Below are 42521 nucleotides of genomic sequence, written 5' to 3'. Positions count from 1 at the left end.
CGCTGATTTTTTGAAGGTATGGTCATCATCCAGTGCGTGTCACCACGGCTACGACTTGGTTGTTCGAGGTGCCCTTAAGAAAAAACGGCGCTTCCACCTCTCGGGTAAGCGCCGCTTCTATTGGGATTGGCCACCGTGCCCAGTTCAAAAGCTATCGATCAGAAGCTTAAGTGAACAGGATTACCGCCGTGGAGGGGTTCTTCAACCGCACAATCGACTCAGATCACTCGATAAGCGTGATATTCGAAGCCTGGGCCCCCTTGGGGCCCTGGGTCACGTCATAACTGACGCGCTGGCCCTCCTGCAGGCTGCGAAAGCCCTTGGAGTTGATCGCGGAGAAGTGCGCAAAGACATCGGCGCTGCCGTCATCCGGTGAGATGAAGACAAATCCCTTGGCGTCGTTGAACCACTTGACGGTACCGTTCGGCATGGTGATGCGAGACCTTTGCAATAATTAATGGGTGGTGTACGACGATGCGTACGCGCCGAGTATGCAAAGCTTATTCCCCAATAACAATCACCCGCGTGCAAGTTCGCCAATCAGCTCGGGCAGTCCCGACGAGGCGGCCTCGACATTACTCAACACCTCGGCCATGGTGATTTCCTGCGCGTCGCCGCAGCCAGCCGCCCAGTTCGCAACGATCGCCAAACACGCATATTCCAGGCCTTTTTCGCGTGCAAGCCCCGCTTCGGGCATGCCGGTCATACCGACTACATCGCAGCCATCGCGACGCATGCGCACGATCTCTGCAATCGTTTCCAAACGTGGTCCTTGCGTGGTTCCGTAACATCCATCGGCCACCAGCGTGACACCCGCCACTTTGGCGGCAGCGATGACTTTGCTGCGAAACATCGGCGAATACGGATGGCCGAAATCCACGTGCTGCACCTCGCTGCCGGGCTCTTCGCAGAAAGTAGATACGCGGCCCCAGCTATAATCGATCAACTGCTCTGGGCAGGCCAGCACGCGCGGGCCGAACCTCTCGGTAATGCCACCGACGGTGTTGAGCGCAAGCACGCGCGAGGCGCCGATTTGTTGCAGCGCAGCGATGTTTGCGCGGTAATTCACCTTGTGCGGCGGCAGCGAATGGCTTTCACCATGGCGCGCCAGAAACGCCACGCGGTGACCCAGCAACATGCCGACACGAATCGGCCCGGAGGGCGCGCCATACGGCGTTTCGATGTCGTGCGTCTGCACCTGGTCCAGCTGCGCAAGCTTGTAAACACCAGTGCCGCCGATGACGGCCAATGCGATGGAATTGGGGGACACAACCGACCTCTGCTGCAGAAAGACATGACGGTGCGCGCACGCGTGCGCGCCGGGCTCCCGCAGCGATGCGGGCACACTGCGGAGTTACTGCTTCATCGCGTAGATGGCGGGAATGCCGCGCAGCTGCTCGTTGACGTCCATGCCGAAGCCGAACACGTAGCGGTCGGCCACTTCCGCGCACACATAATCGGCGGCCACGCCAGGCACGCAGCGGTCGTGACGCTTGACGGTCAACACCGCCACACGCACGTCGGTAGCGCCCTGCTCTAGACACCATTGGCGCACGCCCTGCAGCGTGTACCCCTCATCGAGAATGTCGTCGACCAGAATCACCCGGCGGCCGAACAGCGCGGTGGCCGGGCGGTGCTTCCACACCAGATCGCCGCCGGTAAGTTCGCCGCGATAACGGGTGGCGTGCAGATAATCGAACTGCAGGTCCTGGCCGCGCGCGCCCAGCTCCAGCGCCAACTGGCCGGAGAACGGCAGCGCGCCATGCATGATGGTGAGATACACCGGCACTTCGCCGGCATAGTCGTGCGCGATGGCATCTGCGATGGTACCGACGGCGACGTCGATGGCGGGGCGGTCGACCAGCAGATCGGCTTGGGCCAGGGCCTGGGAAATGGTGAGCGTGGACATCAGGCAGTTGTTCCGAAAGGGGCGAAAGGGGAGGTGGTGAATGAGGCGTCGGAGCCTGCGAGCAGACCATCCCAGCCCAGCGCGCCGCGGCCGATCAGGCCAATCAATGCTGCGGTATTGAGGCTGCGGCCTTGCATGGCCTGCAGCGATTGATCGACCAGTTCCGGGTGGCAGACCAGGACCACGTCGCAACCGGCATCCAGATGCGCGTGCACCCGGCCGGCCACGCCGCCGGCGCTGAACGAGGCGGCCATGCCGATGTCGTCGGAGAACACCACGCCGCGGAAACCCAGTTGCCCGCGCAGGATCTGCTCGATCCAGCGCGGCGAATAACCGGCCGGTTCCGGTGCGACCTGCGGGTAGACCACGTGCGCCATCATCACCGCGTCGGCGCCGGCCTCGATGCCGGCCACGAACGGCAGCAGATCTTCGGCCTGCAAGACGTCCAGCGAACGCGGGTCGCTGGCATGGTCGACATGGGTGTCTTCCAGCACCGTGCCGTGGCCGGGAAAATGCTTGAGCGTGGCGGCCATGCCGGCGCCGTGCAGTGCCTGCACATAGGCCCGGGTGAAGCTGGCCACGATCTGCGGGTCGTCGCTGAAGGCGCGATCGCCAATGGCGCGATTGCCGCGGCCCAGATCCACCACCGGCGCGAAACTCAGGTCCACGCCGCTGGCGCGTAATTCGCTGGCCATCAGCTGCGCATGCGCACGCGCGGCGGCAAGGGCGGCCTTAGGGTCCTGGGCATACTGCGCACCGAAGCTCTGCAGCGGCGCCAAGGCGCTGAAACCTTCGCGAAAACGCTGCACGCGCCCGCCTTCCTGGTCAACGCAGATCAGCACCGGGCGCGGTGCCGCAGCGCGGATGGAGGCGGACAGCTCGGCCACTTGCGTGCGCGAGGCGAAGTTGCGCTTGAACAGCACCACGCCGGCGACCGCGTCGTGCTGCAGCCAGTCGCGTTCCTGTGCACTGAGTTCGGTACCGGCAACGCCGATCAGAAGCATGTTGGGGGACTCCTGGGCCAGGCGCCACGTTGGCGCAGCGCGGCATTGTCGCAGATGTGCGTTGCAGCGTCAGATCGCGCATTCAGGCTAGCCAGCGTTACTGGCCCTATCAGTCCGGCCCGCGCAATTTCTGTTATGCCATACCCGCCCCCTCAGAGCACTTGCAGCGTCGCGCGCCAATGCGCAGCCTGCGCCTGCACCTGGGCCAGCACCTCCGGTGCCATGTCGTCGAGCTGCCGGTACGGCATCGCCAGCCGCTCGTTGGCTTGCAGAAGAGTGCGCTGCCGCGCAAGGAAATCCCAATACAGCGCATTGTACGGACAGGCCTGCGCGCCAACCCGCGCCTTGCGCTGATATTTGCAGCCGCCGCAGTAATCGCTCATGCGGTCGATATAGGCCGCGCCACTGATATAAGGCTTGCTGCCGAGCAGGCCGCCATCGGCGAACTGGCTCATGCCAACCGTATTGGGCAATTCCACCCATTCGAACGCGTCGATATACACCCCTAGATACCAGCGATGCAGCGCCTGCGGATCCAGCCCTGCCAGCAGCGCGAAATTGCCGATCACCATCAGCCGCTGGATATGGTGCGCATGCGCATTGGCCAGCGAATTACCGATGGCATCGGCCAGGCAGCGCATGCCGATCTTCCCATTCCAGAACCAGTGCGGTAGCGGCACATGCTGATCGAGCTGATTGGACTGCGCATAGCCGGGCATCTGCGACCAATACACGCCACGCACGTATTCGCGCCAGCCAAGAATCTGACGAATAAAGCCTTCCACCGATGCCAGCGGCGCATGCCCGTCATGCCATGCCGCCTCCGCGCGCGCGATCACCTCACGCGGATGCAGCAGTTTGACGTTGAGCGCGAACGACAGCAGCGAATGGAACAAGCGCGGGCTGCGCGTGCTCATCGCATCTTCGTAGCGACCGAAATGCGGCAACGCATGCGTAATGAAGGCATCCAGATGTTGCAGCGCTTCGTCGCGGTCGAGCGGCCATGGCAGCGCATCAGCGTTTGGCGCGCCGAAGCTGCGCACACCGGCCGCCTCAATGCAGCTCCACAGCGCGCGGTGATCGTGCGCTATGCGCCAGTCCTGCGGCGCGGGCGGATCGCCCGGCCACGGCGCACGGTTGTCGTGATCGAAATTCCAGCGCCCACCTTCCGGCTCGCCGGATGCATCGAGCAGGATCCGATGACAACGGCGCATCTTTCGATAAAACACGTCCATGCGCCATTGGCTGCTGGGGCGAAAACACGCTGCGACCTCATCGCGTTCGGTCAGAAAATGCTCGCTATCGACCATGCCTGTGGCGAAGGGCTGGCGTGCGCACCAGTGTTGCAATGCTTCATCCAGCCGCCATTCGTCCGGTGCCTGATAGTCCAGATGGCTGGCGCGGTAATGCGCCATCAGCGCGTCCAGATTGGTGGGAATCGACTGCCGATTGCTGGGGTTGTCGATGGCCACGTAACGCACCCGATGACCGGCCTGCCGCAAGCGCGCAGCGAACGCACGCATCGCCGCGAAGATCGCCAGGATCTTCTGCGCATGGTGCAGCACGTAGTCGGTTTCTTCGCGCACTTCCATCAGCACGTAGACCACGCCCGCATCGGTCGTATCGAACCAGCTGTGTTGCGGATTGAGTTGATCGCCCAGGATCAGGCGCAGCGTATGTGCCGGTGCCTGTGGGTTGAGGTCAGCTGCAGTTGCGTTGGGATCGCTCATTTATGCGGATCTAGTGCATGCGCAGTGAATGTCGCAGCGATTGAAGTCGCAGCCTCGCACGCGATCACCAGTTCCACCTGGTCTATGAATTTTGCGCGGCCCACATGCGACTGCGGACGGCATGCTTTGCATGCGTTGTCTGGATCGACATGACAGTGCATACGCCGCTGCGCGTGCCACAACGTCACCCGCGGTGGCCGAGCGCGGCATCACTGGCACGCACACGCTCAGCCAGCGCCACGCCGCTTTGCCAGGCCCCTTCGACCTTGCCGCCTGCCAACCAGTCGCCACACATGCCGATGCTCAAGTGCGCATCCCAGGCACAGCCGATCTGCAAGGGCGGATCGGTGCTGGCCACTGTCCAGCGATACGCATCGCACGACAGTGGCAATGGCAAACCAAGCGCGGCCACGTTTGGCAACAGACTGGCGATCGCTGCTTCAGACGTTGCGTCGAGATGCGCCTGGCTCCACTCGGCATTGGCGTGCAGCAGCCAGGTTTCGACGCCATGTCGTCCAGGCTTGCTGGAGTTGCGCGCTACCCAGCGCAATGGGCCCGCATTGACGAACAAGGCCTCGTAACCGGGGTCGACCTGCAAGTCGAAATGCAGCACTACCGCCCAAGCCGGTCGCATCCGTGCGCTAGCGGCAATCCTCACAAGCGTGGGCGCGATGTCCGCCAGTAATGCAGCTGCAAACGGCGCCGGCACCGCTAGCAACACAGTGTCGAAGGCGCGTGTCGTATCGTCTCCCGACATTGCCAGCTGCCATGTGTCGCCGTTGCGCTGCATCGCTCGCACAGCGCTGCCCAATCGAACATCCAATCGCGCAGCAAGCGCACGCGCCGGTGCGGCCATGTCGGGCACACCGACAAAGCGGGTCAGTACGCTCTGAGACGCGCGCAGGTCGGCGCCATCCCAACTGGCGACGCGTGCAGGCCAGGCCGCAGCGATGCCGCTCGCAATCCACTCGTCAACCACGGCTGCAAACACGGGATCGCGTGCGGTGAAATACTGCGCGCCGTGATCGCACTGCCAGCCATAGCCAACGCAGCTGCGCATGCGTCCGCCGGGCACATCGCCCTGCTCGAACAGCGTCACCGCCCATCCCGACGCCTGCAGCCGCTGCGCGCAGGCAAGCCCTGCCAATNGGGGGGGGGGGGGCGGGCCGTGTCATCTCGTCAGCTGTTGGGAGTTGCAAGACGCCGCAGGCAGTTCACACCGCGCAGCCATCAGGCCCGCAGGCATCGGGCCCGCCGATTGGCGCCGATTCGGCGGCCAGCTGCAACAGCGCTTGCGCAAAGCTCTCTGGTGGCTGCGCGCCCTGGATCAGGCTGCGTCCATCGATCACGAAACTGGGCACCGCACGGATACCCAGCGCAGCGGCTTGCGCCAATTGCGCCTGGACGGCAGCGATGCCTTCGTCAGAGTCCAACAGTGCGCGCACGCGCGCCTCATCAAGATCGCCAGCGGCCCCGGCAGATACCAGCGTCTCGGTCGCGCCGACGTTCTGACCTTCGGTAAAATGCGCATGAAACAGCGCTTCGATCACTGCCTCGACATCGCCTTCGCGGCTCGCCAGCCAGATCAGCCGATGTGCGCGCAGCGTGCTCACCTGCACCTGGCCGCGCCCGAAATCGAATGGCAGGCCTTCGGCGCGTGCGGTGGCCTGGGTCTGCGCCAACATCTGATCCACGCGCGTGGCACCGCCGAACTTTTGCGCCAGCGCATCGCGCAACGGCGTTGGCTCCAGGCCGGCGTCGGGATCCAGCTGAAACGCGTGGTAATGGATGTCAAGTGTCGGTACCTGCGCGCCGAGCGCGGCTACCGCTTGCTCAAAACGGCGCTTACTGATCCAGCACCAGGGGCAGATAACGTCGGACCAGATATCAATGCGCATGAGCGGGGGATTGGAGATTGACCATGGTGGATTGGCAAAGCATAAGCCCAACATCGATGCTTCACCGCGCTTTTACGCATCCCCACTCCCGACGCACGAATCCCGGCTCTCCTCCCACTGCGAGAACGGATGCGAGGCCAGCGCCAAGTTGTAGTAGCGCACATCGTCGGTGACTTCCGCGCCGATCCAGTCGGGCTTGGCAAACGCCTCGTCGGCGTTGCCAAGTTCGATCTCGGCCACCACCAGCCCGGCGTTGTCGCCGAGAAATTCGTCCACTTCCCACACATGGCCCTGGTACTCGACCAGATGCCGGCGCTTGTCGATCAAACCGCCGACACACAGCGCAAGCAGCGCACGCGCATCGACCACCGGAACCGGGTAGTCGAACTCCTGCCGCGTATGCCCGACCTGCCGCGACTTCAGATTGAGAAATGCGCTCTCCCCCTGGATGCGCACACGCACAGACGCGTTCTGCGCCCCGCTACGCATCGCCGCCTGGTCGTTGATATAGCCCTGCGCCATCGGGATCACTGCATGCGCAGCAGTGCGCCAACCGTCGCCGGTGACGAGAAACTTGCGTTCGATTTCGATAGGCATGGGATTGGGGATTGGAAATTAGGGATTGGTCAAAGCAGCAAACTGGTGGACAGCGGCAATGCGCTCTTGCCCATCCCCAATCACCGCCGCTCAAACACCGCGATGCTTTCCACGTGCGCGGTATGCGGAAACATATCCATCGCACCGGCGGCCTTGAGCATGAAGCCCTGCTCATTGACCAGATAGCCGGCATCGCGCGCCAGCGAGCCTGGGTGGCAGCTCACATAAACGATGCGCTCGAACTTTTTCAATGGCAGCTGTTGCAACACGTCGAGCGCGCCCGAACGTGGCGGATCCAGCAGCAGCTTGTCGAAGCCCTGCCGCATCCACGCGGTGTGGCGCTGATCCTGGGTCAGGTCGGCCGCGTAAAACTGCGCATTCTCCAGACCATTGCGCTGCGCATTCTCGCGCGCGCGCGCCACCAGCCCGGCATCGCCTTCAACACCGACCACTTCGCGCACACCGCGCGCCAGAGGCAGGGTGAAATTGCCCAGGCCGCAGAATAGATCCAGCACGCGGTCGTCCGGCTTTGCCTCGAGTAATGCCAGTGCACGCGCAATCATTTTCTGGTTGAGCGAAGCGTTAACCTGGATAAAGTCCAGCGGCCGGAACGCCAGCTCCACATCCCACTGCGGCAAGCGGAACGACAGCGGCACATTTTGCGGCCACAGCGGATGCACGCTCTCCACGCCGCCCGGCTGCAGGAAGATCGCAAACGCGTGCGCCTGCGCAAATTCCGTCAGCGCCTGCAGATCGCGCTCGCTGAGTGGCTGTATGTGGCGGATGGTCAGCACCACCGCGTCGTCACCGGCAATGAATTCAATCTGCGGGATGTCGCGCTTGCCGTCCATCGCTTCGACCAGCGCAGCCAGCAGTGGAATTTTTCCGCCGATCTGCGGGATGACCGTGTAGCAGACAGACAGATCGGCCACGAAGCGCGGATCGAGCTCGCGGAAACCGACCAGCGTCTTGTCTTTCTTCTCCACCCGCCGCACCGAGAAACGCCCCTTGCGACGGTAGCCCCAGTTGTCGCCCACCAGGGCCGGCAGGATCGCCTGCGGGGTGACGTGACCGATGCGTTCCAGGTTGTCCATCAGCACGCGCTGCTTGGCCCCGATCTGCTGCGACGCGTGCAGATGCTGCAGCACGCAGCCGGCGCAGACGCCGAAATGCGGGCAGCGCGGCGTCACCCGTTGCGGCGAGGCTTCCAGCACCTCTACCGTTTTGGCCTCATCGAAATGCCGGCTGCGCGCGGTGGGTTCGGCACGCACCACCTCACCGGGTAGGGCGCCGCTGATGAAAGTGACCTTGCCGCCCTCGCCCTCGCGGCGCGCAACGCCGCGGCCGTCGTGACTGAGGTCGATGATGGCGGTCTGGAACGGGGTACGGTCGAAACGGTTTCTGGTTCTGGCCACGTGGCGCCAAGCTGCGGGCGAAAAGGGTGCGTATTGTCGCAGATGCGATCGATGGAGGCCGCTTGAAGCGACGGGACAATTGTCGCGCCCCGCAAACCCAGGCAAACTTCGGGTGCGCGCGGCGGACACGACGCGGCATCGCTGACAAGGAGGCAGCATGAATATGGCGACACGTCAGCAACACCATCCACGACTCTTGTTGGTGGAAGACGACCCGATCAGCCGCGGGTTTATCCAGGCCGTCCTGGAAGATCTCCCCGCCCGGGTGGATTGCGCCGATTCGCTATCTTCGGGGCTGGACAGCGCCCGCGAACGGCGTCACGACCTTTGGCTGATCGACGTCAATCTTCCAGATGGCACCGGCAGCGACCTGCTGCGCGCATTACGGCTATTGCACCCCGGCGTGCCCGCACTCGCCCACACCGCCGGCGGCAGTATGACCATGCAATGCAGCCTGCAGTCCGATGGGTTTCTGGAAATGCTGGTCAAGCCGCTGAGCTCCGAACGCCTGCTGCAGGCGGTGCGTCGCGGACTGGCACGTGGCCGTTACAGCCTGGCGGCGGTCGGCGTGGTCGACATCGCCGCCAGCGATTGGGACGAAGCGGCCGCACTCAGCGCGCTCAACGGCCAGCAACATCATTTGAACGCGCTACGCGAATTGTTCCTGACCGAGTTGCCCATCACGCGCGACGCGGTGGATTCTGCCCTCCAGATCAGCGACGAGCTGGCCCTGCGCAATCACCTGCACCGGCTGCAGGCCAGTTGTGGTTTTGTCGGTGCGGCACGACTTGCCGGTGCGATCCGTCTGCTGCGCGACGATCCGCAATCCAGCACCGCGCAGACGCAGTTTCATGCGGCGGTGGCGGCGCTGCTTCACTAAGACTGTTGCACTGAGAAGGCCAGAGCGAATCCCTCAACGCCGGCGCGCCAGGTCCTCGAGCATTTCCCAGGATTTCAGGCCGCGTCCGCCCAGGTGATGCAGCAGCACGCCACGCATGCTGCGGCGCAATCCCGGCATGTCGTCGGTCGCCGGCATAACGTCTTCGCCCAGCGCCAATAGCGCGGCGCCGGTGACGGTTTCGCGCCGGTCCTGCGCCAGCCGCTCGCTCAACATGCGCAATGCGCCTTCCTGCGGATCGAGGCGGTAACGTGCCGCCGGGTCGATCGGTTGGCCGTCGTTGTCGTGTTGCAGATCGAACCCAAAGCCCAGGCCATCGAGCACATCGCGCTCGAACTGGCGCAGTCCCCAGGCCAACGGCAGGTTGGATGCAAGATGCACACGCGCCTGCGCATAGCAATCAAACAGCTCGGGCACCGGGTCGTTGCGTGGGGCCAGGCGCAGCAGCAACTCGCTGATATAGAAGCCGGCCAACATGGTCTCGCCGACCAGGCGCGGCGCGGTGTCCAAGGCCTCGGCCTGGCGGAGTTGCGCAAGTTCGCCGCGCTGCATCGCCGTGAACTGGATCAGTTGCAAGGGCTGCAATGCAGCACGCAAAGCCTGCTTGCGCGGCCCGTGCACACCACGCGCCAGCAACCCCACCCGTCCCTGCTGCTCGCTCAGCACTTCCACCAGCAGGCTGGCCTCGCGCCAGGGCCGGAAATGCAGGACGAAGCCGCGTTCGTTTTCGATCAGCATGGCGGCAGGTGGGACCGGGCCCCGGCCTTACTCGTACCCGAATGCCTTCAATGCGGCCTCGTCGTCCGACCAACCCTCGCGGACGCGCACCCAGGTTTCCAGGAATACCTTGGCACCAAACAGCCGCTCCATCTGCAAGCGCGCCTTGCCGCCGATTTCTTTCAAGCGGGTGCCGCCCTTGCCGATCACGATCGCCTTCTGGCCTTCGCGCTCGACCCAGATCACCGCACCGATGCGCAGCAATGCGCCGTCTTCGGCGAAGCGCTCAATCTCCACCGTAGTGGCGTACGGAAGCTCTTCGCCAAGCTGGCGCATCAACTGCTCGCGCACCAGTTCGCCGGCCATAAAGCGCTGGCTGCGATCGGTGATTTCGTCTTCGCCGAACATCGCCTCGGCCTCGGGCACCAGCTTGAGCAGATCGCCGACCAGCGCTTCCAGGCCCTTGCGCTTGAGCGCAGACACCGGATGCACTGCGGCGAAGCGACGGCCTTCGCTGACCTGTGCCAGGAACGGGAACAGCGCGGTTTTGTCCTTTAGCCGGTCGACCTTGTTGACGACCAACACTACCGGCACTTTGGAATCGCTCAAGACCTTGAAGGCCAGCGTATCTTCTTCGTCCCAACGGCCGGCTTCGATCACCAGCACTGCGGCATCCACACCTTCCAGCGAACCGCGCGCGGCGCGATTCATCACCCGGTTCATGGCGCGCTTCTGCTCGCGATGCAATCCGGGCGTATCCACCAGCGCCAACTGACCCTCGGGGAACGTGGCAATGCCCAACAAGCGATGCCGCGTGGTCTGCGGCCGGTTGGACACGATGCTGACCTTCGCGCCGACCAGCGCATTGGTCAGGGTGGACTTGCCGACGTTGGGACGGCCGATCACCGCAACGCTACCGCTACGGTGGGGAGAGGTTTCGCTCACGTATTTGAATCCAGTTGTGCGATGACAAGAGTGGCCGCCTGTTGCTCGGCGAGACGGCGCGAGGTGCCCTGGCCATGCGCGGTGGCAACGGGCTGCTCAAGAATGCAGGCGACATGGAACTGCTTGGCGTGTTCGTCGCCGCTCTCGCTGATCAACGCGTAATTGGGCAGCGGAAGTTGGCGCGCCTGCAGCCATTCCTGCAGCCGTGTCTTGGGATCTTTTTCAGCCTTACCCACCGGCAAAGCAGCTAGCGAAGCTTCAAACCAGGGCAGCACGACGGCGCGGCAACGCTCGAAGCCACAGTCCAGATAGATCGCCGCGACGATCGCCTCAACCGCGTCGGCCAGGATCGAATCGCGCCGGTGTCCACCGGATTTCAGTTCACCCGGACCGAGCGTCAAGCGCTCGCCCAGATTCAGCGTGCGGCCGATGACGGCCAGCGCACCTTCGCGTACGAGTTCAGCGCGCGCGCGGGTCAATGCGCCTTCGTCGGCCTTGGGCCAGCGCTGATACAGCGCCTCGGCGATCAGCAGATTGACGATGCCGTCGCCAAGAAATTCCAGTCGCTCGTTATGCGGGGTCCCGGCGCTGCGATGCCGCAGCGCCTGGGCGAGCAGACCGGGATCGGCAAACGCGTGCCCGATCGGATCGCCACGCTGGAAAGTTCTATTGCCCACCACGTCCAGTCATGTCCTGCGACATATCGAATTTGCCGACCACATCCAGATTGCCGATCATTTCGCGGCGCACTTCGTAGTTGACCTTCATGCGCCAGCCGCCTTCGATGCGCTCGAACTTGACGTCTTCTTTTTTGACGTTTTCCGAGTAATTGATGTACAGCCGACGGAAGAACAGATCCTGCAACTTGGATGGGTCCATATCGCCAGCGCCGGGCTCTTTGGCCAGCCCCTTCATCGCTGCGCGCACGGAATAATATTCCTGATACATCGGAAACAGCTTCATTCCCAGATACAGGCCAAACCCCACCACCGCCAGCACCACCACGAACGACGTCAACGTCATACCGCTTTGCTTGCGCTTCATTGTGTGTCCCCAGGCACGCCCCGCGTGCATTACTGAATTCCAGTCCCGATCCGCGACGGATCGAAACTTCCCTTGCAGAACCACCCTTCGCAATTGAGCCAGATCAGAAACGCCTTGCCGCGCAGATTGGCTTCCGGCAGGAAGTGCGTCTGGGTCCAGAATCGGCTGTCCTCACTATTGTCGCGATTATCTCCCATCACGAAATAGCTGGCTGCCGGCACGGTCCAGTCGCCCTGCCCGGCAGGCATGTTGCGATCGACCCATTCCAGCACGGTGTGCGTGCGGCCCGGCAACTCCTCGACCAGTAGCGTGGTGCCGGTCATCTCGGCGCCCTTGCCCTTGCCGATGTACTCGCCCTTGACCGTGTAGCGCATCGGCTTGTCGTTGATATACAGCGTGTCGCCATGGAAACCGATCTTGTCGCCCGGCAAACCCACGACGCGCTTGATCCAGTTCTGGTCAGGTGCATGCGGCGGCTTGAACACCACCACGTCGCCACGCTTGGGCTCGCCGGTGGGAATGAACTTGGTATTGGTGATCGGCAGACGGAGACCGTACGCGAACTTGTTGACCAGGATGAAATCGCCGATCAGCAGATTGGGCATCATCGAACTGGACGGAATCTTGTACGGCTCGGCCACGAAGCTGCGCAGGATCAGCACCACCGCCAGCACCGGGAAGAAGGCGCGCGAGTAATCGATAATCACCGGCTCGCTGTCCAGCAGCCCGGCACGCGCAGCGCGGCGACTGGCCAGAAACAGCTTGTCCAGCAACCAGATGAAGCCGGTGCCCAGCGTCAGCACGACCAGGGCGATTTCGAACCATTTCATTGATGTTCCTTCGGAACGGGGATTCGGAATTTGAAATTGGGTATTCGCAAAAAACTCAGGACTGGCGAGTCGTTGCCAATCCAGAATCACGAATCCAGGCTACTTATCCATCTGCAAGACAGCCAGGAAGGCATCCTGCGGAATCTCCACGCGGCCGACCTGCTTCATGCGCTTCTTGCCCTCTTTCTGCTTTTCCAGCAGCTTTTTCTTGCGCGAAACGTCGCCACCATAGCATTTGGCCAACACATTCTTGCGCATCGCCTTGACCGTGGAGCGCGAGATGATCTGCGCGCCGACGGCTGCTTGAATTGCCACGTCGAACATCTGCCGCGGGATCAATTCTTTCATCTTTTCACACAGCTCGCGTCCGCGCCGATCGGCGTAGCTGCGGTGCACGATGATCGACAACGCGTCGACCTTGTCGCCGTTGATCAAGGTATCCACACGCACGAACGGGCCGGCATCGAAACGCAGGAAGTGATAATCCAGAGAGGCGTAACCGCGCGAGACTGACTTGAGTTTGTCGAAGAAATCCAGCACCACTTCGGCCATCGGCAACTCGTAGCTGATCTGCACCTGGCTACCCAGATAATTGATGCCGATCTGGCTACCGCGCTTTTCTTCGCACAAGGTGATGATGTTGCCGACGTAATCGGGCGGGGTGAGGATATTGGCGCGAATGATCGGCTCTCGGATCTCTTCCACATGGTTCAGCTGCGGCAGCTTGGACGGATTGTCCATCGGGATCACGCTGCCGTCGGTCTTGAGCACTTCATAGACCACGGTGGGCGCGGTGGAGATCAGATTGAGGTTGTACTCGCGCTCCAGACGCTCCTGCACGATTTCCATGTGCAGCATGCCGAGGAAACCGCAGCGGAAGCCGAAGCCCATCGCCTCGGAACTTTCCGGCTCGAAGCGCAGCGCCGCATCGTTCAGACGCAGCTTGTCCAAGGCTTCGCGCAGGTCTGGATAATCCTCGGCATCGACCGGGAACAGGCCGGCGAACACGCGCGGTTGCATTTCCTGGAAACCGGGCAGCGCTTGCGGCGCGGGGTCTGAAGCCAGCGTCAGGGTGTCGCCGACCGGCGCGCCGTGCACGTCCTTGATCGAGGCGTTGATCCAGCCCACTTCGCCGGCGCCCAGTGCGTACAGCTCCTTGCGCTTGGGGGTGAACACACCGACCTTGTCGACCAGATGCGTGCGACCGGTGGACATCACCAGGATCTTGCTGCCCGGCTTGATCTCGCCCTGCATCACCCGCACCAGCGAGACCACGCCCAGGTAGTTATCGAACCAGGAGTCGATGATCAGCGCCTGCAACTTGTCGGTGTCGCGCGGAGTGGGCGGCGGAATCCGTTTCACGATCGCTTCCAGCACCATATCGACGTTGAAGCCTGTCTTGGCGCTGACCGCCACCGCATCTTCGGCATCGATACCGATCACCGCTTCGATCTCGGCCTTGGCGCGTTCGACGTCGGCGGTCGGCAGGTCGATCTTGTTGAGCACCGGCACCACTTCCAGACCTTGCTCCACTGCGGTGTAGCAGTTGGCGACCGACTGCGCTTCCACGCCCTGGGCCGCATCCACCACCAGCAGCGCGCCTTCGCAGGCCGCAAGCGAACGGCTGACTTCATAGGAGAAATCGACATGCCCTGGGGTGTCGATGAAGTTCAGTTGGTAGACCTGCCCGTCTTTTGCCGTGTAGGGCAAAGACACCGATTGGGCCTTGATCGTGATGCCACGCTCGCGCTCGATCGGGTTGGAGTCAAGCACCTGGGCTTCCATCTCGCGCGCCTGAAGGCCGCCGCACAGCTGGATAATCCGGTCGGCCAGGGTGGATTTCCCGTGGTCGACGTGGGCAATGATGGAGAAGTTGCGGATATTCCGCATTGAATCAGAGGACATTGAGGTGGGCGCCGGCGGAGCCGTCGTCAGGGCAACGCGGCATTATCGCATGCTTTGGGGCCGGGATCAGAGAGTGGGGATTGGGGATCCGAAAAAGCAGCAGCAGCGGCTCGCCACGCACGGCAAGCCGCTGCTGCCAATCCGGAATCACCCATCCCGCATGCCGGCCTCTTAGCCGCCAGCCTTCAAAGCGACATAGCTGGTGGCCTTGCCGTCGGTGACCAGCAGCATGACCACATCGCCCTGCTTGACACTGGCCAGCGCGCGCTTGATGTCGGCGACGCTGCCGACCTTGGTGCGACCGACACGCGCGATGATCAGGCCCGGCGACAATGGCGGCTGGGTACTGCGTGCTGCCGCACCGGTGACCGAGGCGATGCGTACGCCCTCGCCCGCTTCCAGACCCAGACGACTGCGCTCGGCAGCGGTCAGATCGGCAACCTGCAGCCCAAGCAGCTCCACACTGGCCGGCGGGCTGGGCTTGGTGTCGTCGGCAGCGGTGCGCGGTGCGGCGTTGCCGGCCGGGTTGTCCAGCGTGGCCAGGGTGACCGTCACCTTGCGCGGCTTGCCGTCGCGCAACACGTCCAACGTGACCTTGGTGCCCGGCGCCATCAGCCCGATCATCGGCGGTAGATCGCTGAAGACATCGATCGGCTTGCCGTTGACCGCGCGGATCACATCGCCTACCTCGATCCCGGCCTTGGTTGCCGGGCTGCTGGCGGGAATGTCGTTGACCAGTGCGCCGCGCGTATCCGGCAGGCCCAAGCCCTGTGCCTTGAGCGTATCGATCGGGCCGACCGCCACACCCAGCATGCCGCGACTCACATGACCGGTGGCCTTGATCTGCTCGGCAGCACTGAAGGCCAGATCGATCGGGATCGCGAAGCTAATGCCCATGTATCCGCCGGACGCGGAGAAGATCTGCGAGTTGATGCCGACCACTTCGCCGCGCGTGTTGAGCAGCGGGCCACCGGAGTTGCCCTGATTGATCGCCACGTCGGTCTGGATGAACGGCACGTAGCGCTGGTCCGCATATGGATTGCTGCGGCCAGTCGCACTGACGATACCGGCGGTGACCGAGTGGTCCAGGCCGAACGGCGAGCCGATCGCCACCACCCACTGGCCCGGCTTGAGCGAATTGGAATCGCCAAGCCGCACGGTCGGCAGGCCCTTGGCCTCGATCTTCAGCAATGCCACGTCGAACTGCTCGTCGCTGCCGACCACCTTAGCCTTGAACTCGCGCCGGTCGGTCAGCTTGACGGTCACCTCGCTGGCACCATCGACCACGTGATGGTTGGTCAGCACATAGCCGTCGGCCGAAATGATGAAGCCCGAGCCCATCGACTTGCCGGCGATGCCGCCATCGTCATCGCCCTGCCCCGGACCACCTGGGCCACCGGGCCCCTGGCGCGGCCCGCCCGGCATCTGGAAATCCGGCCCGAAGAAGCGGCGGAAGAATTCCGGCATCTGCTCGTCACCGGGCATCGCGCCGCCATCCTGCCCACCCTGCCCACCGCGCCGCTGGCGCGCCATGGCGTCCTTGCGGGTAACGGTGGTTTCGATATTGACCACGCCCGGGCCGACCTGTTCGACCAGATTGGTGAAGTCCGGCAATCCGGCCACCAGCTGCGGTGCCGGCGTGGCGCTGCGGTTGGCGGCAATCGGTGCGGCGTCCTTGTCGGCAGGGGCGGGCTGCTGCGCGCAGGCGGCCAACGGCAGGGTCATGGCGATCAGGCCGAACATCTGGGTGCGAATGCGATGGTTCATCAGGTTGCCTCCGATGGCAGGGCGACAGGGGCCGAAGCCCATGCGGATACACGGGTTCGGCAACATAACGGGTAAGTAAGGACGCCGAACGGGTGAAGACCGGCGGCCAGATCAGTCTTGCGGCGGCTGCACCGGCAGCGATCGACTCGGTGCCGGGCTGGCGATGACTTGCGGGGCAGGCTCGAATGGGTAGAACGCCGGGCCCTGACGGCTTTGGCTGAAACTGGCAGTGAGCGGACTTTCGCCAGCACCGGACAGCGCCGCGCGCGGCCAGGGCCGTGCCTGCAACGTCGTCTCCGAATGCGTAAACGGGTTCGACGGCGGCGTGGCTGAACTCGCGACCGGGGCAATCAGTGCCGGTGTGGCAACGGGCACCATGCGGGTCGGCGCCTGCTGCTGGCGGGAAGCCACACTACGGGCCACCTGCTGATTCCGCGTGGCCGCACCGCGGCGGGTGGAGGCCAGCGCAGCGGCAGGCACCGCTGCAGCAAGCGCGACAACGTTGTCGGGTGTGGCCGGATCCGGTGTCGCCGGCGCCTTCGGTGCTGCAGGCAGCGGCGCAGTAGCAGGCATCTGCGCGACCGAGGCAAACACCGGCACCTCGGCGGCAGACGGCGCAGCCTCCGGCAAACGCTCGCGCGCCATGAACAAAGCGATCGCAACGACCGATGCCGCAATCGCCGCGCCGCCCCCCCAACGCCAGCGCGCTGCCGAGCGCGTGGATGGCTGCACCTGCGGAACGGGCTCATCTGCAATGGCAGTGCGCACACGCGCTGCGAAATCCAGCGGCGCCGGCGCGCTGGCTGCGCCGCGCAGCACATCGCTGCACAGCTGCCAACGTTCGTGGCAACCGGCCAGTTCTTCGTCGTGGGCCAGACGGCGCAGCAAGAAGCGCGACTCGTCGGCGTTCAATTCGCCATCCACCAGTGCAGACAGCTGCTGGCGGTAGTGAAGCTCGAACTTCTCGGCAGTGGACATGGCAGGGTGATGGCTCATACGCGGTGTCGCTCACGGGTAGCGCTTTCGGTCTCCAACAGAGGCCGCAGCTCGATGTCGATGGCCTCGCGCGCCCGGAAGATGCGCGAGCGCACCGTTCCGATCGGGCAATCCATTTTTCGCGCGATTTCGTCATAGCTCAGCCCGTCCACCTCGCGCAGGGTGATGGCCGACCGAAGTTCTTCCGGCAAGGCTTGGACCGCACGCATCACCGTTTGTTCCAGCTCCTGTCGCATCAATTCGCGCTCCGGGGTGTCTGTGTCGCGCAAGCGCGTCGCACCATCGAATTGCTCGGCATCGCTGATCTCGATGTCGTCGGTGGGCGGACGGCGCTTGTGCGCAACCAGATGGTTTTTGGCAGTGTTCACGGCAATGCGGTGCAACCACGTATAGAACTGCGAATCGCCACGGAAACTGTTGATCGCGCGGTAAGCGCGCACAAACGCATCCTGGGCCACATCCTGACATTCGCTCCAATCGGCGATGTAGCGCCCGATCAACGCAACGACGCGGTGCTGGTACTTGCGCACCAGCACATCGAACGCTGCGCTCTCGCCGCGCTGCACACGCCGGACCAGTTCCAGATCCAGCTTCTGAGGTGTATCGACTTCGGCCATGTCGGGCCGCACTCCTGTCAGCCCACCGAAGTCGGGCAATGAGACCGCCATTGAAGAGAAAAGTTCATACCGATCCGTACGACCGTCACGCATCAGGGTAGCGGCACCGATGCGCCGCTGGCGATGCCTCGCACCAAGCGCACGCCGCCTTGCCGCCAGGTATGGGTATTTGACGTGAAGGAAACAACCTCTGGATGATAACGATCTTTCCTTTATATCTCCGGACGGCCAGACGCATGCTTCCAGGTTTCGACGGGCTCCGATTCAGCCATTGGCAGGCAGACCTGCGCGAGGACGGTGTTGTCGTGCTCAGCCTTGATCGCCAAGGTGCACCGGTCAACGCGTTTTCACAGGAGGTGCTGCTCGAACTGGGCGCGCTGATCGAGCGGCTGGCGCTGGAGCCGCCCAAGGGCGTGGTGCTGCGCTCGGGCAAGGCCAACGGCTTCATCGCTGGCGCCGACTTGAAGGAATTCCAGGAATTCGACCGCAAAGGAACGTTCAACGCTGCCATCCAGCGCGGCCAGAGCGTCTTTCAGAAGCTGGCCGAACTACCCTGCCCCACGGTCGCGGCGATTCATGGCTTCTGCATGGGTGGCGGCACCGAGATCGCGCTGGCGTGCCGTTATCGGGTGGCGTCCGACGATGGCAGCACGCGTATTGGCCTGCCGGAAACCAAGCTCGGCATCTTTCCCGGCTGGGGCGGCAGCGCTCGCTTGCCGCGTTTGATCGGTGCGCCGGCGGCGATGGATTTGATGCTGACCGGCCGCACCGTCTCGGCCAAGGCTGCGCGTGCGATGGGCTTGATCGACAAGGTCGCCGCGCCTGCAGTGCTGGTCGATGTTGCCGCCGCACTGGCGCTCACCGGCACCAAGCGCCCGTTCAAACAACGCGCAACTGCATGGGCCACCAACACCTTGCTTGCGCGCAAGGTGCTTGCGCCACAGATGCGCAAACAGGTCGCACGCAAGGCGCGCAAGGAGCATTACCCGGCGCCGTACGCGTTGATCACTATGTGGGAGCGCGCAGGTGGCAGCGGCATCCAGGCGCGACTGGCGGCCGAGCGCAAGGCGGTGGTAAACCTCGCCAGCACACCAACGGCGCGCAATCTGATCCGCATCTTCTTTCTCACCGAGCGCTTGAAAGCACTCGGCGGCAAGGACGCTGGCGCTGCGGCGTTGGCTCCCATTCGTCATGTGCATGTGATCGGTGCCGGCGTGATGGGTGGCGATATCGCGGCCTGGGCGGCCTATAAAGGCTTGGAGGTCACGCTGCAGGATCGCGAACAGCGCTTCATCGATACCGCGTTGACGCGCGGCGGCGAGTTGTTCGACAAGCGCGTGAAAGAAGACGCGAAACGCCCGGCGGTGGCGGCGCGTCTGCGTGGCGACCTGGCCGGTGCGGGCGTGGCGCGGGCGGATCTGGTGATCGAAGCGATCATCGAACATCCGCAAGCCAAGCGCGACCTGTACCAAACCATCGAGCCGCAGCTCAAGCCCGATGCGTTGCTGACCACCAACACCTCGTCGATTCCGTTGACCGCGTTGCGTGGGCACCTCCAGCGTCCGGCACAATTCGCCGGCCTGCACTACTTCAATCCGGTGTCGATGATGCCGCTGGTGGAAATCGTACATCACGACGGGCTGGATCCGGCCAACGTCGCGCGCCTGGCGGCGTTCTGCAAGGCGCTGGACAAGTTCCCGGTGCCGGTGGCCGGAACGCCGGGCTTCCTGGTCAATCGCGTGCTGTTCCCGTATCTGCTCGAAGCTGCCACCGCGTATGCCGAAGGCGTACCGGGCCCGGTGCTGGATAACACCGCCGTGAAGTTCGGCATGCCGATGGGGCCGATCGAACTGATCGACACGGTCGGGCTGGATGTGGCCGCAGGTGTGGGCGCGGAACTGGCACCCTTCCTGGACTTGCCGATTCCTGCAGCGCTGGCCACGGTAGAACCGGGCAAGCGTGGCAAGAAGGACGGCCAGGGTTTGTACAAGTGGGAGAACGGCCGCGCGGTCAAACCCCAGGTCGCCAGCGGCTACGCGGTGCCGGCAGACTTGGAAGACCGCTTGATCCTGCCGCTGCTCAATGAAGCAGTCGCCTGCCTGCATGATGGCGTAGTGGCCGATGCGGACCTGCTCGATGCCGGCGTCATCTTCGGCACCGGCTTTGCCCCGTTCCGTGGAGGCCCGATCCAGCACATCCGCAGTGTCGGCGCCGATGCGTTGCTGGAACGTTTGCGAGCGTTGCATGCGCGTTACGGCGAGCGTTTTGCGCCACGCCCAGGCTGGGATTGGCAGGTGTTGCGTGAGGCGGTGGTGTAATTTTGTTTCAATTCCGATAACAGGAAGGTCGCCATTGGCGGCCTTCCTGTTTGAAGCACCAGACTCACCCATCAGTGATGATGGTGCGCGCCATGCGCGTGCAGGTGGCCTTGATGATTCTCCTCCGCAGCGCCTTTCGACACGCCTGGCATACCGCACGGCTCGGTACCGCAGTCGCCGCTTTCCACTTGCAGGGTGACGTGGATGATCTCGAAGCGGTCGTGCAGGAGTTGGCCGAGTGCGTCGCGCAGGCGGTCGCGGTCGATGGTTTCGCTGACCACCACATGTGCGGTGAGTGCGGGGGTGCTGGAGGCCAGTGCCCAGACGTGCAGGTCGTGCACGTCTTCGACGCCGGGGTAGCTAGCCAGCGCCTGCTGTACCTGCGGCAGGTCGATGCCTTTGGGCACGCCTTCCAGCAGTACGTTGATCGCCTCGCGCAGCAACACCCAGGTACGCGGCAGCACCCACAAGCCGATCAGCACTGCCAGCACCGGGTCGATCCAGTGCCAGCCGGTCCAACGGATCAGCAGCGCACCGATGATCACCGCGACCGATCCGAGCATGTCGCTCCAGACTTCCAGATAGGCACCCTTGACGTTGAGGCTCTCACCTCTGCCGGCGTGCAACAGCTTCATCGCGATCAAGTTGATCATCAGGCCGAAGCCGGCGATCAGCAGCATGCCGCTGGAAGAAATGTCCTGCGGCGCGCGGAAGCGTTGCGCGGCTTCTGACAGGATGTACGCGCCGACTGCGAACAACAGTACGCCATTTGCAAGCGCACCGAGCGCTTCGAGCCTCACGTAGCCATAGGTGCGACGCGCGTCGGCTGGGCGACGGCTCAGGCGCACAGCGACCAACGCGATCATCAGGCCGACGGTGTCGGTGGCCATATGCGCGGCGTCGGACAGCAACGCCAGGCTGTTGGTGATGAACGCGCCGATGACCTCCGCCAACAGAAACGTGGCAGTGAGTGAGAGCGCCCACCACAGTGGTTTCTCGTGGCGGATGACGCTAGGTGCGTGGTTGTGGTCGTGTCCCATGGATGCGGTCGCCTCGTGCAATGCGCGCACCTTAGGCGCACGCGATGGCGGAGACTATTACACCTGGGCGTGATGAGATCACATCACGCAAGCGCGGCGATGCACGTTGTTACGCAGTGCGGCCAGTACCTCAAACTTTGGCCACCAACTTGATCACACTGGAAAAATCCAGCGCGCCGTTACCAGCCTGGCTGTTCATCGCATAGAGATTGCGTGCCAGCTCGCCGAGCGGAATCGACACGCCCACCTGCACTGCGGATTCGGCGACCAACCCCAGATCCTTGAGCATCAAATCGTTGCCGAAGCCGCCGCTGTAACCGCGCGATGCCGGCGCATTGGGCAGCACGCCCGGCCAGGGATTGCAGACTTCGGTGGCCCAGCTGCGACCGGTACTGACCGCTATCATCTGCGACAACACCGCCGGGTCCAGCCCCTGCGCAACGCCGAGCGCAAGCGCCTCGCCGGTGGCGGCCATGATCACGCCCAGCGCCATGTTGTTGCACAGTTTGGCGACCTGGCCGGCGCCGCTATCTCCGAGGTGGAAGATGTTCTTGCCCATCGCCTGCAACACGGGCAGCGCGCGCTCCAACACCTCTGCAGCGCCGCCGACGATAAAGGTCAGGCTAGCTGCTGCTGCGCCGGCGGTACCGCCGGACACCGGCGCATCCAGCATCGCCAAGCCACGCACCTGCGCAGCGGCGGCGACCTTGCGTGCGGTGACCGGTGCGATGGTGCTGCAGTCAATCACCAACGCACCAGCTGTAATGTGCGCCAGAATGCCGGCCTCGCCCAGGTACAAGCCTTCGACATGGCGGCTGGCCGGCAGCATCGAGATCACGATTTCGGCATCGGCCAAGGTGTCGTGCGCCGAGCTGGCGGCATGCGCGCCGGCGGCGGCGGCGGCTTCCAGTGCGGCGGGCACCAGATCGAAGACGCGTAACTCGTGCCCGGCCTTACTCAGGTTGGCGGCCATCGGCCCGCCCATATTGCCAAGGCCGATAAAAGCGATCTTGCTCATGGTGTCGGTTTCCAGGTGAGAGCGATCATCAACGAATGAAAATGGCCATTGATAGGCTGCTGGATCGCAGAGCGGCCGTCGCAAACTTCGGAACTGCCGCCACCAATGCGAACGTTGCGATTCCCACGCCTCGTCCGCGTTGCGCTAGCGATAGGCCGCAAGTTACCAGCCACTCAGCGTGCACTGAGGTCATGTACACCAAGATCGGCGAGCGGGTGCTGCGCAGCCGGCCAGGGCGAATGAAAGAATGCAGCAGCCCATTGCGCATCCGCTTCTGCCAGCGAGGCGGGTTGCCACTGCGGCTGGCGGTCTTTGTCGATCAACAGCGCGCGGATGCCTTCGGCAAAATCGCCATGGGCGGCGACATGCAGGGCCACCACGTATTCGGTTCGGAAGGTGTCGGCCAGTGTTGTGGTGCCCGGATGACGTTGCAGCTCCCACGCCAGTCGCGCAGAACCCGGGGCGCCGGCTGCCAGCGTTGCGCGCGCACCTTGCAGCCAGCCGTCTTCGCTTTGCATCGCCAGAATTGCGTCCACGACCTGCTCCAGCGTGTCGCCTGCCACCAGTTGCTCGATCAAGGCAGCGTGCACCTGCAATGGGCCCGGCTCCAGCGGTTGCGCAATGCCGTACAGAAATGCGCTGAGTTGGCTGCAATCCTCCTGCGCATTGCCCGTCCACGTATGCGCGCTCAAAGCATCCAGCACCGCCGCATATTGCGCATGCTCCAGGCGGACATCCGCAAGCCCCGCGTAGATGGCGTCGCTGGCATCCAGCGGCGCGCCGGTCAGTGAGAGAAAGAGTCCGGCCGCGTGCGGCACGCGGCGCAGCAGCCAGCTGCCACCGACATCGGGAAACAGGCCGACGCTGATCTCCGGCATCGCCAGGCGCGAACGCTCGGTGACCACGCGATGGCTGGCGCCGGACATCACGCCGATGCCGCCGCCCATGACGATACCGTGGGCCCAGCACAGCAGCGGTTTGGGGTAGGTGTGGATGCGATGGTCTAGCCGATACTCTTCTTCGAAGAACGCAGCGGCGTGCGCGTTGCCTGCCGGTTGTGCGCTGCGTTCCTGCGCATCCGGCACCGCCTCGCGATGCGCACGCATACTTTGATACAACCCATGCAGATCGCCACCTGCGCAGAATGCTTTCTCGCCTGCACCGCGTAACACCACGCAGGCAATCTGCGCATCATCGGCCCAGATGCGCAGCTGCGCATCCAGCAGGCGTGTCATCTGCAACGACAAGCCGTTGAGCGTCTTGGGCATATTCAACGTGGCGATGCCAATGCGATGCCCTTCCGCGCAATCGCGTTGTTCGAACAGCACCGGCGCACCTTCAGTTGCGTTGACCTCCACCATCAGCCATTGCTCCACTGCGGTGCGCGCTTCTCAACGAATGCCGCCACACCTTCGGCCTGATCGGCCTGCTCGAACAGGTCGACAAAGGCTTCGCGCTCTGCAATCAGCGGGGCGGCATGGGTGCCGTGTCGTGTGGACTGCACCAGGCGCTTGCACGCCGCGACACTGGCCGGACTCTGCTTGCCGGCACGCTGTGCCCAGGCGATGGCGTGTGCACGCGATTCGCCCTTGCCGACCACCTCCTCCACCAATCCGATCCGTTGCGCAGTGGCGGCATCGAGACGCTCGCCCAGCAGGATCATGCGCTTGGCCCAGCCCTCGCCGATCAGGCGCGGCAGGTTCTGGGTGCCACCGGCGCACTGCAACAGACCCACGCTGGCCTCGGGCAATGCCAGTTGCGCCTGCTGCTCGGCGATACGTAGATCGCACGCCAGCGCGCACCCCAGGCCGCCGCCCATCGCATAGCCGTTGATGGCCGCGATCGACACCCCGCCAAATGCGCTCAAGGCTTCGAAGGCTTCGCCGAACCGCCGCGCCGCCTCGCGCGCATTGGCCTTGTCGCCATCGGCAAACTGCTTGAGGTCGGCACCGGCACTGAAGAACTTCTCTCCTTCGCCGGTGATCACCAGCGCGTAGAGGCTGCGGTCCGCATCCAGCGCGCGCAGCAGGTCGCGCAAGGCAGCAAGGCTGTGAACGGTCCAGGTATTTGCAGGCGGATTGCTCAAGGTGACGATGGCAACGTGACCATCGCGTTCGACTTGAAGACCGGTGTGCACGCGCGCTTCCCAATCGCTCATCGCAGTTCCTCCTCGCCATTGAGCAAGTGACGCGCAATGATCATGCGCATCACTTCGTTGGTGCCTTCCAGAATGCGATGCACGCGGCTGTCGCGCAGCAGACGCTCGATCGGATACTCGCGGATATAGCCGTAGCCGCCGTGGATCTGCAACGCGTCGTCGCAGATCGCAAAGCCGGCATCGGTAGCGAAGCGCTTGGCCATCGCGCACCACACGGTGGCATCGTGGCTGCCGGCATCGAGCTTGCGCGCAGCGGTGTGCACCATCTGCCGCGCCGCTACCAACTGGGTGGCCATATCGGCCAGCTTGAACTGCAGTGCCTGGAAATCGGCCAGTTTCTTGCCGAACTGACGGCGCTCGCCCATGTAACGCCGCGCCGCATCCAGCGCGCCTTGCGCCGCGCCCAACGAACACGCCGCGATATTGATGCGGCCGCCATCGAGCGCCTTCATCGCCATCTTGAAACCTTCGCCTTCCTTGCCAAGCAGATTGTCGGCCGGGATGCGTACGTTCTCCAAGCTCACACCGCGCGTGGGCTGGCTGTTCCAACCCATCTTCTCTTCCTTGCGGCCATACGTAATGCCAGGCGCATCGGCAGGCACCACAAAGGCGCTGATGCCGCGTGCGCCGTCTTCGCCGGTGCGGGCCATCACCACTAGCACATCGGTAGCGCCAGCGCCTGAAATGAAGGCCTTGCTGCCGTTGAGCACATAGCTGTCGCCATCGCGCTGCGCGCGGGTCTTGAGCGAGGCTGCATCCGAGCCGGCACCCGGCTCGGTCAGGCAATACGAGCCCAGCTTGGCGCCGCTGGTCATCGGCTCGCCCCACTGCGCGCGTACCGTGTCATTGCCGTAACTGGCAATCAACCAGGTGGCCATGTTGTGGATGCTGATGAACGCCGACGTAGACGGATCGACCGTGGCGAGCTCTTCGAACACCACTGCTGCATCGAGCCGCCGCATGCCCAATCCGCCCACGCCTGCATCAGTGTAAAGCCCGCAGAAACCCAGCTCCGCCGCTTTGGCGATCGCCTCGCGCGGGAAGTAGCTTTCCGCATCCCAGCGCGCGGCATGCGGCGCGAGTTCCTTGTCGGCGAAATCGCGCGCGGCGGCGCGGAACGCCTGCTGCTCGTCGTTCAAATCGGCGGCATCGGCCGGTAGGTGGATGGCTGCGTTCATGGCGGTCTACCGGTTATTTGAGAGAGATTGTGGTGTTGACGCCGTGGCCCAGCGTCTGGTCGTCGAACCAGCGTGCGGTCACGGTTTTGGTCTGGGTGTAGAACATCACCACCTGCTTGCCGTACGGGCCCAGATCGCCGAGCTTGGAGGCGCGCGATCCGGTGAAGGAGAACAGCGGCACCGGCACCGGAATCGGCACATTGATGCCGACCTGGCCCACATCGATGTCTTCCTGAAACCGCCGCGCCGCTGCACCGGACTGGGTGAACAACGCAGTGCCATTGCCCGTGGGATTGGCATTGACCAACGCGATGGCGTCATCCAGCGTGGCCGCCTGCAGAATCACCAGCACCGGCCCGAAGATTTCTTCGTCGTAGATGCGCATGCCAGGCGTCACGCCGGAGAAGATCGTCGGGCCGACGAAGTTGCCTTGTTCAAACCCCGGCACGGTCGGAGCGCGACCGTCCAGTTCCAGGAGGGCACCCTGCTCCACGCCGGAGGCGATCAGCGCTTCCACACGCGCGCGTGCGGCGCAGGAAATCAGCGGCCCGACCTCGGTGCCCGGGGCATTGCCCGCGCCGAGCTTCAAAGCCTTGGCCTTGGCCACCAGCGCCGGAATCCATTGCTGCGCCTCGCCCACCAGCACCAGCGTAGACGCGGCCATGCAACGCTGGCCGGCGGCGCCGAAAGCCGCGCCGACCATTGCGTTGAGGGTCTGCTCCTGATTGGCGTCCGGCAGCACCACGGCGTGATTCTTCGCGCCCATCATGCATTGCACGCGCTTGCCTGCCAGCGATGCGCGTTGGTAGACGTGCGTGCCGACCGTGGTCGAGCCAACGAACGACAACGCCTTGATCTGAGGGTGGTCGCACAGCGCGTTGACCACTGCTGCGCCGCCGTGCACGACATTGAGCACGCCCTTGGGAATGCCCGCTTCCAGCGCGAGTTCCACCAGCCGCATGGTCACCATCGGGTCCTGCTCGGACGGCTTGAGCACGAAGGTATTGCCCGTGGCAATGGCCATCGGAAACATCCACAACGGAATCATCGCGGGGAAGTTGAACGGGGTGATGCCCGCGCACACGCCTAGCGGCTGCAGCAAGCTATAGGTGTCCACGCCGTTGGCGACGTTGTTGGCCAGCTCGCCCAGTTGCAGATTGCCGATCGCCGCGGCGTGCTCCACCACCTCCAACCCACGGAACACATCGCCTTCGGCATCGGCCAGGGTCTTGCCCTGCTCGGCGCTCAACAGCGCGGCCAGCTCGGGCATGTGTTCGCGGATGAGCTGCTGATACTTCAGGAAGATGCGTGCACGCGTGCCGATCGGGGTCTTGCGCCAGCCGACGAAGGCCTGTTTGGCCGCCGCCACGGCCGCGTCCACTTCACTGGCGGTAGCGAAAGGCACCTGCGCCAGCACGCATTGATCGGCCGGGTTGACCACATCCTGCCAATGCGCACTGGCGGAGGTGACAAATTCGCCGTCGATCAACAGGGACACGCGGGGGACGGATTCACGCATTGCAGGCTCACTTGCAGAAGGGTCGATGCAGTGACTTCGCATTGTTCGCACCGGCAAGCGGCATTCCCAGCCCGCGATTGCTTAATCGCGCTAAGCTGGCGGCACAATTTTGCGAATCTTGCGAATGCCGCACACGCAGCCACCTCTTCGCCACCAGCTCGGCCTGCGCCTGCAGCGGCTGCGCCAGCGCCATGGCCTGACCCAGGCCGAATTGGCGCGCCGGCTGGCGTTGTCGCCGAGCTACCTCAACCAGATCGAGCGCAACCAGCGCCCGTTGACGCTGGCGATCCAACAGCGGCTCAAGGCCACCCTGGGCGACCTTGAAGGCCTGCTGGATCTGGACGACCCCGCCGCATTGGTCGAACCCTTGGACGAATCGCTGCGCAGCCTGGGCCACACCCTCTCGGCCGCCGAGCTGCGCATGCTCACCGGCAATCTGCCGCAGGTGGCGCAGGCAATGGTGAATCTGCACCGCGCCCAGCGACACCTGCTCGAACGCAATACCGCACTGGAACTGCAGATCGGTGCCGACCACGCCGCGATGCCATCGCTGTCGCCCGGTGAGCAGGTGCGCGATTACTTCAATCGCGCGCACAACTACCTGCCCGAGCTGGATGAGCGCGCCGAAGCGCTGTATGCCGAACTAGGGCTCACCCCGGACAATCTTGCGCTGCGGTTGCGCCAGCGCCTGGCCGATCGCCACGGTTTGTTGGTGCACGAATCCACCGACCTGCACAACGACAAGCGCAGCATGGATGCGCAGGCACGCGTGCTGTGGCTGCCTGCGCATCTGCGCCCTGGCCAACAGGCGTTTCAGATGGCTGCGCAGTTGGCGTTGCTGGAATGTGCGCCGCTGCTGGAGGCACGCATCGGCGATGCCGGCTTCGAAGACGCCGAACGCATCGCGTTGTCGCGGATTGGTTTATCGAACTATTTCGCTGGTGCCTTGGTCATGCCCTACAGCAAGTTTTTGCACAGCGCGCAGGCCTGCCGCTACGACATCGAATGGCTGGCCGACCGTTTCGATGTGGGCTTCGAGGCAGTCTGCCATCGGCTCAGCACCTTGCAGCGGCGCGGTGCGGCCGGGCTGCCGATCTTCTTCATGCGGGTGGACCGCGCCGGCAACGTGTCCAAGCGCCACTCGGCCACCGACTTCCACTTTTCGCATGTCGGCGGTGCCTGCCCGCTGTGGATCGTCTACGAAGCCTTCAATCAGCCCGATCGCATCCTCACCCAGATCGCGCGCATGCCCGATGGCCGCCGCTATTTCTGGCTTGCGCGCCAGGTCAGCAGTGGTGCGCCGGGCTATGGCCGGCTGCGCAAGACCTTTGCACTGGCGATGGGGTGCGGCTTGCGCCATGCCGAACAACTGGTGTATGCGCGCGGTTGGGATCTGGATGCAGTGGACGACGCGGTGCCGATCGGCCCGGGCTGCCTGACCTGCGAGCGCAGCAACTGCGTGCAGCGTGCATTCCCGGCCTTGCCTCGGTTGCCTGCCAGCGCGCGCTAGGCAAGAGGCAAGGCTGCGCATGCGCCCTCACGCAACCTTCTGGTTGCCGCCTCCCCACTTACCGCGCAACTGTAACGGGTCATACGCTACAGCTGCACCGCAGCATTCCACCGTGAGATAGCCAACGCACAGTGCTTCAATCCGCAGTACCGCACCTCCTCGTCCTGCCCGCGCAGATGCGCCAGACGGCCGCAGCAACGGCCACCCTCTCCATTCGGCAACTTTGTCCTGGAAGGGATCAAACGATGCCCGTTCACCACACCGGCCACTTGGCCAGCCGGCGCCTGCGCCGCACCCCTGTGCGCGACGTCCTGTGCACCACCATCGCTTTCGTTCTGGCCACCGCGTTCAGTACGCACGCACAGGACAGCGCGCCTGCGCCTGCCGCACCGCCGGCCAGCGACAGCAGCACCGCTGCCACCACGCCACCGGTCACGCTCGACAACATCACGGTGATTGGCCAGCGCGCCAGCCTGAATCAGGCGGTGCAGGCCAAGCAGATGTCCGACCGACAACATGGGCCAGATGCCCAATGTCACCGTGGCCAAAGCGCTGGTGCGCCTGCCCGGCGTCAACGGAACCCGCGACCGTGGCAACGAGAGCCTGGCCACCGTGGGCGGCCTCGGCCCACGCATGACCATGGGCACCGTCAACGGGCGCGAAATCGCCTCGTCCGAGCCCAATCGTGCGGTGCGTTGGGAAGTGTTCCCCACCGAGATCGTCTCCACCGTCAAGGTCTACAGGACCCAGTCGGCCGACCTGGTCGCCGGTGGCCTTGCCGCAACCGTGGACATCTCCACCATCAGCCCGCTGGACTACAACGGCCCGGGCTTTGTCGGCACTGCCGGCCCGGTGTTCTATGACCACGCCAAGGACGAGGACGGCTACACCCCGTGGGGCAACCGCTTCGGCGCCAGCTGGGTGCACAAGATCAACGACAACCTGGCGGTTGCGCTGGGCGCCACCTATCAGAAGCAGAAGAACGCCAACTCCTCGATCGGCAGTTGGGGCTATACCGATGCCACCACCTCGCGCGATGTGGATGGCGACGGCACCTTGGACCAAACCCCGTTCGGCGCGGCCGACCAGCTCAAGCTGACCGACCAGACCCGCACCGGTGCGATGGGCACCGTGCAGCGGCGCTCGGGCAACTTCGAGTTGAAGTTCGACGGTTTGTAGTCGCGTATCGAAATCGACGAAGACCAGCTGCAGAACTGGTTCAACGGCCTGGCCTGCAGCACGTTTTCGACCGGTGCCAATCCGTACACCACGCCGGGCTCGGCCTACACCATCGTCGATGGCGATGTGGTGGCCGGCACGCTGGCCAACTCGAACCTGCAGGTCGACCATGCGGTCAGCCACTACAACGAGGTCAAGACCCTCACTGCCGGCGGCTTGAATGCCAAGTGGAGCTGCGATGTGTGGACGTTGGGCAGCGACCTGTCGTTCTCGCAGGCAAAGCGCGACACCACCTGGCAGGCGGTGCGCTTCGGCAGCAACCCGGACACCGTCTCATTCGACTTCCGCCGTAGCGTCACTCCCATCATCCGCACCAGCTCGGATACGCCGGAGTGGGGCATCAATGGCCAGACCGAGCCACAGGCATTGCGCGACAAGATCGCCGCGCTCGCGCTCAACGCCAGCCGTTAGATCGGTGCAGCTGCGTTCACTTCGCTGGAATTGGGCGCACGCGCCGCACGCCGCGAAAAGCAGAACCGTCGCTTCATCAGCAATCAATCCGGCTTCGACCAGCCGATCTCGGCCTACCAGGACCTGATCTATCCGGTCACCATGCCGGACTTGAACGTGCCCACGCTGACCGGCGGCAACTTGAACGCAATCGCCGACATCGGCTTCGGCGGTTTCGATCCGGCCACGCTCAACGAACAGATGCTCGACCACTGGAACGTCAAGGAAGACGTGCGCGAAGCCTTTGCCAAAGCGGTGTTCAGCTCGCAGGTGTTTGGCACCGATGTCACCGGCAATATCGGCGTGCGCCTGGTCAATACCAAGACCACCAGCGACGGCTTCGATTCGGTCGGCAACACCGTGCAGGCCAGCAGCGACAGCAAGCAATACACCGGCGTGCTGCCCAGCGCCACCGTCAACTTCCTGATCGACGACCAGCGCATCCTGCGTTTCGCCGTGGCCAGGGTCATCGCGCGCCCGCCGCTGGACGAATTGCGCACCGGCCGTTGCCTGGACGACCCCACCGTCACCGTCGGCCAGCTCACCGGCAGCGGCGGCAACCCGCAGCTGGATCCGTTCAAGGCCACCCAGGTCGATGTGTCCTACGAGTGGTATTTCCACGCCGAAGCGCTCGCGGCGATTCCGGTCTATCGCAAGGAAGTGGATTCCAGCATCGGCTATCGCACCGACCGTGAAGTGATCAACGGCCTGGATTACCTGGTCAGCGCGCCGTTCAATGGCGGTGGCGGTCATATCAACGGTGTGGAACTCACCTTCCAGACGCCGTTCTATTTCATCCCGCACATGCAAAACTTCGGCGTCTATTCCAACTTCTCGCTGGTCGATTCCAACCTCAAGGAATTCTCGCCGGTCGACAACCCGTTGCCGCTGAGCGGCCTGGCGCGCAAGACCGGCACCTTCGACCTGTGGTACAGCAACGGCAGCTTCGAAGCGCACGTAGGTTACAAATACCACAGCCCATACACCGTGGTGTATGGCTGGAATGCAGCGCGTCTTGCACGTTTGCAAAGTGAAGGCACGGTGGATATGAGCCTGAACTGGCAGTAGAGCAAGCAGCTCAGCTTCCGCTTCCAGGCCGGCAATCTCACCAACGAACCGCTGCGCGCCTACACCGACAACAAGCCCAACCGTCTGGCCAATCAGGACGACGGCGGCTACCAGGTGTTCGGCCGTCGTTATGCGCTGGAAGCCAGCTACACGTTTCCATGCGCACGGTGCCAATCTGGTGCGCGTGCGATTGTGGAACGACGCACGCTGGACCCGCTACAGCGATTTGTCCGACGTCAAAAAGACCATCGCGCGTGCACGCGCGCAAGGCATGCAGGTCTTGCTGGACCTGCACTATTCCGACGATTGGGCCGATGGCGAAAAACAGCTCATTGCCAAGGCCTGGGCCGGCATCACCGACACCGATGAACTGGCGCGCACGCTCTACGGCTTCACCTACGACACGCTGAGCGCGCTCGACCGTGCCGACTTGATGCCGGCGCTGGTGCAGGTGGGCAACGAAAGCACTTCCGATCTGAGGGACAGCAAGCCCTGGGACAAGAAGCGCCCCATTGATCGGCAACGCAACGCCAAGCTGTTCAATGCCGGCATCAAGGCGGTGCACGATATCAGCGCACGCTCGGCCATCAAGCCGCGGGTGATGCTGCATATCGCCCAGCCGGAAAATGTGGAACCGTGGTTTGCCGCTGCGACCAAGGGTCGACAGCAGCAAGAGGACGCAGCCATGACCGGTATCAATCGCCGCGAATTGCTGCGAGGCATGTTGGCAAGCGGCGTGAGCGCCGCACTCACCGTCGGTGCGGCCGGTGCGTTTGCACCGCTCGGCGACGCAACCTTGGCACCGCGCGAGCGCCTGCTGTTCGACTTCGGCTGGCGTTTCCATCTTGGCCATGCCAGCGACCCATCGCGCGACTTCGCGTTCGGCACGTTCCAGCGCACCTCCGCCAAGGCCGGCAAGGACACCGCCACCGCTGCGCAACTCGCTTTCGACGACAGCGCCTGGGAACTGCTGGATCTGCCGCACGACCGGGCCGTTACCCTGCCCTTCCGCCAGGAACCGATCTCGGCCACGATCACCGAAGACGCCCCCGCCGCTGCGCATGGCTACAAACCGCTGGGTAAGAGCTTTCCGGAACACAGCGTGGGCTGGTATCGCCGCACGCGGCAGATTCCCGCAAGCGATCTGGGCAAGCGCATCAGCCTGCTGTTCGACGGCGTGTTCCGCGACTGCATTGTGTTCTGCAATGGTCACGTGGTCGGGCGCAACGCCAGCGGCTATTGCGGTTTCGAGTTCGACCTCAGCGAAGTGCTCGACGACGGCAAGCCCAACCTCATCGCCGTTCGCGTGGATGCCGCATTGGGCGAAGGCTGGTTCTACGAAGGCGCCGGCATCTATCGGCATATGTGGCTGCACAAGACCGACCGGCTGCATCTGCCGCAAGATGGCGTGTTCGTGCGCAGCACGCTGCAAGGCAGCAACGCCACCGCGCAGTTGACCACCGAAGTGCGCAACGATGGCAGCGCCCCGCGCCACTACAACGTGCAAGCGCGCGTGACCGCACCGGATGGACGTGTTCCGGATGGACGTGTTGTCGCGCAAGCTGTCAGTGCAGCGGTCACAGTTGCGCCGGGCCAGGTGCATGTTGTGGAACAGACAGTGCCGCTCGGCCAGGCCGCGCTATGGTCGATCGACACCCAGCAGCTCTACAGCCTCACCACCAGCGTGCACAGCGACGGCGCCGCCATCGATACGGTGCTCATAGCGTTCGGCGTACGCAGCATTGCCTTCGATGCGCAGCGTGGCTTTTTGTTGAATGGCGCACCGCTCAAACTGCACGGCACCAATAACCACCAGGATCATGCCGGCGTCGGCACCGCCATCCCGGACAGCCTGCACGAATGGCGCCTGCGCCAGCTCAAGTCGATGGGCTGCAACGCGTATCGCAGTGCGCACAATCCGGCCACGCCCGAACTGCTGGCATGGTGCGATCGCCTGGGCATGTTGGTGATCGAAGAAACCCGCCGCATGTCCACCGACCCCGAAGCCGTGGGCGAACTGGAGACGATGGTGCGGCGCGGGCGCAATCACCCCAGCGTGATCCTGTGGTCGCTCGGCAACGAAGAACCGCAGCAGGTCACCGAGCGCGGCGCACGCAGCGTCGGCCGCATGCAACAACACGTGCGTCAACTCGATCCCACGCGCCCCAACACGTTCGCGATGGACAAGGGCTTTGGCGATGGCGTCGGTCAAGTGGTCGATGTGGTGGGCTTCAACTACCGCACCAGCCAGATGGACGGCTTCCACGCGCACTATCCGAGTATTCCGATCTATGCCAGCGAAACCGGCAGCACCGTCTCGGTGCGCGGCAACTACCAGCGCGACGACGCGCGCGGCTACACCCGCGCCTAAGACACCGACCACCCTTGGTGGGCCAGCACCGCCGAAGCCTGGTGGAGCTACGTCGCGCAGCGCCCCTATATCGCTGGCGGCTTCATCTGGACCGGCTTCGATTACCGTGGCGAACCCACGCCCTACAACCGCTGGCCGAATGTCGGCTCGCAGTTCGGCGTGCTCGACAGCTGTGGCTTCCCCAAAGACAACTCCTGGTACTACCGCGCGCAGTGGACCAGCGAACCGGTGCTGCATCTGTTCCCGCACTGGAACTGGGACGGCCTGCTGCAGCCCGACGACAAAGGCCGCGTCGAGGTCTGGTGCCACAGCAATTTCGAAGCGGTGGACCTATTGGTCAACGGCGTCAGCCAAGGCCTGCAGCAGGTGCCGGCCTATGGCCATGTCGAATGGCGTGTGGCTTACGCACCGGGAGTGATCGAAGCACGCGGCTATCGCGGCGGCAAACGCGTGCTCACCGAACGCCGCAAGACCGTCGGCAAGCCGGCAGCCATCCGCCTGAGCTGCGACCGCAACGCATTGCGCGCGGACTCCGAAGACGTGGCGGTGGTGAAGGTGGAGATCGTCGACGCACAGGGCCGCCTGGTGCCGACCGCAGACAACCAGGTGCAGTTCGCATTGCGCGGCCCCGCGCGGTTGATCGGCGCGGGCAACGGCGACCCCGCCAGCCATGAAGACGACAAGGCGCCGCAACGCAAGGCCTTCAATAGACTCTGTGCGGCCCTCTTCCAGACCACGCGAAACGCCGGCAGCATCGTCTTGCAGGCCACTGCACCAGGCCTTGCCTCTGCGGCCCTGCGCGTGGATGCCGACAAGGCCAAACCACGCGCATCAGTGGCCTGACTCAAAACGTACCAGCGGCTGCATTGATCACCAAGAACCACGTAAGCACCGCCTGACCGCACTGCAATGCTGGGAGCCATGACCGGCTCCCAGCACAGTCGCCGGCGCCAGTGTGCGCAAGCGACACACAGTGGCGATCAACCACCTGGCTGATCGCCGCCAGGCCGCGCGACTGGGGCGCTGGCCAGCGGTTTCAAGCATCCGGGCTCCCTCCATCAGGCGCACGCGGAAAGTAACGGCTGAGCTTTTCTTCCCACGCCTGGAACTGCTCAAGCGCGTAGGCATCCATCGGCCGTGGATCGTCCGCGACTGCTTTTTTCTGCGCGACATACGCGATGCGCTGGGAAGACAACTCGTCCCACGCCTTTCTCAGCATCATCGGGTCAGGATGCGAGACCATCATCGCCTCCAGCAGCGTGGCCTGGGCCACGCGTGCAGCCAGCAGGTCGCTGAGCGCCTCGGTCACGGTCTGCATCCACTCTTGCTGTTTCTGTTCCATACCCGACCGGATCGCCTGCTTGATGTGCCCCAAACGGTAGCGCGTCCGCTGGAACGGCCATGTGGAGACATCATCAGCGCGGTGCAGGCGATACGCCTCCACGATGTCGCGGCCCGCGGGCGGGCGATTCGGGCATATCTTGGACGTCGAGGCGGCGCAAAACCCGCATTACCGATGCTGGAGGCCTGGGGGCCCAGCATCGGCACAGTCTGGCCGCACGCAGCCTCGGCGTTCACGCAAGTCCAGGATTGGTGGTCGCAGGGCTTAAACTTGTGCCCTCGCCGGCCGGTGACGAGGCGCATGTTGCATCGTGCCACCGGCGGAGACGGTGACACTCACGCCCGCAGCTCTCCGTGGCATACCCGGCGCGTCCCTGATTCGCATTCCGGAAGATGTACTTGCAAACCACCAACACCAAAGACACCATCAAACTCAGCACGGGCGCCGCCGAACACACCCCGCTGATGAAGCAATTCTTCGCCGCCAAGTCGGACTACCCCGACCTGTTGCTGTTCTTCCGCATGGGCGATTTCTACGAGCTGTTCTACGACGATGCGCGCAAGGCCGCGCGTCTGCTCGATATCACGCTGACCCAGCGCGGCAGCTCCGGTGGCGCGCCGATTCCGATGGCCGGCGTGCCGGTGCATGCCTACGATGGCTATCTGGCGCGCTTGGTGGCGCTGGGCGAGTCGGTGGCGATCTGCGAGCAGATCGGCGACCCGGCGCTGGCCAAGGGCTTGGTCGAGCGCAAGGTGGTGCGCATCGTCACGCCGGGCACGGTCACCGACGAGGCGTTGCTGGACGAGCGCCGCGACACGCTGTTGATGGCGATCTCGCGTAGCAAGCAAGGCTACGGCCTGGCCTGGGCCGACCTGGCCGGCGGGCGTTTCCTGGTCAATGAAGTGGACAGCGTGGATGCGCTGGAAGCGGAAATCGCGCGTCTGGAACCGGCCGAGCTATTGGTGCCCGACGAAGACAACTGGCCGGAATTTCTGCGTGGACGCGTCGGCGTGCGGCGCCGGCCACCGTGGCTGTTCGACGCCGATAGCGGCCGTCGCCAGCTGTTGGCGTTCTTCAAATTGCACGATCTGTCCGGCTTCGGCATCGACAACAAGCCCTGCGCCACTGCGGCAGCCGGCGCGCTGCTCGGTTATGTCGAAGAAACCCAGAAGCAGCGCTTGCCGCATCTGACTTCCATCGCGATGGAAGTGGCCAGCGAGGCGATCTCGATGAACGCGGCTACACGCCGGCATCTGGAGCTGGACACCCGCGTCGATGGCGACACCAGCAACACTATGCTGGGCGTATTGGACAGCACGGTCACACCAATGGGCGGGCGCTTGCTGCGACGCTGGCTACACCGCCCGCTGCGGCTGCGCGAGGTGCTGGTGCAGCGCCACCACGCGGTCGGCAGCTTGATCGACACCGGCGCCGATGCCGACGTGCGCGAGGCCTTCCGTGCGCTTGGCGATCTGGAACGCATCCTCACCCGCGTGGCGCTGCGCTCGGCGCGCCCGCGCGATTTTTCCACCTTGCGCGATGGCCTGGCGCTGCTGCCGACCGTGCGCACAATCCTCGCGCCGCTGGATTCGCCGCGCCTGCAGACGCTGTATGCCGAACTCGGCGAACACGATGCCACCGCGCATCTGTTGATCAGCGCAGTGGCCGAGCAACCGCCACTCAAACTCAGCGACGGCGGCGTCATCGCCACCGGTTACGACGCCGATCTGGATGAGTTGCGCCGCCTGTCCACCAACGCCGATCAATTCCTGATCGACCTGGAACAACGCGAACGCGCCAGCAGCGGCATCGCCACGCTCAAGGTCGGCTACAACCGCGTGCACGGCTACTACATCGAGATCAGCAAGGGCCAGGCCGAAAAAGCCCCGCTGCACTACAGCCGCCGGCAGACGCTGGCCAACGCCGAGCGCTACATCACCGAAGAACTCAAGAGTTTCGAAGACAAGGTGCTGTCGGCACGCGAGCGCTCGTTGTCGCGCGAAAAATTGTTGTACGAAGGCCTGCTGGATGCACTCGGCCACGAGCTGGAAGGCCTGAAGCGCTGCGCAGGTGCACTGAGCGAACTGGACGTGCTGGCCGGATTCGCCGAACGGGCGCAGGCGCTGGATTGGTCGCAGCCGGAGCTGGCCAGCGCGCCGTGCCTGCGCATCGAACGCGGCCGCCACCCGGTAGTGGAAGCGGTGCGCGATCAACCGTTCGAACCCAACGATCTGGACCTGCACACCGACCGCCGCATGCTGGTCATCACCGGCCCGAACATGGGCGGCAAATCGACCTACATGCGCCAGAACGCGTTGATCGTGTTGCTGGCGCATATCGGCAGCTATGTGCCGGCCAGCCGCGCGGTGATCGGGCCGATCGACCGCATTCTCACCCGCATCGGTGCGGGCGACGATCTGGCGCGCGGGCAATCCACTTTCATGGTGGAAATGGCCGAAACCAGCTACATCCTGCATCATGCCACGCCGCAGTCGCTGGTGCTGATGGACGAAATCGGTCGCGGCACCTCCACCTACGATGGTCTGGCACTGGCCGATGCGGTCGCACGCCATCTGGCGCATACCAATCGCTGCTACACGCTGTTTGCCACGCATTATTTCGAGCTCACCGCACTGGCCGACGAGTCGTATGCCAGCGGCATCGCCAACGTGCATCTGGATGCGGTCGAACACGGTGAGCGCCTGGTGTTCATGCATGCCGTCAAGGACGGCCCGGCCAATCGCAGCTTCGGTCTGCAGGTGGCCGCGCTCGCCGGGTTGCCGAAGGCAGCAGTCACCCAGGCACGGCGCCGACTGGCCGAACTGGAACAACGCGGCGGCGAAAGTCACAGCGCGCAAATGGCGCTCGCCGCGTTGGACGCACCGCAGCAGTTCGGCCTGTTCACCGCGCCCTGCTCTGCCGCGCAGGAAGCACTGCAGGCGCTGGACCCGGACGAGCTCACGCCCAAGCAGGCGCTGGAAGCGCTGTATCGACTGAAGGCGCTGCTATGAGTGCTGGGATTGGGGATTCGTAACGGCATAGCTGTATGACTGACGCTTGCGGCCCTGCTCATTCATTGCAGTTGCAGGTTTGCGTGTTTGCCTGAATGCTGCCCTGCGAAGGCGCCGGCTCGCGCTGCATCACGCGCTGCGCAGTGATGCGCACCGCTCGGATTGCTCTGCTGACGCGACGGGCGCAAGCTGCCGCAACGTTTTGTCCAATCGGAGACACCGATGACCGCGTCCGACTCGTTGACCGATCAACTGGCTGCCCAGCTGCAAGGCCCGCAGTTGCAGCAACTCGCCAGCCGGCTCGGCATCGCGCCGGAGCAGGCGCAATCGGCGGTGCAGACCGCGCTGCCGCTGTTGATGGGCGCCCTGGGGCGTAACAGCCAGCAGGCCGGCGGCACCGATGCATTGTTGAGTGCCTTGCAACGCGACCATGCCGGCAGCCCGGACATCGGCAGCCTGCTCGGCTCGCTGCTGGGCGGCTCGGCCAGTGGTGCGCAAGGCAATGGCGCCGGCATCGTCGGTCATCTGTTCGGCGACAAGGCAGCGCAGGCCGTTGCTGGCCTGGGCAAGGCCGCCGGGCTGGAAACCAGCAAGGCTAGCCAACTGCTACAACTGTTGGCGCCCATCGTGATGGCGTACCTGGCCAAACGTTTCCTCGGTGGCAGTACGACGTCCGGCAATCAGCTCGGCCCGGCCTTGGCGCAGGAACGCCAGCAAGTCGGCAGCAATAGCGGCATCAGCGGCCTGCTGACCAGCGTGCTGGATCAGGATGGCGACGGAAAACTTGGCTTGGGCGATGTCATGAAACTCGGCGGCAGTCTGTTCGGCAAGCGCTGACGGGCCGATGGCGCGTCGCCTGGGCATCGTCGCAGCCGCCATAGTCACGTCCTAATCGATATGTTCTGATAATTCGAATTCCATGAATAATCGATGCTGTTTATGGTGTGCGAACGCCGCCCTAGATGAGTCCACTCGATGCGCAAGTCCGCTTGTGCGGCCCCCTGCTCGCCGACCTATTCCGGGCAAGCCGGGCAAGCGCTAGCATCGGCAAACGCGGCGACAATTCTCGAGGAGCCCTGGCCGCATTCGCGCCTTTATCGATGACCACAGCTTAAGCACTGCAAGCATTTCGACTCCAACAGCACGTGTCGCACGCTCGGCACACAGCTCCCCAAGTGCTCACGCACACAGGTATCGCCATGACAACCGAAGCAAAGTGCCCGTTCAACCACGCCGTCGTCGGTACCGGAACCACCAACCGCGATTGGTGGCCCAAGCAGCTGCGCGTGGATCTGCTCAGCCAGCATTCGAGCAAATCCAACCCGCTGGGCCAGACCTTCAACTACGCCGAGGCGTTCGAGCGCATCGATCTGTCAGCGCTCAAGCAGGACTTGCGTGCACTGATGACCGATTCGCAGGACTGGTGGCCGGCCGACTTCGGCCATTACGGCCCGCTGTTCGTGCGGATGGCCTGGCATAGCGCCGGCACCTACCGCATCGGTGATGGCCGTGGCGGCAGCGGTCGCGGGCAGCAGCGCTTCGCACCGCTCAACAGCTGGCCGGACAACGTCAGCCTGGACAAGGCGCGCCGCCTGCTGTGGCCGATCAAACAGAAGTATGGCCAGGCGATTTCCTGGGCAGACCTGATGATCCTCACCGGCAACGTTGCGCTGGAAAGCATGGGCTTCAAGACCTTCGGTTTTGCCGGCGGCCGAGAAGACACCTGGGAGCCGGATCAGGATCTGTACTGGGGCCGCGAAACCAAGTGGCTGGGTGGCGACGAACGCTATGCGCAGGGCTCGCCCGGCGTGGACGAGGCGCACGGCGTACTGGTCAAAGACGACGACAGCCAAGTGCCGCACACCCGCGATCTGGAAAACCCGCTGGCCGCCGTGCAGATGGGCCTGATCTACGTCAATCCGGAAGGCCCGAACGGCAAGCCCGACCCGATCGCCGCGGCACGCGACATCCGCGACACGTTCGCGCGCATGGCCATGAACGACGAAGAGACCGTGGCGCTGATCGCCGGCGGCCATACCTTCGGAAAGACCCACGGCGCCGGCCCGGCCGACAATGTGGCCGCCGAGCCGGAAGCCAGCGATCTGGAAAGCCAGGGCCTGGGCTGGCACAACAGCTACGGCACCGGCAAGGGCGGCGACACCATCACCAGCGGCCTGGAAGTCACCTGGACCACCACGCCTGCACAGTGGAGCAACGACTTCTTCGATCACCTGTTCAAGTTCGAGTGGGAGCTGAGCAAGAGCCCGGCCGGCGCGCACCAATGGGTGGCCAAGAATGCCGACGCCATCATTCCAGATGCACACGATGCTTCGAAGAAGCACAGGCCGACGATGCTGACCACCGATCTGGCGCTGCGTTTCGACCCGGCCTACGAAGCGATCTCACGTCGCTTCCACGAGCATCCGGACCAGTTCGCCGATGCCTTCGCCCGCGCCTGGTTCAAGCTCACTCACCGCGACATGGGCCCGCGCGCACGCTACCTGGGTGCGGACGTCCCCAGCGAAGAATTGCTGTGGCAGGACCCGTTGCTGGCAGCCGACCACCCGCTGGTCGATGCGCAGGACGCCGCCGCCCTCAAGCAGACCGTTCTGGACTCCGGCCTGAGCGTGGCGCAGTTGGTCTCCACCGCATGGGCGTCGGCGTCGACCTTCCGCGGCTCGGACAAACGTGGCGGCGCCAACGGTGCGCGTCTCCGTCTGGCACCGCAGAAGGATTGGCAGGCCAATCAACCCGAGCAGCTTGCACAGGTGTTGGGCACGCTGGAGCGCATCCAGGCCGAGTTCAACGGCGCGCATTCCGGCGGCAAGCAGATCTCGCTGGCCGACCTGATCGTGCTGGCCGGTAACGCCGCCGTCGAACGCGCCGCACACGCGGCTGGCCACAGCGTCACCGTGCCGTTCGCACCCGGCCGCACCGATGCCTCGCAGGAGCAGACCGACGTCGAATCGTTTGCCGTGCTGGAACCGGCAGTCGATGGCTTCCGCAACTTCGCCAAGCGCAGCTACGCGGTGCCAGCCGAAGCGTTACTGATCGACAAGGCGCAGTTGCTAACGCTCACCGCTCCAGAGTTGACCGTGCTGGTCGGCGGCCTGCGCGTACTCGGCGCCAATGTCGGCGAGTCGAGCAATGGCGTGTTCACCCATCGCCCGGGCGTGCTGAGCAACGACTTTTTCGCCAATCTGCTCGACATGCGCACCGAGTGGAAAGCCACCTCCGAGGCGAAGGAGGTCTACGAAGGCCGCGACCGCAGCACCGGCGAACACAAATGGACCGGCACGCGTGTGGATCTGGTGTTCGGCTCCAACTCCATCCTGCGTGCGGTGGCCGAGGTCTACGCCAGCGCCGATGCACAGGAGAAGTTCGTGCACGACTTCGTCGCCGCCTGGACCAAGGTGATGCAGCTGGATCGTTTCGATCTGGCGTAAGTAGGTTTGCTGGTGCTGGCATCCCGTAGGGTGCCAGCATTCAATCACTGTCTGAGATAGACTGATCCATTTCGAGAATTAGATCCATCAGATATCCCGGCCAGAGATCGTGGTGAAGCAATCACCTCCCATTATCAGTCGGTGAGTACATGACGCTCTTCCATCGAACTGGCAGAGCGTTTGATCTATTGAAGTATACCGCTCCGCCATGAGCCATTGGATTTCGGACAACTACCGCAAATCGCCAGACCTCCGGCCAACCCTTTTGATCCCCGTACTTACTTTGCACAAGTGCGCGATTGCGCTTGAAGTAATTCGTTCCAAGTGCTTGACCATAGCAATAAAGCATCGATGCAATTGAGCCGAGAGGCAGTTCCCCGGGGGCATCCTCATCAGCACCATAGGATTGTCTTTCCAATTGCAATTCGAAGGGCACAAAGTTAGACCCAAGATCAGAAATTGCAGAACTAGGCTTCCATATCCACCGTGCAGGCGAGAGACGACTACTAGGAGCCTCTAAAAACCCCAGCAATCTGCCATCATTGACTTGACGCCCTGCCAGCGGAGAACGACAGACATGA

31 protein-coding genes and 3 pseudogenes are annotated in these 42521 nt (G+C 63.9%); 9 read left to right on the top strand and 25 right to left on the bottom strand.

The window, feature by feature from the left end:
* Nucleotides 1-223: 223 nt before the first annotated feature.
* From XpopCFBP1817_RS05405 to rlmD, 9 genes are all read right to left on the bottom strand, one after another.
* Nucleotides 224-430, bottom strand: a complete 207-nt coding sequence (locus tag XpopCFBP1817_RS05405; protein ID WP_128416323.1) for a cold-shock protein — start codon at nt 428-430, stop codon at nt 224-226.
* A gap of 87 nt (nt 431-517) precedes the next feature.
* On the bottom strand, nt 518-1270 hold the full coding sequence (locus tag XpopCFBP1817_RS05400; protein ID WP_128416322.1) for an S-methyl-5'-thioinosine phosphorylase: 753 nt from the start codon (nt 1268-1270) through the stop codon (nt 518-520).
* 84 nt (nt 1271-1354) lie between these two features.
* Nucleotides 1355-1909 (bottom strand): hypoxanthine-guanine phosphoribosyltransferase, encoded by a 555-nt coding sequence (locus XpopCFBP1817_RS05395; RefSeq protein WP_128416321.1) that lies wholly within the window; start codon nt 1907-1909, stop codon nt 1355-1357.
* Nucleotides 1909-2913: a beta-N-acetylhexosaminidase gene (nagZ, locus tag XpopCFBP1817_RS05390; protein WP_128416320.1), complete on the bottom strand. Its 1005-nt coding sequence runs from the start codon at nt 2911-2913 to the stop codon at nt 1909-1911. Before nagZ ends, XpopCFBP1817_RS05395 begins: the two co-directional genes overlap by 1 nt.
* A gap of 152 nt (nt 2914-3065) precedes the next feature.
* Nucleotides 3066-4643: a cryptochrome/photolyase family protein gene (locus tag XpopCFBP1817_RS05385; protein WP_128416319.1), complete on the bottom strand. Its 1578-nt coding sequence runs from the start codon at nt 4641-4643 to the stop codon at nt 3066-3068.
* Between the two features lie 184 nt (nt 4644-4827).
* Nucleotides 4828-5790: an NAD(P)/FAD-dependent oxidoreductase gene (locus XpopCFBP1817_RS05380; protein ID WP_244171064.1), complete on the bottom strand. Its 963-nt coding sequence runs from the start codon at nt 5788-5790 to the stop codon at nt 4828-4830.
* A gap of 67 nt (nt 5791-5857) precedes the next feature.
* Nucleotides 5858-6541 carry a DsbA family oxidoreductase gene (locus XpopCFBP1817_RS05375; RefSeq protein WP_128416317.1) on the bottom strand — a complete coding sequence of 228 codons (684 nt, stop codon included), beginning with the start codon at nt 6539-6541 and terminating at the stop codon, nt 5858-5860.
* A gap of 72 nt (nt 6542-6613) precedes the next feature.
* Nucleotides 6614-7138: a CYTH domain-containing protein gene (locus XpopCFBP1817_RS05370; protein ID WP_128416316.1), complete on the bottom strand. Its 525-nt coding sequence runs from the start codon at nt 7136-7138 to the stop codon at nt 6614-6616.
* An 80-nt stretch (nt 7139-7218) separates the two neighbouring features.
* On the bottom strand, nt 7219-8553 hold the full coding sequence (rlmD, locus tag XpopCFBP1817_RS05365; protein ID WP_128416315.1) for a 23S rRNA (uracil(1939)-C(5))-methyltransferase RlmD: 1335 nt from the start codon (nt 8551-8553) through the stop codon (nt 7219-7221).
* Nucleotides 8554-8710: 157 nt separating this feature from the next.
* Here rlmD and XpopCFBP1817_RS05360 point away from each other — a divergent pair, with 157 nt between their 5' ends.
* The gene (locus XpopCFBP1817_RS05360; protein WP_128416314.1) at nt 8711-9433 is read left to right on the top strand and encodes a response regulator; all 723 of its coding nucleotides are present in this window, start codon (nt 8711-8713) and stop codon (nt 9431-9433) included.
* 33 nt (nt 9434-9466) lie between these two features.
* On the opposite strand, the gene recO is transcribed toward XpopCFBP1817_RS05360, so the two are convergent.
* The 9 genes from recO to rpoE form a co-directional block, all read right to left on the bottom strand.
* Entirely contained in the window at nt 9467-10189 is a 723-nt protein-coding gene (gene recO, locus XpopCFBP1817_RS05355) for a DNA repair protein RecO (RefSeq protein WP_128416313.1), read from the bottom strand.
* Between the two features lie 27 nt (nt 10190-10216).
* Nucleotides 10217-11113 (bottom strand): GTPase Era, encoded by an 897-nt coding sequence (gene era, locus XpopCFBP1817_RS05350; protein WP_128416312.1) that lies wholly within the window; start codon nt 11111-11113, stop codon nt 10217-10219.
* On the bottom strand, nt 11110-11790 hold the full coding sequence (gene rnc / locus XpopCFBP1817_RS05345; RefSeq protein WP_128416327.1) for a ribonuclease III: 681 nt from the start codon (nt 11788-11790) through the stop codon (nt 11110-11112). The genes era and rnc overlap by 4 nt, the downstream gene beginning before the upstream one ends.
* On the bottom strand, nt 11780-12187 hold the full coding sequence (locus XpopCFBP1817_RS05340; protein WP_128416311.1) for a DUF4845 domain-containing protein: 408 nt from the start codon (nt 12185-12187) through the stop codon (nt 11780-11782). The genes rnc and XpopCFBP1817_RS05340 overlap by 11 nt, the downstream gene beginning before the upstream one ends.
* Entirely contained in the window at nt 12187-12987 is an 801-nt protein-coding gene (gene lepB / locus XpopCFBP1817_RS05335; RefSeq protein ID WP_128416310.1) for a signal peptidase I, read from the bottom strand. The genes XpopCFBP1817_RS05340 and lepB overlap by 1 nt, the downstream gene beginning before the upstream one ends.
* Nucleotides 12988-13086: 99 nt before the next feature.
* A complete protein-coding gene (gene lepA, locus XpopCFBP1817_RS05330) occupies nt 13087-14877 on the bottom strand; it encodes a translation elongation factor 4 (protein WP_167393837.1) in 1791 nt (596 codons plus the stop codon).
* A gap of 186 nt (nt 14878-15063) precedes the next feature.
* Entirely contained in the window at nt 15064-16659 is a 1596-nt protein-coding gene (locus XpopCFBP1817_RS05325; RefSeq protein WP_128416308.1) for a DegQ family serine endoprotease, read from the bottom strand.
* A gap of 111 nt (nt 16660-16770) precedes the next feature.
* The gene (locus XpopCFBP1817_RS05320; RefSeq protein WP_128416307.1) at nt 16771-17655 is read right to left on the bottom strand and encodes a sigma-E factor negative regulatory protein; all 885 of its coding nucleotides are present in this window, start codon (nt 17653-17655) and stop codon (nt 16771-16773) included.
* Nucleotides 17652-18272, bottom strand: coding sequence for an RNA polymerase sigma factor RpoE (rpoE, locus tag XpopCFBP1817_RS05315; RefSeq protein ID WP_128416326.1), 621 nt, complete (start codon nt 18270-18272; stop codon nt 17652-17654). Before rpoE ends, XpopCFBP1817_RS05320 begins: the two co-directional genes overlap by 4 nt.
* A gap of 236 nt (nt 18273-18508) precedes the next feature.
* Between rpoE and XpopCFBP1817_RS05310 the strand changes: the two genes are divergently transcribed.
* Complete coding sequence (locus XpopCFBP1817_RS05310; RefSeq protein ID WP_128416306.1) at nt 18509-20590, top strand: 3-hydroxyacyl-CoA dehydrogenase NAD-binding domain-containing protein; 2082 nt, start codon at nt 18509-18511, stop codon at nt 20588-20590.
* A 71-nt stretch (nt 20591-20661) separates the two neighbouring features.
* Here XpopCFBP1817_RS05310 and XpopCFBP1817_RS05305 read toward each other — a convergent pair whose 3' ends face one another.
* From XpopCFBP1817_RS05305 to XpopCFBP1817_RS05280, 6 genes are all read right to left on the bottom strand, one after another.
* Nucleotides 20662-21630 (bottom strand): cation diffusion facilitator family transporter, encoded by a 969-nt coding sequence (locus tag XpopCFBP1817_RS05305; protein ID WP_128416305.1) that lies wholly within the window; start codon nt 21628-21630, stop codon nt 20662-20664.
* Between the two features lie 130 nt (nt 21631-21760).
* On the bottom strand, nt 21761-22663 hold the full coding sequence (gene mmsB / locus XpopCFBP1817_RS05300) for a 3-hydroxyisobutyrate dehydrogenase (RefSeq protein WP_128416325.1): 903 nt from the start codon (nt 22661-22663) through the stop codon (nt 21761-21763).
* A gap of 158 nt (nt 22664-22821) precedes the next feature.
* A complete protein-coding gene (locus tag XpopCFBP1817_RS05295) occupies nt 22822-24024 on the bottom strand; it encodes an enoyl-CoA hydratase/isomerase family protein (protein ID WP_208619544.1) in 1203 nt (400 codons plus the stop codon).
* Nucleotides 24009-24806 (bottom strand): enoyl-CoA hydratase, encoded by a 798-nt coding sequence (locus XpopCFBP1817_RS05290; protein WP_128416303.1) that lies wholly within the window; start codon nt 24804-24806, stop codon nt 24009-24011. Before XpopCFBP1817_RS05290 ends, XpopCFBP1817_RS05295 begins: the two co-directional genes overlap by 16 nt.
* Nucleotides 24803-25984 carry an acyl-CoA dehydrogenase family protein gene (locus XpopCFBP1817_RS05285; RefSeq protein WP_128416302.1) on the bottom strand — a complete coding sequence of 394 codons (1182 nt, stop codon included), beginning with the start codon at nt 25982-25984 and terminating at the stop codon, nt 24803-24805. Before XpopCFBP1817_RS05285 ends, XpopCFBP1817_RS05290 begins: the two co-directional genes overlap by 4 nt.
* 13 nt (nt 25985-25997) lie before the next feature.
* Complete coding sequence (locus XpopCFBP1817_RS05280) at nt 25998-27503, bottom strand: CoA-acylating methylmalonate-semialdehyde dehydrogenase (protein ID WP_128416301.1); 1506 nt, start codon at nt 27501-27503, stop codon at nt 25998-26000.
* Between the two features lie 124 nt (nt 27504-27627).
* Here XpopCFBP1817_RS05280 and XpopCFBP1817_RS05275 point away from each other — a divergent pair, with 124 nt between their 5' ends.
* The 4 genes and pseudogenes from XpopCFBP1817_RS05275 to galA all read left to right on the top strand — a co-directional run bounded on the left by XpopCFBP1817_RS05275 (nt 27628) and on the right by galA (nt 34984).
* Complete coding sequence (locus XpopCFBP1817_RS05275) at nt 27628-29013, top strand: helix-turn-helix domain-containing protein (RefSeq protein ID WP_128416300.1); 1386 nt, start codon at nt 27628-27630, stop codon at nt 29011-29013.
* 245 nt (nt 29014-29258) lie between these two features.
* Nucleotides 29259-31926 (top strand): annotated as a pseudogene (locus XpopCFBP1817_RS05270) (TonB-dependent receptor); the annotation flags it as partial.
* A pseudogene (locus tag XpopCFBP1817_RS21795) lies at nt 31913-32428 on the top strand (glycosyl hydrolase 53 family protein); the annotation flags it as partial. The pseudogenes XpopCFBP1817_RS05270 and XpopCFBP1817_RS21795, both read left to right, overlap by 14 nt.
* A gap of 27 nt (nt 32429-32455) precedes the next feature.
* Nucleotides 32456-34984: pseudogene (galA, locus tag XpopCFBP1817_RS05265) on the top strand (beta-galactosidase GalA).
* A 193-nt stretch (nt 34985-35177) separates the two neighbouring features.
* On the opposite strand, the gene XpopCFBP1817_RS05260 reads toward galA, so the two are convergent.
* Nucleotides 35178-35483 (bottom strand): hypothetical protein, encoded by a 306-nt coding sequence (locus XpopCFBP1817_RS05260; RefSeq protein ID WP_128416324.1) that lies wholly within the window; start codon nt 35481-35483, stop codon nt 35178-35180.
* 398 nt (nt 35484-35881) lie between these two features.
* On the opposite strand from XpopCFBP1817_RS05260, the gene mutS reads away from it, so the two are divergent.
* The 3 genes from mutS (at nt 35882) to katG (ending at nt 41940) form a co-directional block, all read left to right on the top strand.
* Nucleotides 35882-38494, top strand: coding sequence for a DNA mismatch repair protein MutS (gene mutS, locus XpopCFBP1817_RS05255; RefSeq protein ID WP_167393835.1), 2613 nt, complete (start codon nt 35882-35884; stop codon nt 38492-38494).
* A 222-nt stretch (nt 38495-38716) separates the two neighbouring features.
* Nucleotides 38717-39331, top strand: a complete 615-nt coding sequence (locus tag XpopCFBP1817_RS05250; RefSeq protein WP_128416298.1) for a DUF937 domain-containing protein — start codon at nt 38717-38719, stop codon at nt 39329-39331.
* A 362-nt stretch (nt 39332-39693) separates the two neighbouring features.
* Nucleotides 39694-41940, top strand: a complete 2247-nt coding sequence (gene katG, locus XpopCFBP1817_RS05245; RefSeq protein ID WP_128416297.1) for a catalase/peroxidase HPI — start codon at nt 39694-39696, stop codon at nt 41938-41940.
* Nucleotides 41941-42521 lie beyond the last annotated feature (581 nt).

This window comes from Xanthomonas populi, assembly GCF_002940065.1.
GTDB lineage: Bacteria > Pseudomonadota > Gammaproteobacteria > Xanthomonadales > Xanthomonadaceae > Xanthomonas > Xanthomonas populi.
Note: the sequence above shows the minus strand (reverse complement) of the source record. Positions and strands in the feature narration are given on the sequence as shown.

Bases quoted from the DNA above. Each gene is read 5' to 3' on its own strand.
- rpoE (WP_128416326.1), bottom strand. From the start codon at position 18,272: ATGGCCGAAGTCGATACACCTCAGAAGCTGGATCTGGAACTGGTCCGG.
- XpopCFBP1817_RS05325 (WP_128416308.1), bottom strand. From the start codon at position 16,659: ATGAACCATCGCATTCGCACCCAGATGTTCGGCCTGATCGCCATGACC.
- katG (WP_128416297.1), top strand. From the start codon at position 39,694: ATGACAACCGAAGCAAAGTGCCCGTTCAACCACGCCGTCGTCGGTACC.
- XpopCFBP1817_RS05260 (WP_128416324.1), bottom strand. From the start codon at position 35,483: ATGGAACAGAAACAGCAAGAGTGGATGCAGACCGTGACCGAGGCGCTC.
- XpopCFBP1817_RS05385 (WP_128416319.1), bottom strand. From the start codon at position 4,643: ATGAGCGATCCCAACGCAACTGCAGCTGACCTCAACCCACAGGCACCG.
- lepA (WP_167393837.1), bottom strand. From the start codon at position 14,877: ATGCGGAATATCCGCAACTTCTCCATCATTGCCCACGTCGACCACGGG.
- XpopCFBP1817_RS05370 (WP_128416316.1), bottom strand. From the start codon at position 7,138: ATGCCTATCGAAATCGAACGCAAGTTTCTCGTCACCGGCGACGGTTGG.
- nagZ (WP_128416320.1), bottom strand. From the start codon at position 2,913: ATGCTTCTGATCGGCGTTGCCGGTACCGAACTCAGTGCACAGGAACGC.
- XpopCFBP1817_RS05285 (WP_128416302.1), bottom strand. From the start codon at position 25,984: ATGAACGCAGCCATCCACCTACCGGCCGATGCCGCCGATTTGAACGAC.
- lepB (WP_128416310.1), bottom strand. From the start codon at position 12,987: ATGAAATGGTTCGAAATCGCCCTGGTCGTGCTGACGCTGGGCACCGGC.
- XpopCFBP1817_RS05340 (WP_128416311.1), bottom strand. From the start codon at position 12,187: ATGCACGCGGGGCGTGCCTGGGGACACACAATGAAGCGCAAGCAAAGC.
- XpopCFBP1817_RS05275 (WP_128416300.1), top strand. From the start codon at position 27,628: ATGCCGCACACGCAGCCACCTCTTCGCCACCAGCTCGGCCTGCGCCTG.
- XpopCFBP1817_RS05405 (WP_128416323.1), bottom strand. From the start codon at position 430: ATGCCGAACGGTACCGTCAAGTGGTTCAACGACGCCAAGGGATTTGTC.
- recO (WP_128416313.1), bottom strand. From the start codon at position 10,189: ATGCTGATCGAAAACGAACGCGGCTTCGTCCTGCATTTCCGGCCCTGG.
- XpopCFBP1817_RS05280 (WP_128416301.1), bottom strand. From the start codon at position 27,503: ATGCGTGAATCCGTCCCCCGCGTGTCCCTGTTGATCGACGGCGAATTT.
- XpopCFBP1817_RS05320 (WP_128416307.1), bottom strand. From the start codon at position 17,655: ATGAGCCATCACCCTGCCATGTCCACTGCCGAGAAGTTCGAGCTTCAC.
- XpopCFBP1817_RS05250 (WP_128416298.1), top strand. From the start codon at position 38,717: ATGACCGCGTCCGACTCGTTGACCGATCAACTGGCTGCCCAGCTGCAA.
- XpopCFBP1817_RS05310 (WP_128416306.1), top strand. From the start codon at position 18,509: ATGCTTCCAGGTTTCGACGGGCTCCGATTCAGCCATTGGCAGGCAGAC.
- XpopCFBP1817_RS05375 (WP_128416317.1), bottom strand. From the start codon at position 6,541: ATGCGCATTGATATCTGGTCCGACGTTATCTGCCCCTGGTGCTGGATC.
- XpopCFBP1817_RS05305 (WP_128416305.1), bottom strand. From the start codon at position 21,630: ATGGGACACGACCACAACCACGCACCTAGCGTCATCCGCCACGAGAAA.
- XpopCFBP1817_RS05360 (WP_128416314.1), top strand. From the start codon at position 8,711: ATGAATATGGCGACACGTCAGCAACACCATCCACGACTCTTGTTGGTG.
- XpopCFBP1817_RS05290 (WP_128416303.1), bottom strand. From the start codon at position 24,806: ATGAGCGATTGGGAAGCGCGCGTGCACACCGGTCTTCAAGTCGAACGC.
- XpopCFBP1817_RS05395 (WP_128416321.1), bottom strand. From the start codon at position 1,909: ATGTCCACGCTCACCATTTCCCAGGCCCTGGCCCAAGCCGATCTGCTG.